Raw genomic sequence first — 57671 nt, forward strand, 5'->3', positions numbered from 1 at the left:
CATAAAACACATGGCTCTCAATCTCATACGACGAGCGCCTGGAAAGGATTCGTTGCGATTGAAACGAAAAGTGGCGGCGTGGGACTACGAATTCCTCGTAAGCGTCATCTCACGATAATTAACTCACCCGATTCCCCTGGCCCTGTGCGATCCGCTTGGGCCTGCTGGTGGGTGGAAATCATGCGGTTTCCGTCGCCGATACCGCAACCTTCTTCCAGTCTCCGGTCGTGTTCCACCAGCGATTCGGATTGGCGCGATCGTCCAGCCCCTTGGAACGGCTGGCCAGGATCGGCTGAATGCGGATCACCGGTTCCTGGTAGCTGTGCGCCTGGAAAATCGCCTCGACGACGCGGGCGGCCAGCGCCTGGTCGTCGGGCAGTTCGAAGGAAACCTCGACCGTGCCGGGGCGGCGCCGCAATTCGGTTTCGGCGCCGGCGGCCGCACCTTCAAGCGGCCTGTAGCGTTCGATGCCATGCGCCGACTGATAGGCATTGCGGTCATATTTGCCCATGGCCAGCGGCGCTATCGCCACCACCGCGTCCATGATGCGGTCGACATCGGCGGCCGGGGCCTGGAAGGTCACAAGCAGAAGCAGTGTCATTCGTAGCGATGTGGTTTCAAAGCCGCTGTCGATCATGGAAATGTCCTCAAGTGTTTTGGGACACCCTTTTAGCCCTGTGCTCCTGACACGGTTCTGTCAGCAGCCTGTCACCGCGCCATGCCAAATGCAGGGCTAGCGGCAGTCGCGCTACAACAGGATCTTGCGGACCAGCCTGACGGCGACCAAGGCAATATAGGCGGCGAAGAACAGGCCGAGCGACCAGCCGAAGCCGGACGGACCGAACGCATCCATGCCGATGCCGATCGCTTGCGGACCGAGAACCATGCCGACACCGTAGCACAGCACGAAGGCGGCGTTGGCCGACGCCAGTTCGTGGCCGGAAAGCTGCGAGCCGAGATGGGCAAGGCCGATCGTGTACATGGCAGCGACGACGCCGCCCCAGACGAACAGAAGTGCCGCCATCAGGTGCCAATTCTGCGCGAAGAAGGGCATGAAGACCGTGCCGACAAGGCCAACCATGGCGCAGGCAATCAGCAGATAGCGGCGGTCCGTGACGCGGTCGCTGATCATGCCGATGGGGATCTGCAGCAGCACGTTGCCGAGGCCGATCATGGTCAGGAGCAGGGCCGCGTCGGCTTCGGAATAGCCGATGCGGCTGCCGTAGATCGGGAACAGCGCAAAGCCGCCGGTTTCCACCGCGCCGAACACAAGCACGGCGGCCGTCGCCGACGGCACCAGCCAGATATAGCGCAGGAAATTGCTGGTCTCGCCGTCGGAGGCGATCGACGGGCTCTCGTTGCGCGCCGCCAGCACCGGTATGGCGGCCAGCGTCACCAGACAGATGATGACGCCGAACGGTCTGAAGCCGGAACTGCCGAGATGGGCGAACAGCCACGGCCCGGCGGCAAAGCCGAGCGACAGAACCGTGGCGTAGATGCCGAGGACAAGGCCGCGCCGATGCGGCGGCGCCGAGGTGCTGATCCAGAATTCAGACAGGATGAACAGCACCGTCAGCGCGATGTGCAGCACGATGCGCAGCGGAAACCACATCCAGAAATCGGGCGCGAAATGGAAGCCGACAAAGGCCAGCGCGCCGGCGGCGATCATGGCAATCATGGTCCAGGCGACGCCAAAGCGCATGGCGAGCGGTGTGGCGAGCGGCGCTCCGGCGATCGAGGCGAGGCCGGCGACGGCCGTGTTGAGGCCGATCATCGAGGCAGAATGGCCGCGTGTTTCGAGGATGACGCTGAGCAGCGGCATGCCGAGGCCGATGGCTATGCCGACGACACTGATCGACGAGATCGCCGCCACCATCGGCAGCCAGTGTACGCGTTCGTCGCCCTGTTGTTGGGTATCGACCGTCATGGGGATGCTGAATACTCTAGAGAAGTTCGCGGGTGAAACGGTTGCGGACAAGCCGGTAGAAGGGCACGGGACCGCCCGGACGCAACAGCGGATCATGGGCGAGGCGCTTTTGCAGCTCGTCCAGGATCATTCGGGTGATGTCGGGGATGTCGGCTTCCCTGGCCTTGGCAAGTGGCAGCCAGACCAGCTCTTCGAGTTCGTTGGTCGGGCCGCCACCGGGCAGTTCTACCGCGACATCGTCGCGCCAGGCGCTGAAGAAGCGTGTGTCGAAGCGGCGTACCCGGTTGGGCGGCGTGATGGCGCGCGCGACGAAGCGCAGCATGTCCAGAGAGGGCTGCACGCCGTGTTCGGCAAAACCTTGCCAATCGGCCCTGGCCGTGGCGAAAGCGCCTTTGCGGCCGATCAGCAATCCGGCTTCCTCATAGGTCTCGCGGATGGCCGACAAGGCGATGGCGCGGGCTCGTGCGGCGCTTGTGCGGCCCGGCCCGGCGATCAGCCTGGCTACCTGCTCAGGGTGCAGTGCGGCGGCGACCGGGATGCGGCTGTCGGCCGGGTCGGTGCGGCCGCCGGGAAAGACGAACTTGCCCGGCATGAAGGCGTGGCCGGCATGGCGGCGGCCCATCAGAACCAGCACGTCATCGCCCTTGCGGTCGAGCAGGATCAGGGTTGCCGCGTCGCGCGGGCGAATTGGCTGGTCGCTATGAGCGATCATGCTCCGCTCGATCTTGGCGACTTCCGCCTTGGTCATACCGTCCATGCGCAGGACCTAGCGGAAACTTCTGGCAAGCGAAAGTGGCCTTTCACGGTCGGTATGTTGCGCCAGGCCGCAATCTTGGCCGCGCCTCAGGTTCCGGGATGCGGCTCGATCACGTCGTGCTCGCCGCCGAAGCCGTGCATATAGAAGGCCCATTGCAGTCCGATGACGGCCCCCTTGACCGGTTGCAGCAGCGCGACCGACAGAAGGATGGTCAGCGGCACCCAGATGGCGATGTGCTGCCACGTCGACAAGGTGGACGTCGCCTCCACGCCCATGAAGGCGCCGAGCACGATGTGGCCGACGATGACGATGACGAGATAGGCGGGCAGGTCGTCGGCGCGGTGGTGATGCAGTTCCTCGCCGCAGATACCGCATGTGTCGACGGTCTTGGTGAAAGCGCGAAACAGCTTGCCTTCGCCGCAATGCGGGCAGCGGCCGAGCAGGCCGCGCTTCATCGCCGTCCACAGCGGGCGGGCAGCCCGGCCCGAGTGATGTTCTCCGCCGAAAACCTGTTCTTCCGTGGCTGTTGTCATCATCGTCTCCTGCCGCGCGAACCCGGTCGCGATTGCGACGCGCGGGCGCGGCCCTTGGCCTTGTGAAACGACCGCTTGGAGCCCGGCAAAGGCTTCGGGTCGGTCAACATCTCGAAGCGCATCGCGCCGGCCATCGGCGCCACTTCGACGAGTCGGACCTCGACGCGGTCCGCGAGCTGGTAGCCTTTGCCCGAGCGTTCTCCGAACAGGGAACGGGCGGTTTCGTCGTATATGTAGTAATCGCCGTTCAATGTTGACACCGGGATGAAACCATCCGCGCCGTACTGCGGCAATTGGACAAATAGTCCTGATTTGGTGACGCCGGAGATGCGGGCATCGAAACGGTCGTCGATGCGCTCGGCGAGATAGGCGGCGACCAGACGGTCGACCGTGTCCCGCTCGGCCGCCATTGCGCGGCGTTCCGTGCCTGAGATCAGCACCGCGACATCTTCGAGCCGTGCCGCTTCGTCCTGCGTCAGCGCGCCCGGACCGAGGCCGAGTGCGGCAATAAGTCCGCGATGCACGATCAAATCGGCATAGCGGCGGATCGGCGAGGTGAAATGGGCGTAGCGCCTGAGGTTGAGACCGAAATGACCGATGTTCTTGGGCGAGTATTCGGCCTGGCTCTGCGAGCGCAGCACGACTTCGTTGACCAGGCCTTCATTGTCGGCGCCGCGCACACGCTCGAGGATGCCGTTGAACTGGCTCGGCTGCATCTGCGCGCCGCGGGCCAGCGACAGGCCAAGCGTCTGCAGGAACTCGCGCAGCGATTCCTGTTTGGCGAGCGATGGCGCGTCATGGACGCGGTAGACCAGTTCCTGCTTCTTCGCCTCCAGCGTCTCGGCTGCCGCGACATTGGCCTGGATCATGAATTCTTCGATGAGCTTGTGGGCATCGAGCCGGTCCGGCACGATGACGCGATCGACCGTGCCGTCTGGCTTGAGCAGGATCTTGCGCTCCGGCAGGTCGAGCTCGAGCGGCTGGCGGCCTTCGCGGCCACGCTTGAGGATCGCATAGGCCTCCCACAACGGCTTAAGCACCGTATCGAGGATCGGGCCGGTCTTCTCGTCCGGCACGCCGTCGATCGCTGCTTGCGCCTGGCTGTAGGCGAGCTTTGCCGCCGACTTCATCATGACGCGGTGGAAGGAGTGCCTGAGCTTGCGGCCCTCGGCCGAAAAGATCATGCGCACCGCCAGCGCCGGGCGATCCTGGCCCTCGCGCAGCGAGCAGAGATCGTTGGAGATGCGCTCGGGCAGCATCGGCACCACGCGATCCGGGAAATAGACCGAATTGCCGCGCTTCAGCGCCTCGCGGTCGAGCGCCGTGCCATAGCGCACATAGGCCGCGACATCGGCGATCGCCACCGTGGCGACCACGCCGCCGGGGTTCTTCTCGTCGAGATCCGGCGTGGCGAAAACGGCATCGTCATGGTCCTTGGCGTCGGCCGGATCGATGGTGACCAGCGGCAGGTCGCGCCAGTCCTCGCGGTGAGCAAGCGTCGCCGGCTTGACGGCTTCGGATTCGGCGATGACGTCGGCCGGAAAAATATGCGGAATGTCGTGGGCGTGGATGGCGATCATCGAGACCGCCTTTTCGCTGGTCAGCGAGCCCAGCACGTTGAGCACCTTGGCTCTCGGCAACCCATAGCGGGAGGCCCGCGCGGGCTCGACCTCGACCAGGTCGCCGCCTTTGGCGCCGTTCTGGAATTCCTTGTCGACGATCAGTTCGGGCTGGCGCCGTTCCACCGGTTCGATGCGGAAGGTGCCATCCTGCAGGATGCGAAAGACACCGAGCACGGCATCGGTGCGCTTTTCGAAGATCTTCACCACCCGTCCGGTGTATGCCGGGCCACCCAGGGCGACATTCGTCTCGTCGGCGGGGAAGGTCTTGGCCAGCACGCGGTCGCCAATGCCGGGCGCCGGTCCACCACCACTGCGCGACAGGCGGATGGAAACAATGGGTGGCGGTCCATTGGCTGTGTGTTCGGTGGGACGCGCCAACAGAACGCCATCGGCGTCACGGTCAAAAATATCGAGGACCGTGACGTGGGGCAGGGCACCGACGCGGGCCAACCCTTTGCGCTCCTTGGTCAGGAAACCTTCGTCCTGCAGGTCGCGCAGCAGATCCTTCAGCCAGATGCGGTCGTCGCCGCGCAGCGCGAACGCCTTGGCGATGTCGCGTTTTCCGGCGCGATCGGGATTTTCGGCGATGTAGCGCAGGATTTCGTCACGCGAGGGCCGATAGTCGTCCTTGACCTTGGCTCTCGTGTCGGCGGTGCGCGGATCGCCGTGGGTTCTACCGGTGATCTTGCGCGCCACTCCGTCCTACCCTTTTTTCTTCGCTGCCGGCTTCTTGGCCGCCGTTTTCTTGGCCGCCACTTTCTTCGTTGCCGGGGCCTTGGCCGCAGCCGCCTTGCGGAACGGCTTCTTGCCGCCGCCGCCCTTGGCTTCCTTCTCGGCAATCAGCGCCAGCGCATCCTCGATGGTCACCGACTGCGGATCCCTGCCCTTCGGCAGGGTGGCGTTGATCTTGCCGAAATTCACGTACGGCCCGTATTTGCCGTCACGTACGACGATCTTGCCGCCGCCATCGGGATGGTCGCCAAGCTCCTTCAACGCAGCGGCGGTGCCGCCATTGCGGCCGCCCTTGCCCTTCAACTGCTTCTCGGCGATCACCGACACGGCGCGGTTCAGGCCAATCGAGAACACGTCCTCGATGCTGTCGAGATTGGCGTAGGTGCCGTCATGCAGAACGAACGGGCCGTAGCGGCCGAGCCCGGCCGAGATCATCTTGGCCGTTTCCGGATGCTGGCCGACATCGCGCGGCAGCGACAGCAGCGCCAGCGCCTTCTCGTGGTCGATCGATTCTGCCGTCCAGCCCTTGGGCAGGCTGGAGCGCTTGGCTTCCTTGCCGTCGCCGCGCTGCAGATAGGGGCCGAAGCGGCCGCTGCGCAGCGTGATTTCCTCTGACGTGTAGGGATCCTTGCCGATGACCTTGGTGCCGTCTTCGCCGCCGCCATTCTCGCCATTGGGATTGGCGGCGTCGCCGAGCTGGCGGGTGAAGGAGCATTCGGGATAGTTCGAGCAGCCGACGAAGGCGCCGAACTTGCCGAGCTTCAGCGACAGGTTGCCGGTGCCGCATTTCGGGCAGATGCGGGGGTTCGAGCCGTCTTCGCGCGCGGGAAACACCAGCGGCGCCAGTTCCTCGTTAAGCGCATCGAGCACGTCGGTGACGCGCAGCTCCTTGATGTCCGTGACGGCGCCCGAAAAATCCTTCCAGAAATCGCGCAGCACGTCCTTCCAGGCGAGCTTGCCGTCGGAAATCTCGTCGAGCTTTTCCTCGAGGGACGCGGTGAAGTCGTACTCGACATAGCGCTTGAAGAAGCTTTCGAGGAAGGCCGACAGCAACCGGCCCTTGGCCTGCGGCACCAGCCGGCGCTTGTCGATGGTGACGTAGTCGCGGTCCTCGAGCGTCTTCAGGATCGCCGTATAGGTGGAAGGCCGGCCGATGCCGAGCTCTTCCAGCTTCTTGATCAGCGAAGCCTCCGAATAACGCGGCGGCGGCTCGGTGGTGTGCTGCGTGGCGTTGATCGCCTGGCGGACCAGCTGCTCGCCGGCGCGGATCTCGGGCAGGCGGCGGTTTTCCTCGTCTTCCGCGTCGTCCTCCTTCTGGTCGGTGTAGGCGGCAATGAAGCCGTCGAAGCGAACGACCGAGCCGATGGCGCGAAGCTCGGCGGTGCGCGATCCGTTGACCGCCTCGATCTCGGCGGTGGTGCGCTCGATCTCGGCCGGCTGCATCTGGCTGGCGATGGCGCGCTTCCAGATCAGCTCATAAAGCCGCATCTGGTCGGAATCGAGATATTGCCTGACCGATGCCGGGGTGCGCATGAAATCCGTCGGGCGGATCGCTTCGTGCGCTTCCTGCGCATTCTTGGCCTTGGTCGTGTAAAGGCGCGGCTTTTCCGGCAGGTATTTCGGGCCGAATTCCTTGGCGATGGCATCGCGTGCGGCGTCGATCGCCTCCGGCGCCATCTGCACGCCGTCGGTTCGCATATAGGTGATCAGGCCGGTGGTCTCGCCGCCGATCTCCATGCCTTCATAGAGGCGCTGTGCCACCTGCATGGTGCGGCTGGCCGAGAAGCCGAGGCCCGATGAGGCGGCCTGCTGCAGCGTCGAGGTGGTGAAGGGCGGGCCCGGATTGCGCTTGGTCGGCTTGGCTTCCACCGACACCGCCTTGAAGGTCGCGCCTTCAAGCATCGACTTGATGTCGTCGGCCTGCGCCTTGTTGGAAATGTCGAGCTTTTGCAGCTTCTTGCGGTCGAAGGCGGTCAGCCGCGCTTCGAAATTCTCGTTGCGCGGCGTGCCGAGCAGAGCGGCTATCTGCCAGTATTCCTCGCGGATGAAGCGCTCGATCTCGGATTCGCGGTCGCAGACCAGACGCAGCGCCACCGACTGAACGCGGCCGGCCGAGCGGGCGCCCGGCAGCTTGCGCCACAGCACCGGAGACAGCGTGAAGCCGACGAGATAATCCAGCGCCCGACGGGCGAGATAGGCATCGACCAGCGGCGCATCGATCTGGCGCGGATTGGCCATTGCTTCCAGCACCGACGATTTGGTGATGGCGTTGAAGACGACGCGGCTGACCGGCTTGTCCTTCAGCGCGCGCTTCTGCTTCAGCACCTCCAGCACATGCCAGGAGATGGCTTCACCCTCGCGATCCGGATCGGTGGCGAGGATCAGGCCGTCGGCATCCTTGACCGCCTTGGCGATGTCGGCAAGCCGCTTGCCCGAAGCGGTGTCGACCGCCCAGGACATGGCGAAATCCTCGTCCGGACGCACCGAGCCATCCTTGGCCGGCAAATCGCGGACATGGCCGAACGAGGCCAGAACCTTGTAGTTCTTGCCGAGGTATTTGTTGATTGTCTTTGCCTTGGCCGGCGATTCGACGACGACGACGTCCATGAGGTCTCATATCAGCTGTGGTGCGGCAGAAGAATTCCGCTGCGCGCGACGAAATCTTGTTCTATTTGTCGCTCACATGGCGGCGCTTTTGCATCCGGTCAAGGGGAAGCGCCCAAATTGCGAAGCTCTCCGCAGCAATACACTCTTAGAGTGTATGGTGAAAATCACAGAATTTTGGGAAAGGGAGTTGGTGGTCCCCGAGTCATCGGAATCGACCCGATCTGTTTTCCACCGAGTCGCTGAAATGCTGCCCAGAGCCATAACAGGCGGCTTTAATAGCAAGCTGTGGCGCCGGTCGCCGGCTGAAAGAGGGATGCCCGGCGACCAGCCCTTGTCCCGCCATCGGGCGGCTGGGTATCGAGTACCCTAGTCGGCCTTGACGATATGCCAGACCTCGCCGACACCATCTCCGGTCACATCGCCTGGTTTCTTGTCCTTGATGAAGGTATAGACCGGCTTGCCGTCATAGGCCCACATCTTGGTGCCGTCGGTGCGGTCGACAACGCTCCATTCGTCGTCCGCCTTGGCGCCGGCCTCGGCCTTCAGCGGCGGCCAGTTGGTGGCGCATTTGTCGTAGCAGTTGGTCTTGCCCTTCTCGTCCTTGTCATAGGTATAAAGCGTCATGCCGTTGGCGTCGGTGTAGATCTTGGTGCCATTGACCTCGGCTTCCTTCCACGCGTCGGCGGCGAAGGATGCGGCGGTGCTGAGCAAAAGCGCTGCCAGCCCTAAGGTTATGGTTTTCATGGAAATCTCCTTGACTGATATCTGGAGACGCGCGGGAAATCGCGGCCTCACCGCATCAACGCCCGCGCGTCGTCGTTTCTTCCCCGGCAAGTGCGTTCGGCAAGGGATGATCTTGCCAACACAATGGTGATTGGTGGACAAGGCTGCGCGCCGCTATATCAGCCACGGCACTGGAGTTCTTGGAAATGGCATTGGACATCGGCTATGTCAGCGCGGTCGGGGCGGGAGCGATCTCGTTCCTGTCGCCTTGCGTGCTGCCGCTGGTGCCGCCCTATCTCTGCTATATGGCAGGCGTCTCGGTCGACGATTTCCGCGGCAATGCGGGTGCGGCGACGCGCGAAGGCGCCCGCGGTGCGCTGCTCTATTCCTCGATCGCCTTCGTGCTAGGCTTTTCCACGGTGTTCGTTGCGCTCGGAGCCGGTGCGTCGACCATCGGCCGGCTGCTGCGGGTCTGGCAGGAGCAACTGGCGATGGGTGCCGGTGTGCTGATCATCCTGATGGGCCTGAACTTCCTCGGCATCCTGCGCATCCCGCTGTTGTCGCGCGAGGCGCGCTTCCAGTCGCAGGGCAAGCCGGCAAGCGCGGTCGCCGCCTATGTCATGGGGCTGGCTTTCGCGTTCGGCTGGACACCGTGCATCGGCCCCGTGCTGGGGCCGATCCTGACGCTGGCCGGCGGCCGCGAGACGGTGGGCGAGGGCGCGCTGCTGCTTGCCGCCTATTCGCTTGGCCTCGGCATCCCGTTCCTGATCGCGGCGCTGTTTTCGGGCGCCTTCATGCGCTTCCTCGGCAAATTCCGCGTCCATCTCGGCCGCGTCGAAAAGGCGATCGGCGCGCTGCTGGTCGTCGCCGGCGTGTTTTTCCTCACCGGTGGCGTGCAGACCGTGTCCTACTGGCTGCTGGAGAATTTCCCGGTGCTGGGGCGGTTGGGGTAGGCACCCGACACTAGATCTGCACTCTGGACCCACTGATTAAGAGTCAGCTGCACCACCATCTCACCGGAATTTAACCGCATTGGTGCAGCATGGCGCCACTGCTATCGTGTCTTGATTCCCAACCCTTTCATTCGGTTGTCCTTTCATGAGCCAGAGATCCTGCCTGTCCGTCATCCTCGCCGCCGGCGAAGGCACGCGCATGAAGAGTGCGTTGCCGAAGGTGCTGCATCTGATTGCCGGGCTGCCGATGGTGGCCCATGTGGTGAAGGCGGCCGAGGCCGCTGGCGCCGGCAGTCAGGCGCTGGTGATTGGCCATGGCGCGGAAGACATGCGCAAGGCCGCGGCAAAATTCGCTCCGGCGGCGGAGACCTTCGTGCAGGAAAACCGCCTTGGCACCGCTCATGCGGTATTGGCCGCGCGCGATGCAATATCAAAGGGTTATGACGATATCCTTGTGATGTTTGGCGACACGCCGCTGATCGACGCTGATGCTCTGACCGTGGCGCGGCTGAAACTGGCGGAGGGTGCTGCCGTCGTCGTGATCGGTTTCCGTCCGCCCAATCCGACCGGCTATGGCAGGCTGATCGAAAAAGACGGCAAGCTGGTCGCAATCCGCGAGGAGAAGGATTGCTCCGAGGAGGAGAAGAAAATCACGTTCTGCAATGCCGGCATGATGGCGGTGGCCGGCGCGCATGCGCTGAAGCTGCTCGACGCGGTCGGCAACAAGAATGCCAAGGGCGAGTACTACCTCACCGACATCGTCGAGATCGCCGGCGCGCGGAGACTCGACGTCGTTGCCACCGAAGCCAGCTTCGAGAGCGCGCTCGGCATCAACAACCGCGCCGAACTGGCGCAAGCCGAGGGCATCTGGCAGGCGCGCCGCCGCCATGAGGCAATGCTGTCGGGCGTGACGCTGATCGCGCCGGAGACCGTGTATTTCTCGCACGACACCGAAATCGGCGCCGACACGATCGTCGAACCCAATGTCTGGTTTGGCCCAGGCGTGAAAATCGCCGGCGGCGCCAAGATCCATGCCTTCAGCCACATCGAAGGCGCCACTATTGCAGCGAATTGCGATGTCGGGCCGTATGCGCGGCTGCGGCCGGGCGCCGATCTCAGGCAAAAGGCCAAGGTCGGTAATTTCTGCGAGGTCAAGCAGGCTGTTATCGAGGAGGGCGCCAAGGTCAACCATTTGACCTATATCGGCGATGCACGGGTCGGCGCGGGCGCCAATATCGGTGCCGGCACCATCACCTGCAATTATGACGGCTATTCGAAATTCTTCACCGACATCGGCGAGGGCGCCTTTGTCGGTTCGAATTCCTCACTGGTGGCGCCTGTCACCATCGGCAACGGCGGCTACATTGCTTCAGGCAGCGTCATCACCGAAGACGTACCCGAAGATGCGCTGGCCTTCGGCCGCGCTCGCCAGAAGACGATCCCCGGCAAGGGCAGGGAATTGCGCGAACGCTTTGCTTCGGCCGCTGCGGCGAAGAAAAAGTAACTCGGCCCGCAAAAAGCCGAACGAGTGCAGTAACCGGATTGCAAGAGCGGCCTGTCATGGTGCATCGACAGGAATAAGCGTTCCGTTACACGGGACGAAATGCAATGTGACTTTCGCGGCAGGCCGGCCATCCCTAAATAGCGCTGGTTTTCCATGGGAATCGGGGGCTTTCTGGATGTGCGGCATCGTTGGAATCGTCGGCCACTCGCAGGTTGCGCCGCTCATCGTCGATGCGCTGAAGCGGCTCGAATATCGCGGGTATGACTCGGCCGGCGTTGCCACCATCGACCACGGTGCGCTTGCCCGCCGCCGCGCCGAAGGCAAGCTGGTCAACCTCGAACGCCTGCTGAAAAACGAGCCGCTCGACGGTACGATCGGCATCGGCCACACGCGCTGGGCGACGCATGGCGTGCCCAACGAGACCAATGCGCATCCGCATTTTTCCGATGGCGTCGCCATCGTCCACAACGGCATCATCGAGAATTTCGCCGAATTGCGCGCCGAGCTGATCCGCGACGGCTATTCTTTCTCGTCGCAGACCGACACCGAGGTCGTGGCGCATCTGGTGGCGAGCGAACTCGCCAAGGGGCTGAAGCCGGTTGATGCCGCGCACCAGGCGCTGAAGCGGCTGGAAGGCGCTTTCGCATTGGCCATCATGTTCAAGGGCGATGAAGACCTGATCGTCGGCGCCCGCAACGGCCCGCCGCTGGCTGTTGGCCATGGCGATGGCGAGATGTTCCTGGGGTCAGACGCCATAGCGCTCGCCCCGTTCACCAATTCGATCACCTATCTCGAAGATGGTGACTGGGCGGTGGTGCGCCGCGACGGCGTCACCATCTTCGACATTGACGGCACAAAGGTCGACCGTAAGCGCCAGCAGTCGCTCTCGACCAGCTTCATGGTCGACAAGGGCAATCGGCGCCATTTCATGGAGAAGGAAATCCATGAACAACCCGAGGTGATCTCGCACACGCTGGCGAATTATCTCGATTTTGTCGGTGGCGTTTCCAAGCCGCTCGACCTGCCTTTCGATTTCGCTAATATCGACCGGCTGGCGATTTCGGCTTGCGGTACGGCGTATCTCGCCGGCCTGATCGGCAAATACTGGTTCGAGCGCTACGCTCGGCTGCCGGTCGACATCGATGTCGCCTCCGAATTCCGCTACCGCGAAATGCCGCTGTCGAAGAACGATGCCGCCTTCTTCATCTCGCAGTCGGGCGAGACCGCCGACACGCTGGCCTCGCTGCGCTACTGCCGCAAGGCGGGGATGAAGATCGGCGCCGTCGTCAATGTGCGGGAATCGACCATGGCGCGCGAATCCGACGTCGTGCTGCCGACGCTGGCCGGGCCGGAGATCGGCGTCGCCTCGACCAAGGCGTTCACTTGCCAGCTATCGGTGCTGGCATCGCTCGCCGTGCGCGCCGGCGTGGCGCGCGGCACGATTTCGAAGGAGCAGGAAAAGATCTTTGTGCGCGAGCTTTCGGAGGCTCCGCGCTTTGCCAACCAGGTGCTAAAGCTCGATCATCAGATCGAAAAGATCGCGCGCGAGCTCGCGCACTACAAGAACGTGCTCTATCTCGGCCGCGACACCAATTTCCCGCTGGCCATGGAAGGCGCGCTAAAACTCAAGGAAATCTCCTACATCCATGCCGAGGGCTATGCCGCGGGCGAACTGAAGCATGGCCCGATCGCGCTGATCGACGAGAACATGCCGGTCATCGTCATCGCGCCACATGACCGCATTTTCGAAAAAACCGTGTCGAACATGCAGGAAGTGGCGGCACGCGGCGGCAAGATCATCCTGATCACCGACAGCAAGGGTGCGGCACTGACGAGCGTCAAGACGATGGAGACGATCGTGCTGCCCGACGTGCCGGAAATCATCTCGCCGATCATCTACGCATTGCCGATCCAGATGCTGGCCTATTTCACCGCCGTGTTCATGGGCACCGACGTCGACCAGCCGCGCAATCTGGCGAAATCGGTGACGGTGGAATAGCTATCGGCAACTCACCATTTGCCACCCATCAACCGGTGGCAAATTTGTATCGGCCGATGATACATTTGCTTGCGTGCCGGTCTGTATCAATGTATGATACAGTCCAGAGGGCGCGTTATTGATCGTTTCGTTCAAAGGCAAGGCGGTCGAAGCGGTTGCCGAAGGGAAGGCGCCAAAAGGCTTTCCGCCAGATTTGGTTGCCCGCGGCGAACGTCGCCTCCGCGCAATTGCCAACGCTGCCCAACTGAATGACCTTCGATCGCCGCCCGGAAATCACCTCGAAGCCCTGGAAGGAAGCCGCGCCGGACAGCATTCAATTCGCATCAACGACCAATGGCGCATCTGCTTCAAATGGACCGCCGCTGGCGCTGAAGACGTGGAGATCGTCGATTACCATTGAGCAGGCATTTGCCCTGAACCCTTGAGGACCCTGAATTATGCTCAAGTTCGCACGTCCAGTTCATCCTGGAGAATTCCTGCGCGAAGAATATCTCGTCCCGCTCGGCATGAGTGCCGGCGCGCTGGCAAAAAATCTCAATCTTCCGCGCACCCGTATCGAGCGCATTGCCAAGGAGGAGATCGGCTTGACCCCCGATACGGCCCTCCGCCTCGCCAGATTTTTCAACACCACACCCGAATTCTGGATGAATTTTCAACAGGCCTATGAGCTTGAAACCGAAGCCAAGAAACTGGCGCCGGAACTCGAGAAAATCGAACCGCTGGACGCGGCGGCATAATCGGCCCTTTAAAAACTTCGTAGTTCCAAAGCGTCTTGCGGTTCACTATGTTGCGCTGCAACCCGCGTTCCCGGTGAACCATGTCCGACGCTCCCAAGACCTCCGGCATGACCCGGCTGAGGAATTATTTCCTCACAGGCTTCGTTGTCTGTGCGCCACTGGCGATCACCGCCTATATCGCCTGGTCGTTCATCGGCTGGGTCGATTCCTGGGTGAAACCCTATATTCCGGTGCGCTACAGTCCGGACTCCTACCTGCCGTTTCCGGTTCCGGGGTTCGGGCTGATCGTGGCGCTGATCCTGATCACGCTGATCGGTTTCCTGACGGCCAACATCGTCGGCCGAGCCATCGTCAATTTCGGCGAACGGCTGCTTGGCCGCATGCCGCTGGTGCGCGGCATCTATGGTTCGCTGAAGCAGATTTTCGAGACCGTGCTGTCCAACAAGGGCGACATGTTCCGCCAGGTCGGGCTGGTCGAATATCCGCGCAAGGGCGTTTGGTCGCTGGTTTTCGTCGCCAGCGAGAAGGAGACCGAGATCAACCAGAAGCTCGATCAGGAAGGCGATCCGCTGATTGCGGTGTTCATGCCCTGTACGCCGAACCCGACCACTGGCTTTCTCATGTACGTGCCGAAGTCGGATATCGTGCTGCTTGACATGACGATCGAGGACGGCGCCAAGCTGATCGTCTCGGCCGGGCTGGTGGCCCCCGAGGTCAAGCCAATGGTCGTCGTGAATGGCGAGCCGATCGAGGGGATGCTTGCCAATCCATCGGTTGCCGCCTTGGCTCAGCCGGCGCGCAGGAGCCGCACGGCCTCGTCGCGTCCGAACAAATAAAGCAGCAGGCGCAGCGCCTCGCCACGCTCGGATTGCAGCTCCGGATCGCGCGACAGGATCAGCCTGGCGTCGTCGCGGGCGGCCTCAAGAAGGTCGGCATGCGCCTCGATGCGCGCCACCTGGAAACCCGGCGTGCCGGACTGGCGGGTGCCCAGCAATTCGCCTTCGCCGCGCAGCTTCAGGTCTTCCTCGGCAATCAGAAACCCGTCTTCGGTCTCGCGCATTACCGACAGCCGGCGTTTTGCGGTCTCGCCGAGCGGGTCCTTGTAAAGCAGCACGCAGGAGGAGGGCTTGTCGCTGCGCCCAACACGCCCGCGCAGCTGGTGCAACTGGGCCAGGCCAAAGCGTTCGGCATGTTCGATGACCATGACGGTGGCGTCCGGTACATCGACGCCGACCTCGATGACCGTGGTGGCGATCAGGATGCGTGTCTCGCCCTGCTTGAAGGCGCGCATCGCCTCGTCCTTGTCGGCGCCCTTCATGCGGCCATGGACGAGGCCGATGCGGTCGCCGAACAGCGGCTTCAGCGAGGCAAAACGGTCCTCGGCCGACATCAGCTTGATCTCTTCGGATTCCTCGACCAGCGGACAGATCCAGTAGATCTTCTGGCCAGCGGCAACGGCGTCGACCATGCGCCCGACCAGTTCATCGAGCCGCTCCAGGGGCAGTGTGACGGTGCGGATCGGCTGGCGGCCGGCCGGCTTTTCCGTCAGCTTCGACACGTCCATGTCGCCGAAAGCGGTCAGTACCAACGTGCGCGGGATCGGTGTGGCCGTCATCACCAGCATGTCTGGCGCATCGCCCTTGGCGGTGATGGCAAGGCGCTGGTGGACACCGAAGCGGTGCTGCTCGTCGATGACGGCAAAGACCAGGTCGTGGAAGGTGACCGTCTCCTGGAACAGCGCGTGGGTGCCGACGATGATGTCGATCGCGCCGCTGGCCAGGCCTGCCAGCGTGTCGGTGCGCTCGCGGCCCTTTTCACGGCCTGTGAGGATAGCGATGCGCAGCCCGACCTTGGCGGCAAGCGGCGCGATGGTCGCCAGGTGCTGACGCGCCAGGATTTCCGTCGGTGCCATCAAGGCGGCCTGGCCGCCGGCCTCGACGGCACGCGCCATGGCCAGCAGCGCCACGACCGTCTTGCCGGAGCCGACATCGCCCTGCAAAAGCCGCAGCATGCGTTCGGGATCGGCGAGGTCGGCATTGATTTCGGCCAGCGCGAACTCCTGGCTTGATGTCAGCGAGTAGGGCAGTGCGGCGCGCAGTTTCTCGACGATGCTGCCGTCGCCGACCAGGGGACGGCCGGACAGGCGACGGACTTTTGCCCGCACCAGCGCCAGCGAAACCTGGCCCGCCAGCAACTCGTCATAGGCCAGGCGCCGCCATGCAGCGCCGTCGACAGAGACGTCGATCGGGTCCGCCGGATTGTGGATACGGGCAAGCGCATCACCAAAGGCCGCAAAGGTGTGCCGGCGCATGAAGGCGCCATCCTGCCATTCGGGAAATTCAGGCACGCGCGCCAGCGCCTGGCCGATTGCCCGGCGCAGCACCTTGCCCGAGAGCCCGGCGGTGAGCGGATAGACCGGTTCGACCAGCGGCAGGTTCTCCGCTTCGCTGGCCAGCGCGATATGGTCGGGGTGGACCATGCTTGGGCGGCCATTGAACCATTCCATGCGGCCCGAGACCACGACATGCTCGCCTTCGGGCATCGCCTTTTCGAGATAGGAAGCATGCGCATGGAAGAAGGTCAGCGCGATCTCGCCGGTGTCGTCATGGGCATAGACCCGGTAGGGCACCGACCTGTTGCCGCGCGGCGGCGGCTGGTGGCGGTCGATGCGCACGTCGAGCGTGACGATCTGGCCTTCGGCGGACCCTGCAATACCCGGACGGCTGCGGCGGTCGATGACGGTGTGCGGCAGCACGAACAGAAGGTCGCCCGCGCGGGCGACGCGATCACCCAGATCGGCCGCGACAACCTTTTCGATCAGGGCGCCAACCTTCGGCCCGACGCCGGCAAGCGAGGTGATCGGGACAAACAGCGGATCGAGGATGGTGGGGCGCATGATGATGTCAGCTTATGTCGTGACGGCTACAGCGCAAGGCTGACAGCACCTTCTATCCACGCTATATGCGCCGCAGCAAGTGAGGATGCGGCACAATGACCGGAACGACGAGATCAAGCGAGGGGCTGGACGCCCACCGCCGCAAGCTTCTGTTTCGCTCCTGGCATCGCGGTATGCGCGAGATGGACCTGATCCTTGGCACTTTCGCCGACGCCGAGATCGGCGCCTTGACCGGCGAGGAAATCGACCAATATGAGAAGCTCCTCGACATTCCCGACACCGAATTCCTGCCCATGGTCACCGGCGAACGCCCGGTCCCGGCGGACATCGATTGTGCCGTCCTGCAAAAGATCCTGGCATTCCGCCACTCCCTGACATTTTGAACAACCACATTCAAAACGACGTGATTTCATGAGCCTCATTCCCACCATCGGTCTGCCGAAAGGCCGCGCCGGCCAGTTTATCGTCGACGGCGTCGCCGACGGCTACGAAGCTTTCGCGCTGGTGCAGGCGGCACTCGAGATCGCGCCCGACAAGCCGGTGCTGTTCGTGGCGCGCGACGGCCAGCGCCTGCCGGCGATCATCGAGGCGCTGTCCTTCGCGGCGCCAGGTCTGCCGATTCTCGAACTACCGGCCTGGGATTGTCTGCCCTACGACCGCGTCTCGCCTGGTTCGGACGCCGCCGCCAAGCGCCTCGATGCGCTGACCGCCATGATCGCGCTGGCGAAAAAGCCGCACCGCGCCGTCATCCTCACCACCGCCAATGCACTGCTGCAGCGGATTCCGCCGGCTGAACTGGTCGAGGCACAGACTTTTCACGCCAGGCCCGGTAACCAGATCGACATGAACGCACTGGTGTCGCGGCTGGAAACATCCGGCTTCGAGCGCGTGCCGACGGTGCGCGGCATCGGCGAATTCGCGGTGCGCGGCGGCATTCTCGACCTGTTTGCTCCCGGCTGGACCGAGGCGCTCAGGCTCGACTTCTTCGGTGACACGCTGGAATCGATTCGTGTCTTCGATGCCGCCACCCAGCGCACCACCGGCCAACGCAAGTCGATGGCGCTGCAAGCGATGAGCGAAGTGGCGCTGACGCCGGAAACTATCAGCCGCTTTCGCCGCTCCTATATCGAAGCTTTTGGCGCACCGCAGCGCGACGACGGGCTCTATGCGGCGGTCAGTGAAGGACGACGCTTCGCCGGCATGGAGCACTGGCTGCCGTTCTTCTACGAGCGGTTGGAGACGGTGTTCGACTATCTCACCGATACACCTGTCGTCTTCGATCACCTGGCGCATGAGGCACTGGCCGAACGCCACACGCTGATCCTCGATCACTACGAGGCGCGCAAGAAGCAGGCCGATAGTGCCTTGAAGGACGCCGTGCCCTACAAGCCGGTGCCGCCGGATCTGCTTTATCTTTCGCCGGAAAACCTGATCGCCTCGCTCGGGCCGCGCGAAGCGATCGATTTCACGCCGTTCGATGCGCCCGATGCCGGCGCGAAAAAGGTCTTTCACTCCGGTTCGCGGCACGGCCGCAGATTCGTCGAGGAACGCGCCGACCCGAACGTCAATGTCTTTGATGTCGTCGTCAAACACATCGCCGACGAGCGCGCGGCGCGCCGCCGCGTCGTCATCGCCGGCTGGACAGAAGGCTCACTCGACCGGCTTGGCCAGATCCTTGGCGAGCACCACCTCGGCAACCTCAAGCAGGTCGCGACGCTGGCGGAAGCCGAAAAGCTTGAGCCGGGGCAGGCGGCTCTCGCCGTGCTGCCGCTCGAATCCGGCTTCGAGACCGAAAAACTGGTTGTCGTCGCCGAACAGGACATTCTCGGCGACCGGCTGATCCGGCGCTCGAAGCGCAAGAAGCGTCCGTCGGACTTCATCGCCGAGGCCTCGGCGCTGTCGGCGGGCGACATCGTCGTCCATGCCGACCACGGCATTGGCCGCTTCATCGGCCTGCGCACCATCGAAGCGGTCGGCGCGCCGCATGACTGCCTGGAAATCCACTATGCCGGCGATGACCGGCTGTTCCTGCCGGTCGAGAATATCGAGCTTCTTTCGCGCTATGGCTCGGATTCGGCCGAAGCGACGCTGGACAAGCTCGGCGGCGGAGCCTGGCAGTCGCGCAAGGCGCGGCTGAAGAAACGCCTGCTCGACATGGCCGGGCAATTGATCCGCATCGCCGCCGAACGGCAGATGCGCGCCGCACCGGCGCTGGTGCCGGCCGAAGGCCTCTATGGCGAGTTCGCCGCCCGCTTCCCGTATGAGGAGACCGACGATCAGCAGACGGCGATCGACTCCGTGCGCGACGATCTTGGCGCCGGCAAGCCGATGGACCGGCTGATCTGCGGCGATGTCGGCTTCGGCAAGACCGAGGTCGCGTTGCGGGCCGCCTTCATCGCGGCGATGGAAGGATTTCAGGTGGCGGTGGTGGTGCCGACGACACTGTTGTCGCGCCAGCATTTCAAGACGTTTTCGCAGCGTTTCTCAGGCCTGCCGATCCGCGTTGCCCAGGCCTCGCGTCTGGTCGGTGCCAAGGAGCTGGCGGAAACGAAGAAGGGCATTGCCGAGGGCCAGGTCGACATCGTCATCGGCACCCATGCGCTGCTTGGGTCCGCGATCTCGTTCAAGAGTCTTGGGCTGCTGATCATCGACGAGGAGCAGCACTTTGGCGTCAAGCACAAGGAACGGCTGAAGGACCTGAAAACCGATGTGCACGTGCTGACGCTGTCGGCGACGCCGATCCCGCGTACGCTGCAACTGGCACTGACCGGTGTGCGCGAGCTGTCGCTGATCGCTACGCCGCCGGTCGACCGCCTGGCGGTGCGCACCTTCATCTCGCCCTTCGATCCGCTGGTGATCCGCGAGACGCTGCTTCGCGAACGTTATCGCGGCGGGCATTCCTTCTATGTCGTTCCGCGCATCAGTGATCTGGCGGAAATCCATGATTTCCTGAGAGAATCCGTGCCTGAATTGAAAGTTGCGGTGGCCCATGGCCAGATGCCGCCGGGCGAACTCGACGACATCATGAATGCCTTCTACGACGGCCAGTACGACGTGCTGCTGTCGACCACCATCGTCGAATCCGGCCTCGACATCCCAACCGCCAACACGCTGATCATCCATCGCGCCGACATGTTCGGCCTGTCGCAGCTCTACCAATTGCGCGGGCGCGTCGGGCGTTCGAAGGTGCGCGCCTATGCGCTGTTCACGCTGCCGGCCAACCGCAAGCTGACCGACACCGCCGAGCGCCGGCTAAAAGTGCTGCAATCGCTCGACACGCTGGGCGCCGGCTTCCAACTGGCCAGCCACGACCTCGACATCAGAGGCGCGGGCAATCTTCTGGGCGAAGAGCAGTCCGGCCACATCAAGGAGGTCGGCTTCGAACTCTACCAGCAGATGCTGGAAGAAGCCGTCGCCGAGGTGAAGGATTCCGGCGAGGTTCAGGATGGCGGCTGGTCGCCGCAGATCGCCGTCGGCACGGCGGTGATGATCCCGGAAAGCTATGTTCCGGACCTGCAGCTCAGGCTGGCGCTCTATCGCCGTCTCGGCGATCTTGAAAACACCGAGGAGATCGATGCTTTCGGCGCCGAGCTGATCGACCGCTTCGGCCCGCTGCCGGAGGAGGTCAAGCATCTCCTCAAGATCGTCTTCATCAAGGCGCTCTGCCGCAAGGCCAATGTCGAGAAGCTCGACGCCGGCCCGAAGGGCGTCGTCATCCATTTCCGCAAGCGTGAATTCTCCAACCCGGTCGGGCTGGTCCGGTTCATCGGCGAGCAGGGCTCGCTGGCCAAGATCCGGCCGGACCACAGCGTCGTGTTCGTGCGCGACTGGCCAACGGCCGAGAAGCGGCTGGCGGGCTCCGCGGTCGTCATGACGCAACTGGCGCGGCTGGTGGAGAAGGCGGCGGCGTAGGGCAGGGGTAGGACAGCGCCTCGCCAGGCCGCCATTCGCCACGCGGCCAAATCCGGTCTAGAATAGGAAATCGGCTTCGTGTATGGAGCCGCGATCCCCATATGGGGCGGGTTGGCGGGCGATGGCGCTTGCTTTTGTTGTTTGACGCAATTCCGGACGGAAAACCGTTTCACGCTTTTCCTGGAGTTGCTCGGAAAGAGCGTTGGGTGCAGCGATGACGAAATGGTCGCCGAATTCTTGGAGAGCGATGCCGATCAAGCAGGTTCCTGCCTATCCGGACCTTGCCGCGCTGAAGACCACGGAAGCCCAACTCGCGACCTTTCCGCCGCTGGTTTTTGCAGGTGAGGCACGCAAGCTGAAGAAGCAGCTTGCGGCCGTCGCTGCCGGTGACGCATTCCTTCTCCAGGGCGGCGATTGCGCCGAGAGCTTCGCCGAGCATGGCGCGGACAACATCCGCGACTTCTTCCGCGTGTTCCTGCAGATGTCGGTGGTGCTCACCTTCGCCGGCGCGCAGCCGGTGGTCAAGGTCGGCCGCGTTGCTGGCCAGTTCGCCAAGCCGCGCTCGTCAGACAACGAGACCAAGGGCGGGGTGACGCTGCCCAGCTATCGCGGCGACATCATCAACGGCATCGAATTCGACGCCAAGTCGCGCATTCCCGATCCTGCCCGCCAGGAGATGGCGTACCGCCAGTCGGCGGCGACACTCAACCTTCTGCGCGCCTTCGCGCAGGGCGGCTATGCCAGCCTGGAGAATGTGCATCGCTGGATGCTCGGCTTCGTGTCCGACAGTCCGCAAGGCGAGAAGTATGAATCGCTTGCCAATCGTATCACCGAGACGATGGACTTCATGAAGGCCGTCGGTATCACCTCGGAAACCAACTACGCCCTGCGCGAAACCGATTTCTACACCAGCCACGAGGCGTTGCTGCTCGGCTACGAGGAGGCGCTGACCCGCGTCGATTCGACTTCCGGCGACTGGTACGCCACCTCAGGCCATATGATCTGGATCGGCGACCGCACACGCCAGCCCGACCATGCGCATGTCGAATATTGCCGCGGCATCAAGAACCCGCTCGGCCTGAAATGCGGACCGTCGCTGACGCCGGACGGGTTGCTGGAACTGATCGATCTGCTCAACCCCGACAACGAGCCCGGCCGGCTGACGCTGATCGCGCGCTTCGGTTCCGACAAGGTCGCCGACCATCTGCCGAAGCTGGTCCGCGCGGTGAAGAAGGAAGGCCGCAGCGTGGTGTGGTCTTCGGACCCGATGCACGGCAACACGATAGAGGCGGCCGGCTACAAGACGCGGCCGTTCGACCGCATCCTGAAGGAGGTGCAGACCTTCTTCGAGGTGCATCGCGCCGAAGGCACGCATCCGGGCGGCATCCATATCGAGATGACCGGCAAGAACGTCACCGAATGCACCGGTGGCGCGCGCGCCATCACCGCCGAAGAGTTGCAGGACCGCTACCACACCCATTGCGATCCGCGCCTCAACGCCGACCAGGCGATCGAACTGGCCTTCCTGGTCTCGGATCTCTTGAAGAAGAGCCACCCGGTGCAGCACAAGCAGGCCGTGAACGGCTGATTTTCGCCGCGGTCCGAATGAATTCATAAAAAGGCGCCGGAGAAATTCGGCGCCTTTTTCGTTTTTGGTTCAGCGGCCGCGTTCCCAGCGCAGGCCAGCGAGACGGGGATCGGCAAAGGCGGTTCTGGAAAACTCGATCCGTTTTTCAGGAAATTCGCAGATCGCCTGCACACCGAACGCGCCCAGGCGGATCCGCCAGGTCCGTGGCTCCATCGGCTTGGCCTTGGCAAAGCCGCGGCAGGTCAGCAGCGCTATGTTGGCACCTTTGGGGTCACGCGCCGAGCGGTAGCGGATCGCCTCCAGCCCGGCCTCGCGGGCGGCATCGGCAAGGGCCTGGCAAGCCGCGTAATCGGTCGGATGTGTCCAGGCAGCCGCGTCGCGATCAAGCGGCTTCCGGGTGAGATCGATCGCCCTGGCGCATTTGATCGCGGCGGCAAAGGCCGTGTATTCGGCGGCGTCGCTCGGCCAGGGTGTTTTGGGCGACTCGGCAAAGAACAGCAGCCGGTAGAAGGCCATTTCGGCAACCGCCGTCATCACGGTCCCGGCCGCGTAGTAGACGCCCTTGGTCCTGCCGGCGCGGCGGAAGCGCGAACCGTGCGGATAGACCGAGCCGTAGCGGAAGGGCGTCGCCAGGAGATAGTGGAGATGGCGGCATTCGAGCGGGATCCGCGGCTTGGTTTCCTCGATCAAGTCTTCCAGTATCGCCTGCTCGTCGAGCGTGTCGACGATTTTCAGCGTCGAGACGTGGTGCTGCGCCTCGACCATGCGCCAGTATTTGCCGTCGATCCCGACGGCCTCAGACGAGAGCGCGACGGGAGTCCAGATAGGCGATGACATCGACAAGTCCGGTGATGGTGAGGATTTTTTCAAGCGGAGCGGCGTCGAACGCCGTGTTGGCGTTCTTCAGCCATGCCCGGGCGACAGCCGCGTCGCCGCCGACTATGGCGTCGAGCGAGCGGAACAGCCTGACGAACAGCACGGCGAGTTCGAATGGCTTGGTGCCGCGCTCGAGCAGGAATTCATCCCTGCGCATGCGCGAAACCGTGGCCTCCGAAACGCCTATTACCGAGGCAAGCATCCTGGCTGTGATGTCCAGCAGATCGGCCGCGCGCAGCGTTGCCTTGGTAAGGACTGCATTCTCGGCTGTCTTGGCAGCGGTTTGAGGTTGCATCGCGGCGCCTTTCTATTTCTGTGGAAAATATAGCCCACAGAAATTCATATGGAAAGGGATGGCGCAAGACAATTCGCAGCGGCGATCGGCGGGGAAGCTCAGTCCTTCTTGTAAAGCAGCCAGCTTTTGCCGGCCCGACCGGCCATCGTCGAGTGCTTGGTGACGCGGTTGCGGCCGCTGACCTTCGAGCGATAGAGCGCCCGGTCGGCCTTGGTGTAGAGATCCTCCGGCCCCTCGGCCTCGGACGCCATGCAGATGCCCATCGAGACGGTGACGGTGCCGTAATTGGTGCCGGTCTGGCTGCTGGTGAACGGCGTCTGTTCGATCAGGGCGCGAATGCGCTCGGCGATCTCGTAGGTGGCATCCTCGCTGGCGCCCTCGACAATCAGCGCGAATTCCTCGCCGCCGGTGCGGGCGACGAACATGTCGCCGCGAATGCCGGTCTGGAAAATGTCGGCGATGATCTGGATGATCTTGTCGCCAACCGGGTGGCCGTAGCGATCGTTGATGTCCTTGAAGCGATCGATGTCGGCAAGGATCAAGGCATTGAACAGGATGCCCCTGTTGCTGTTGTAGATCCTGGTGATTTCCTTGTCGAAGGCGCGGCGATTCCAGATATGGGTCAAGGGATCGGTATCGGCCAGCCGCTTGTACTCCTCGAGCTTCGACTTGACGCTCTCGAGTTCGGCCGTCTTGTCGCTGAGCGTCGAGGCCACCTGCCGGCCGTGATCGATCGTCGAATTGGTGGCAACCGCCATGGCGTTGGCGATCTTCTGCAAAAGGTCCTGGGAGAGAAGGCTGCGGCCGCTGAGGCCACTCGATGTCTCATCGAGGATCCTGCCGTATTTCTCGATGTGGCTGCGCTCGCTCCGCAACAGCGAGGCGACCTCCTCAAGCTCCCTGGCAATGACGTCCCTGGCATGCTCGACGATGCCCGGGCCATGGTTCTGGGCAAAGAAAGTGCGCCCGATCTGGTCCAGTTCATCCTGTGTCGGCCGGTTGCTCAGCGAAACGACGGCGAGGCTGAGTTCGCGATTGGTGCCGCTCAGGGCCTCGTAGAAGATCTCGTAGTTGCGTGGCAGGCCGAGCACACCCAGCTGGCGCATTGTGGCGATGACACTGGCTGCGATGTCGGTGCTTCGTTCGGTCGGGACAGGTGCCGGCTGCATTTTTGTTTCTTCCCCTCGAATCCCGCCGCGGAATTCGCGGGTCCCCTTTGTCGCCGATCTGGGGAATGCGACCGACACTCCAGAACAACCTGCGAAGGGATGCGTCCCCACCCACGACCTTCGCTTGCCGTGACCATAAATGCGCTGGCGCTAAAGTTTCCTTAATTTGTAAGAAGCGGACACGTTTTTCTCTATTTTGCGGCTGTAGAAGCTTGAATCTTCGCACCAACAATCCGTGACAGCGCCAGTTTGGTGGCGTCGAATCCGAAATTCGCGCATTAAGAATGAAACCGAATTTCGGATTCGCCGCGCCAGTACATGTCGCATTTGCTTGCGCGTGGCCGCCGCAAAGCTGGAATCCTGATGGCGATGCTCGTGCCAGGCAGAATTTTCTTCAACAAGGGGTCGACATGAGTGATGGCCATCAAGGGTCCTGTCTGTGCGGAGCGGTCCGCTTCGGAACGCACGGAGCGCTGCGTGGCGTCGTCTATTGTCATTGCTCGCAATGCCGCAAGCAGAGCGGACATTTCTATGCCGCGACCAATGTTGCCAACGCCGACATCGTCATCGAAGGCACGGAAAGCATCACCTGGTACGAGGCGTCCGCCTTCGCCAGGCGCGGTTTTTGCAAGGTGTGCGGCTCGGTGCTGTTCTGGAAGCCGCGAGACCACGACTACATTTCAGTCATGGCGGGATCGTTCGACAGGCCGACAGGCCTTGAGGGCGAATGCCATATCTTCGTCGGCGACAAGGGCGACTATTATTCGATCAACGACGGGCTGCCGCAGTTTGAAAAATCGACACCGTCCATACCGGTCGCTGAATGAAACTTGGACAAGTCGCCTTATTCCATTGATCTGGCCAGCCATTGCATTATCCCGTGCCGGTGATTCGGAAAGGGGTTTAGCATGCAGCGGCTGATCGACGCTTTTTTCAATTCGGTGCGGGCGTTTCGCAAACTGGCCGTCAGCGAGAAGGCTTTCCAGCAGGAGCTGATGCTGCTGGCGCTTGCCTTGCCGCTCGGCTGGTTCGTTTCGATCTCATGGCGCGGCTATGCCTTGTTGATCGGCGCGGTGCTGCTGCTGATCATGGTCGAAGTGCTGAACACCGGCATCGAGGCGGCGTGCGACGCCTTCAGCCGCGAGTTCAATGTCGACATCCAGCTGGCCAAGGACTGCGGTTCGCTGGCGGTGCTGATTTCGGTGCTCATCGTCGCCGGTGTCTGGGGCATCGCCATCATCGAACGGATTACGGGACTACCGATCTAGAGAAGGTGCTCGATATTCAGGTGATACCGGCCTAACCTGAATCTCAAGCACATCCAGCTCAGCTCTCCCTGGCGCGCTCCCTGCTGGCGATGTGACGGGCGACGAACCAGGCAAGGATCGCCACGCTCAGGCCGATGCCAAGCCCGATCAGCAGCCGCTCGTGGCGCATCAATGCCTGGCCGATGAAGTGCTCGGCTCCCAGTCCAAAGACATAACCGACCGTGCCGAACAGCACCGCCCAGATTGCCGATGAAATGGCGTTGAGGACGACGAAGCGCAGCGCGGGGATATTGGAAAGCCCGGCCGCGATGCCGCCGACGAGGCGCATGCCGTAGACGTAGCGGTTCGACAGGACGAAAATGTCGGGATGAGAGTTGAGCAGGCGAAAGGCGCGGCGAAAGCCGGGTCGCTTGCGCAATCTGACGACATAGCGATGGTCGGCAAAGCTTCGTCCGAGGATGAAGAAGAAGGTGTCGCCGGCGAAGGCGCCGAGGCCAGCCGCGACAAAGGCGTGCCACGGGACGAAGACCTGCTGGTGCGCGAAAAAGCCACCGAGGATGGCGGCACTTTCACCTTCGGCGACGCAGCCGATAAAGACAGCAAGCAGCCCATATTGTTCGATGAAATGATGGATGGCCTGCGTCATGAGGGCTGGGTCTGGGGGGCAAGCCGTTCGTCGATCCGTTTCAGCTGTTCTGCTATCTGGGCGATCTCGTCGCGCATGCCGATGATCTGGCTGTGGCGCAGCTCGTCCAGCTTTTCGTGCAGTGCCATGATCTCGATCTCGGCCTTGAGGTTGACCTCGTAGTCGTGGGCGGCGTCGATGCGGTCGCGCGCCGCTTGGCGGTTCTGCGACATCATGATCACCGGCGCCTGCAAGGCGGCGATCATCGAGAGGACGAGGTTGAGGAAGATGAAGGGGTAGGGGTCGAACGACTCTCGCCCCAGCAGCCACCAATTGGCACCGATCCAGAGGATCAGGAAGGCGATGAAGGACAGGATGAACGTCCACGAGCCGCCGACGCGCGCAATGGCGTCGGCGATACGGTCGCCCGCGCCCTGAAGGCCGGCAAGATGGTCGTTGATGTCCTGCGCTATGGGCTTGCGGTCGACGGTACTCTGCAGCACCCGCCTCTCAAGTTCGCTCAGGCTCTCCGGGTTTCGCCTCAGCCAGCGATTGGCGAGTTCCGGCACGGTCTTGTTCATGGATGTCTCCATACAAAGCAGCGGCTTGGCAGCCTGGTTTCCATATAGGAAGATGCCGGTTCGTCAAAAGCACGACGTGAGGATGCAAGCAGAATGCCCGATTTCGCAAAAATCCGCGCTCGTGCCGCAAAACGCAAGGGTGGCGAGGCGGAGCTTTCGTCACTGCTGGGCCCGGCGCCCGACAATGCCGCCGTGGCAGACATCGCGGACGATCGCATTCTGTCTGTTATGGCCGAGCGGGTCTTTGCCGCCGGTTTCGTCTGGCGCGTTGTCGAACAGAAATGGCCTGGCTTCGAAGAGGCGTTTCTGCGCTTCGAGCCAAAGCGGCTGTTGTTCCAGCCCGATGATTTCTGGCACGATCTGGCTTCCGATCAGCGCATTGTGCGCAACCCGCAGAAGATCAAATCCGTTCGCGACAACGCGGCCTTCGTCGAACGTGTGTCGAAGGAGCACGGCGGCTTCGGTGAATTCCTCGCCAACTGGCCGGCCGACGATCAGGTCGGGCTGATGGCGTGGCTCGGCAAGCATGGCAGCCGGCTCGGCGGCAACACCGGCCAGTATTTTCTGCGTTGGCTGGGTTGGGATGCCTTCGTTATTTCGGGCGATATGGCGGCGGCATTGCGCGACTCGGGGCTCGACATCGCCGAAACCCCGACTTCGAAGAGGGACCTCGACAAGATCCAGGCCCAGATCAACCAGTGGGTGGCGCAGACGGGCCTGCCGCGCCGCCATATCTCGCGCATCCTGGCGATGTCGATCGGCGACAACCATTCTCCGCAAGCGTTGCGCGAATATATGGGCGACGACCGATCGCCGGCAGTCCGGCCACAATCGGTCCGAAGTGGTCCAAACGAACGCCATTGCCCGACGAAATTTGCCGCGCTAAGTCAGCAGGCATGACCAAGAACCTCGACATCCTGCGCATCGCGATCGCCCAGCTCAACCCGACCGTCGGTGACGTCGCCGGCAACCTCGCCAAGGCCCGCGAGGCGAGAGCGGATGCCGCTCGCCAAGGCGCCGATCTCGTGCTCTATACCGAGCTTTTCCTCGCCGGCTATCCGCCGGAAGATCTGGTGCTGAAGCCGGCTTTCCTGAAGGCCTGCGAAAAGGCGGCACAGGACTTTGCCGCCGATACCGCCGACGGCGGCCCGGGCGTCATCATCGGCACGCCGCTAAAGCGCAAGAGCGGCACGCACAATTCGATCATCTTCGCCGATGGCGGCAAGATCATCGCCGAGCGCTACAAGCTCGATCTGCCGAACTACGGCGAATTCGACGAGAAGCGCGTCTTCCAGGCCGGGCCCGAGATTCAGGGGCCGGTCAATTTCCGCGGCGTGCGGATCGGGATTCCGATCTGCGAAGACATCTGGGGCGATATCGACATCTGCGAGACGCTGGCCGAAAGCGGGGCGGAAATCCTGCTGGTGCCGAACGGTTCGCCCTACTATCGCGCCAAGATCGATGTTCGCCACCAGGTCGTCATCCGCCAGGTCATCCAATGCGGGCTGCCAATGATCTATGCCAACCAGCTTGGCGGCCAGGACGAGCTGATCTTCGACGGCGCCTCGTTTGCCATAGGTTCTGACAAGACACTGGCCTTCCAGATGAGCCAGTTCGAGGAAGCAGTCGACGTCACCACCTGGAAAAGACAAGGCGAAGGGTGGGTCTGTTCGGAAGGGCCGATGTCGAAAATCCCGGACAGGGAAGAGGCCGACTATCGCGCCTGCATGCTGGGCCTGCGCGACTACGTCAACAAGAACGGTTTCAAGAACGTCGTGCTTGGTCTCTCGGGCGGCATCGATTCGGCGATCTGCGCCGCCCTTGCCGTCGATGCGCTCGGCGAGGAACGCCTGCGCGCGGTGATGATGCCTTACCGCTACACCTCGAAGGACTCGCTGAAGGACGCCGAGGACTGCGCCCGTGCGCTCGGCTGCCGCTATGACATCGTGCCGATCTTCGAGCCGGTCGAGGGCTTTCTGCATACGTTGACGCAGATGTTCGAAGGCACCAAGGAAGGCATCACCGAGGAGAATTTGCAGAGCCGCGCGCGCGGCACCATCCTGATGGCGATCTCCAACAAGTTTGGCTCGATGGTCGTCACCACCGGCAACAAGAGCGAGATGTCGGTCGGCTACGCCACGCTCTACGGTGACATGAACGGCGGCTTCAATCCGATCAAGGACCTCTACAAGATGCAGGTCTACGCACTGTCGCGCTGGCGCAACAGCCATGTGCCGCCGGGCGCGCTCGGGCCTTCGGGCGAGGTGATCCCGAAGAACATCATCGACAAGGCGCCGTCGGCGGAATTGCGCGAGAACCAGACCGACCAGGACTCGCTGCCGCCCTATCCGGTGCTGGACGACATCCTCGAATGCCTGGTCGAGAACGAGATGGGCGTCGACGACATCGTTGCGCGCGGCCATGACCGGGCGACGGTGACGCGTATCGAGCACTTGCTCTACATCGCCGAATACAAACGCAGGCAGGCGGCTCCGGGCGTGAAGATCACCAAAAAGAACTTCGGCCGCGACCGCCGCTACCCCATCACCAACCGGTTCAGGGATCGCGGCTAGACACTGAAAGCGCGCGGCGGCCGCGGCGGCATCGGCAACTGGCTCGTCCCAGCCCTTTTCGACCAGATGAAGCGGCACGCGGCGATGACTTGCTGCCATTGTTGCAAAATGATCGCAGTGGTTGGACCAGATACACTTTTGGCGTGCGCTGATCTTGGCGATGCATCTGGGCGTCTCTATAAGGACCTCTCCGCGATTCATTTGCGGGAGGTCCGAATGGCAGTATTTCAAATGGTAATGCGAGGCCGCGAAGCCTAGGTCTCATCTGGCGTTCCGCGAGGGCTTTGCCCCCGCACCGACTCCGGATCGAGCGCAGGCTTATGCCGATGCCGGTCGCCGCCCGACTACGGGCGAGACGCCAAATATGCCACTCCGCTTCTGGGCGCTCATTGGCCCCATGCGCGGCTTCTTCAATTTTCGACCTTACTGGGATCGGGCTCGTTCGCGCCCGAATGACATCATGGCTCGTTTTCGAATCGATTTGCGCGCGAGCGCCTTTCGCAGCGTCCTTGGCTTCACGCTCACCCATTGGCGGCGCCAGCCGTGGCGGCTTTCGCTCATCATGGGCGGCTTCCTGCTGTCGACGCTGGCCGACGTCCTGACGCCGCTCTATTCCGGCCGGCTGGTCGACGCCGTCGCCAGCAGCGCCGGTGCGGACGCCATTGCCTGGAATGCCGCGATGACGGCGTTTTCGATGCTGATGGCCCTGGCATTGACCGGCGTTGTTTTGCGCAACCTTGCCTTCATGGGCATCGTCGAATTGACGCTGAAGATGATGGCGGATATCGCCGCCGACGCCTTCCATCGCGTCCAGCGCTTTTCCACCGACTGGCATGCCAACAGCTTTGCCGGCTCGACCGTGCGCAAGGTGACGCGCGGCATGTGGGCGCTCGACCTGCTCAACGACACGATCCTCATCGCGCTGCTGCCGTCCGTCGTCATGCTGGTCGGCTCGACGCTGCTGCTCGGCTGGTTCTGGCCGTTGATGGGCGCGGTGGTTGCCGCCGGTTCGGTGCTGTTCATCATGGTGACCGCGATGCTGTCGCTTGGCTATGTCGCCCCGGCGGCAAGGCTCGCCAACATCTGGGACACGCGCCTCGGCGGCTCGCTGGCCGACGCGGTCAGCTGCAACGCCGTGGTCAAGGGCTTTGGCGCCGAGGAGCGCGAGGAGCGCCGCCTCGCCAGGGTCGTCGCCAAATGGCGTGCGCGCACACGGCGCACCTGGGTGCGCGGCACCATCAACGGCACCACGCAAGGGGCGCTGCTGCTGGTCATGCGGGCCGCGGTGATCGGCCTGGCGCTGATGCTGTGGTCGTGGGGGCAGGCGAGCGCCGGTGACGTCGCCTTCGTGCTGACCTCGTTCTTCGTGCTGCAAGGCTATCTCAGGGATATCGGCACGCACATCCGCAATCTGCAGCGCTCGATCAACGACATGGAGGAACTGGTCGATTTCCAGTCCGAACCGCTCGGCATCGAGGACCGGCGCGGCGCAAAGCCGATCCGGATCACTGAAGGACGGATCGGCTTCGACAACGTCACCTTTCACTACGGCAATCACCGATCGGCGCTCTATCGCGACTTTTCGGTCGATATCGCGCCGGGTGAACGTGTCGGGCTGGTCGGCCATTCGGGTTCGGGCAAGACAACCTTCGTCAAGCTGATCCAGCGGCTCTATGACGTGAATGCGGGAAAGATCCTGGTCGACGGCCAGGACATCTCGCAGGTGGCGCAAGCGTCGCTGCGCGGGCAGATCGCCATCGTCCAGCAGGAACCGATCCTGTTCCACCGGTCGCTGGCCGAGAACATCGCCTATAGCAGGCCGAGCGCGACGCAGGATGAGATCGAGCATGCCGCAAAGCTGGCGAGCGCGCATGATTTCATCACCAACCTGCCGAAGGGCTACGGCACTCTGGTCGGCGAACGCGGTGTGAAACTGTCGGGCGGCGAGCGTCAGCGCGTGGCGATCGCGCGTGCCTTTCTTGCCGATGCGCGCATCCTGATCCTCGACGAGGCGACATCAAGCCTCGATTCGGAATCCGAGGTGCTGATCCAGCAGGCGATGGAGCGGCTGATGGTCGGCCGCACCACGTTGGTTATCGCGCACCGGCTTTCGACGGTGCGGGCGCTCGACAGGCTCTTGGTCTTCGATCGCGGCAGGATCGTCGAGGAAGGCTCGCATGACGAGCTGATCCGGCTGAAAGGCGGCATCTATCGCCGCCTGTTCGAGCGCCAGGCGCTGGAACTGACCAAGGGTCTGGTGATCTGACCCTGAGATGGCCTCCGGCTTCGGCCGGGGGCCACCTCTAACCGCCGGCCGGCCGCCGGGTATGCGCCGCCTGAGGCGCCCCGCCCCGGTCTTTTCATTATGTGCGCCATGTTCTATGTCTGCCGGGCAGCGCGGGGGCGCGTCTTGTCAACCGCAAAAGCATCCGGTACGCCCCGCTCATGACAGTTACCGTTCGTTTCGCCCCGTCGCCAACCGGCCGCATCCATATCGGCAATGCGCGCACCGCCTTGTTCAACTGGCTGTTTGCCATGAACAATAAAGGTCGCTTCATCCAGCGCTTCGACGACACCGATATTGCGCGCTCGAAGCAGGAATTTTCAGACGCCATCCTCTACGACCTGCATTGGCTGGGCATTTTCCCGGACGCCACGGAGTACCAGTCGCGGCGTTTCGAGATCTACGACGCGGCGGTCGAGAGGTTGAAGACGGCAGGCGTTCTCTATGCCTGCTATGAAACGCCGGAGGAACTTGATCTCCGCCGCAAGGTGCGCCGAACGCGCGGCCTGCCGCCAGTCTATGGCCGCGAGGCGCTGGCCCTGACGCACGAGCAGATCGCCGAATACCAGGCCGATGGCCGCCGGCCGCACTGGCGTTTTCTCCTCCCCAATTTCTCGGGCGATCCGCAACAGCCGGAACGCACCGAAATCCAGTGGAACGATCTGGTGCGCGGCGAGGAAACCGTCGACCTCGCTTCGCTTTCCGATCCGGTGCTGGTGCGCGAGGACGGTACTTACCTCTATACGCTCCCCTCCGTGGTCGACGACATCGAGATGGGCGTCAGCCATGTCATCCGCGGCGACGACCACGTCACCAATACGGGCGTGCAGATCGCGCTGTTCCAGGCACTGGCTGCCGCGCCGCCGGTGTTCGGCCACCACAATCTCTTGACCACGTCCTCGGGCGAGGGGTTGTCGAAGCGCACCGGCGCGCTCTCCATCGAAAGCCTGCGCGAGGACGGCATCGAGCCGATGGCCGTCGCCTCATTGGCCGTGCTGGTTGGCACCTCGGAGAATGTCGCGGCGGTGCCGACGATGGGCGAACTCGCCGAACGCTTCGATCCGGCGGCGACATCGAGATCCGCGGCCAAATTCGATCCGGACGAGCTGTTCGTGCTCAACCGGACACTGCTGCACCACATGCCGTTCGCCGAGGCGCAAGACCGGCTGATCGTGCTCGGCGTATCGGGCGAGCAGGCCGAACCGTTCTGGCTGGCGGTGCGCGGCAATCTCGACAGGCTGGCCGATGCGGTCAATTGGTGGCGTATCCTGCGCGAAGGGCCACGGGAGAAGCCGGAATTTTCCGATGACGACCGCGATTTTCTCGGTCAGGCCTTCGACCTTTTGCCGGAAGAGCCTTGGAACGGGACGATCTGGAAAGACTGGACGGGCAAGATCAGGGAAGCGACCGGCCGCAAGGGCAAGGCGTTGTTCATGCCGCTCAGAACAGCCCTTACCGGACTGCCCTCGGGGCCGGAGCTTGCAGATCTATTGCCGCTGATGGGTCGGGAAGGAACGTTGGCCCGACGACCCTGACCTTGCGCTGGTCCGGCGGCAGCGCGGACACCGGCGACGTCACCGGCTTGACGGAAAGCCGCTTGATCGCCTCGCGGTCGAGCCCGCCTTCCAGATTGGCCAGGGTTTCCGGATCGGCGCCCGGGTCTGGCTTGGAACTGGGGACTGGGATGAACGATGCAGCGTCCGTTTCGGGCTGCGATTGCTCCTGATATGGCGGGTTGCCGGCGATGATCTGGAAGCCCTGCGCGGCGGCGTTGCAACCGCAAGCCGGTGGCCGCGACATGTCGGGCTGCTTGTAGAGATAGGCGGTCGGCAATTCGCTGTAGGGCCGGCCGGTTACCGATGACGTCATCGAGGCCGAATCGTCATCCATGCCGCGCGAGTAGAAAACCTCCATCTCGGTGCCTGGGCAGCTCGATTCGCAATTCTTCTGGTCGCGTTCGAAATCGCTCGCCGAGGCCGAGTTGGACATCGGGAAGAAGTAGCCGTCGCAGGTGCGCACACAGGAGGTGTGGAATTCACCGCCGACGCTCGGAAAGTCCGGTACGCCGGGCCGGTTGAGCACCCGGCGGACGCTGCGCTCCTCGCCAGGATCGCCAAGCTGGTCAAGTGGATCTGGCGTATCGAGCTGCTGGCTGTTGCCGCCGAAAAGCTGATCGAACAGGTTTGTGCCGCCGCCTTCGCGGTCCGCCTCCTGCAAGGGCGCGCGCCGTGGCGCAACGGTGTCGTCGCGGCAGCCATTGGCATCAAGTGCCGCCACGATGCGCTCGCGGTCACGGCGCGAGCCACCGCCGGCCATCCGCTCGCGCTTGTTTTGCAAGGCGTCGAGATTGGCATTCATGCGGTCGATGGTGGCGTTGAGCCCGGCGCATTGATTGAGGTTGCGGTCAAACAGGGAAAAGCCGCACCCGGCCCGGCTCGCTTGGCCGCGGGCCTTGGAAATCTGCTCATGCTGCCTGGCAATTGCGGAATCGTATTTCCGGATCAGTGCCGGACCGCCGCCACCGCCGCGTGAGGCTGAGGCAAGATCGGCCTCCAACTGGCGGCAGATCCGCGAGGCGGCCTGTGGCTCGGCCACTCCCCAGGTTGCGGACAACAGAAGGCCAAGCAGCACGGCAGCATGCGCCTGCTTCCACCCTCCGCTTGCCATCCGCCCAAACTCCGCCTGCCCAAATCCCGCCCGTTGGCCCGCAAGGCTACCGTGTTCGCGGTTAACCGCAGTTTACCGCGAAATCCGCGTTCAGCCCAGATTGACGACCGCCTGCGCCTTGTGAGCGGCTTCGACCACGGCAAGCGCCGTCATGTTGACGACGCCGCGTGAGGTCACCGACGGCGTCAATATGTGCGCCGGCATGTCGGTGCCGAGCAGGATCGGCCCGACATGCAGCGCATCCATCATGGTTCTGAGTGCGGTCAGCGTGATGTTGGCCGAATCGAGGTTGGGGAATACCAGCAGATTGGCTTCGCCCTTCAGCCGCGAATGCGGATAGACGCGCTGGCGCAGATGCTCAGACAAGGCGGAATCGGCATGCATCTCGCCGTCGCACTCCAGTTCGGGTGCGATACGCGCCAGGATCGCCGCCGCTTGCCGCATCTTGAGCGCGCTGGGTGAATCGCGCGAGCCGAAATCGGAATGCGACAGGAGTGCTGCCTTCGGCTCGATGCCGAAGCGCTGGATTTCTTCCGCCGCCAGCACCGTCATCTCGGCAATCTCCTCGGCCGTCGGGTCGACGGAGACGTGGGTGTCGGTGAGGAAGATGATGCCACGCTGCGAGATCAGCATCGACAGCGTCGAGAGGTCGCGATCCCTGACGCCGGTGCGCGGACCGATGATCAGGGTGACGTTGCGCAGATGCCGCTCGAAGCGGCCTTCGAGGCCGCAGACCATGGCATCGGCATCGCCGCGCTTGAGCGCAAGTGCTGCGATCACCGTGTTGTCGGTGCGCACCATGGTGCGCGCGGCCTCCGTCGTCACGCCGCGCCGGCCGGCGAGTTCGATCAACAGGTCGACATAGTGGCGATAGCGCGGATCGTCTTCCGGATTGATCAGGCCGAAATCGACACCGGGCTTGATGCGCAGCCCGTAGCGCTTCAGGCGCACTTCGATGACATGTGGGCGGCCGATCAGAATCGGTTCTGCGATGCCTTCCTCGAGCACCACCTGGGCGGCGCGGAGCACGCGCTCGTCCTCGCCGTCGGCGTAGATGACGCGCTTGGCGGTCGATGCCTTGGCCGACGAGAACACCGGCTTCATCACCAGGCCGGAGCGGAAAACGAAGCGATTGAGCTTGTCGATATAGGCGGCGGAGTCGGTGATCGGCCTTGTCGCGACACCGGTGTCGCAGGCCGCCTTGGCGACCGCCGGGGCGATGCGCAGGATCAGGCGCGGATCGAAGGGCGAGGGGATCAGGAACTCGGGGCCGAAGATCGGCGTCTCGCCGGAATAGGCGCGGGCCGCGACATCGGAGGGTTCTTCACGAGCGAGCGCTGCGATCGCCCGCACCGCGGCCATTTTCATCTCCTCGTTGATGGCGCTGGCGCCACAGTCGAGCGCACCGCGAAAGATGTAAGGAAAACACAGTACGTTGTTGACCTGATTAGGAAAATCGGAGCGGCCGGTGCAAATCATCGCATCGGGACGCGCCGCACGCGCCACCTCCGGCATGATCTCCGGATTGGGGTTGGCCAGCGCCAGGATCAGTGGCTTCGGCGCCATGTGCTGGAGCAGTTCCGGCTTCAGCACGCCTGCCGCCGACAAGCCGAGGAAGACGTCGGCGCCTGATATGACATCGGCCAGCGTGCGCGCCTCTGTGTCTTTCACATAGGGGTCCTTCCAGCGGTCCATCTCGTCGACGCGGCCCTTGTAGGCGACGCCGAAACGGTCGGTGACCCAGATGTTTTCGACCCGCGCGCCGAGCGAGACCAGCAGGTTGAGGCAGGCAAGGGCGGCAGCGCCGGCGCCTGAGGTGACGATCTTGATGTTCGAGATGGTCTTGCCGGCGAATTCCAGCCCGTTGAGTACGGCGGCGGCGACGATGATCGCGGTGCCGTGTTGGTCGTCGTGGAACACCGGTATGCCCATGCGGGCCTTCAACTGCTCCTCGACCTCGAAGCACTCCGGCGCCTTGATGTCTTCGAGATTGATGCCGCCGAAGGTCGGCTCGAGCGCCGAGATCGTCTCGACCATGCGCTCGATGCCGGGCGCGTCGATCTCGATGTCGAAGACGTCGATGCCGGCGAATTTCTTGAACAGGACAGCCTTGCCCTCCATCACCGGCTTGGAGGCCAGCGGGCCGATATTGCCGAGGCCGAGCACCGCCGACCCGTTGGAGACGACACCAACCAGATTGGCGCGCGCCGTATAGTCGGCGGCGGTCGCCGGATCGTCACGGATTTCCAGGCAAGGGGCGGCGACACCAGGCGAATAGGCGAGCGCGAGGTCGCGCTGATTGCCGAGCGGCTTGGTCGCCTGGATCTCGAGTTTTCCCGGCCTTGGGTGCTTGTGGAAGTAGAGGGCGGCTTCGTCGAGGTCCGAACGTGCCGTCTTTTTGCTCTCGCCTTCCATGCGGCCGCTCCTCCGAAATCTGCCTGGAGATTCCCTTTTAGCATGCAGCCGAGGTTTTTCGCGACGCTAATTGACGCGCCGGCGGCTTTACCCTGCGGCGTGTCGAAAATCGTTATCTATCAAGTGCTTATGCCGATTTGACAGCAAATGATTGCTGCTGGTTGGCAGGCGCGTCGATCAAAAGGCGCTGACATAGAGACCGCCATCGACCGGTATGTTCTGCCCGGTCAGATAGCCCGCATGGACCGAGCACAGGAAGGCGCAGATCTGGCCGAATTCCTCCGGCGTGCCGAGCCGCTTGGCCGGAACATCGGCGCTGATGCGGGTCTTGCGGGCTGCCGCGGCGGCGGGATCCTCTGATGTGCCGGCCTCGTGCGGCCCGCGCAGCCGGTCGGTGTCGAGCTTGCCCGGCAAAAGACTGTTGATGGTCACGTTGCGATCGACCACCGTCCGCGCCACGCCGGCCAGGAACGAGGTCAGGCCGGCGCGTGCGCCGGACGACAGGTCCAGGCCGGGGATCGGAACATAGACCGACAGCGAGGTGATGTTGACGATGCGGCCGAAGCCGCGCGCCGCCATGCCGTCGAGGACAGCCTGCACCAGTTCGATCGGCGTCACCATATTCTGGGTGACGCCTTCGAGAATCTTTTCGCGGTCGAGCGTGCGGAAATCGCGAAGCGGCGGTCCGCCATTGTTGTTGACGAGGATATCCGGTTCCGGGCAGGCCGCGAGCAGCGCCTTCTGCACCTCGGGCCTCGAGACGTCGCCAACGACTTCCGTCACCGTGACGCCATAGCGCTGGCGCAGTTCCGCAGCGGTTTTCGCCACCAGTTCGGCATTGCGCCCGTTGACGACGACGTCGCAGCCGGCTTCCGCCAGCGCCATGGCACAACCGCGCCCAAGTCCCTTGCTCGAAGCGCAGACGATGGCCTTCTTCCCGCTGATACCGAGATCCATGATGATTTCTCCTTGTGAGCCGGCGGCAAGCTAGTCCTTCGACTGGACCAATCGCAACCGTCATACGGTTGTTGCATGAATCGGGGCATAGGCTCTCGCGAAAGCAACGGTGAAAAATCGCGATGTCCGGCCAAGAGCCCCGCACTTTCCGCAGCATGTTCATTTCCGATGTCCATTTGGGCTCGAAGGCGGCCAAGGCCGAATTCCTGATCGACTTCCTGCGCTATCATGACGCCGACATCATCTATCTGGTCGGGGACATCGTCGACGGCTGGCGGCTGCGGCGGAACTGGCACTGGCCGCAAAGCCACAACGACGTCGTGCAGAAATTGCTGCGCAAGGCGCGCAAGGGCGCCAACATCACCTACATCGCCGGCAACCATGACGAATTCGCCCGCCAGTTCCAGGGCGTGCATTTCGGCGGCATCGTCGTGGCCGACCGTGCCATCCACGAGACCGCCGACGGCAAGCGCCTGCTCGTCATCCATGGCGACCAGTTCGACACCGTCGTCCACAATGCGCGCTGGCTGGCCTATCTTGGTGATCACGCCTATGACGCGGCCATGCTGGTCAACCGCGTGGTGACGCGGCTGCGCCAGCTGCTCGGACTGCCTTATTGGTCGTTCTCCTCCTGGGCCAAGGTCAACGTCAAGAAAGCGGTCAACTTCATCGGCTCGTTCCAGACGATGCTTGCCGAAGAGGCGCGCCGCTCGCATGTCGACGGCGTCGTCTGCGGCCACATCCATCATGCCGTCATCGAGAATTTTGGCGATGTCCAGTACATCAACACCGGCGACTGGGTGGAAAGCTGCACGGCGGTGGTCGAGCATTTTGATGGCCGGATGGAAATCCTGACCTGGGCACAGGTGCTGCCCGAGGCGCCGGACGAGCCCTTTATCCCGTTGCTCATCGAAGACCGGGTAGGGCAGGCGGCATAGCGCCGGCGTTCCTCCCCGCTCCGGCGGCAATCGATTGGTCCAACCGGTTTCGCCCGGTTTTCGCTCATGTTAAGGGATCGACACGCGTTGCCGTCCGGCCAAGTGCAGCGTGATTGGATCGATTCATGTCCCTGCCGCCGCTTTCGCCCGAACAACTCGTCAAGCCGCGTCATTTCGAACTGCGCATGAGCTTGATCTTCGCGACGCTGTTCGTGCCGCTCGGAACGCATCTGCCGTATTTCCCGCTGTGGCTGCAGGCCAAGGGTTTTCATGCCGAGCAGATCGCCGTCATCCTGGCGGCCCCCATGTTCCTGCGCGTGGTGACGACGCCGTTGCTGACCGCGCTGGCCGACCGTGCCAGGGACCGCGCCGATGTCTACGTCGCGCTGGTGGCTGCGTCGCTGCTTTTGTCGGCCGGTTATTTCCTGACGCCGACCTACGCGATGGTGCTGGCGGTGTCGCTGGCGCTGACCATCGTCTGGACGCCGCATTCGCCGATCGCCGATTCGCTGGCGCTTTCAGGCGTGCGCCGCTTCGGATCGAACTATACGAGCATGCGCAAATGGGGCTCGATCTCCTATCTGCTCGCCAATGTCGCCGGTGGCTTCATCCTGTCGGCAACCGGCTCGCGGGCGGTTCCGGTGATCATTCTCGTGGCGTTTGTCGCGGCCCTTGCCGCCGGGCTGCTGGCGCCGCGTCTTGGCCGTCCGCGGCGCGCTTCGCCGCTGTCGGCCACCGACATCCAGCATTCAGCACCGAAGCTTCTCAACCCGTATTTCCTGTATTTTTCCATCGGCGTCGGCGTCATCACCGCCAGCCACGCATTTCTCTACGGCTTCGTCTCCATCTACTGGAAATCGATCGGCATCAGCGATTCGGTTGTGGGCTTTTTGTGGGCGTGGGGCGTGGTTTCGGAAGTCTGCATGTTCATGATGTTCACCCGCTTTTTCGACCGGTTCTCCGTCGTGTCGATCATGGTGATGGCAGGGATCGGCTCGATCGTGCGCTGGATCGCCTTTCCGCTGGTCTGGCCGCTCGGCCTCGGCGTTGCCGGATTTTTCGGCGTCCAGACGCTGCACTCGGTCTCTGTGGCGCTGGTGCTGATCGGCCTGCAGAAGATGATCGGTGAAACGGTGTCCGAAGAGCGGACAGGCGCCGCGCAAGGCATCGCCTATTTCTCCAACGGCTTCTTCATGGCGGTAATGACGCTGGCATCCGGCCCGCTTTACGAGCGGTTCGGCGTCAACGGCTTTTTTGCCATGATCCCGATCGCCTTGATCGGCCTGGTGCTGATCGGGCTAGCGGCGCGCTCAGCCCCACAGCGCCTTATCAGGCGGTGACACCAGCGAGCCCTGGTAGACAAGGCCGGGCACACGGTCGCGAGCAAGCAGCAGCGGACCGTCGAGGTCGACGAAATCGGCATCCTGAGCGAGCAGCACCGCCGGCGCCATCGCCAGCGACGTACCGACCATGCAGCCGACCATCACGCCGAAACCGAGTTCGCGGGCGCGATCGCGCAGCACAAGGGCAGCTGTCAGGCCACCCGACTTGTCGAGCTTGATGTTGATGGCGTCGTAAAGGCCGATAAGAGTTCCGAGATTCTTCACCTCGTGCACGCTTTCATCGGCGCAGATTGGCACTGGATGCGCGATATGGCGCAGGATTTCGTCATGGCCAGCCGGCAGCGGCTGTTCGATCAGCGCGATGCCTTGCTCGGCGGCAAAGGCAAGGTTTGCCACGATATTATCGTCGGTCCAGCCCTCATTGGCGTCGAGGACGATGCGGCTGTCGGGCGCCGCTTGCCTTACCGCGCGGATACGGGCGATGTCGTTGTCGCCACCGATCTTGACCTTGAGCAGAGGCCGCGCCGCATTGGCGCGGGCCTGCGCCGCCATCGCTTCCGGTTCGCCGAGCGACAGCGTGTAGGCGGTTTCGAGCGTCCGTAAGGGAGCAGCACCTATACGATCGGCTACCGATGTTCCGCTGACCTTTGCCTCCAGATCCCATAAGGCGCAGTCGATAGCGTTGCGGGCGGCTCCGGCCGGCATGGCCGTGAGCAAGGCGGTTCGGCTGATGCCGCCGGCGATCCGGTCGCGCATGGCTTCGATCGCCTCGCGAACGGCGTCCATCGTCTCGCCATAACGCTTGTAGGGAACGCATTCGCCGCGGCCGGCGTGGCTGCCCTCGCTGATCGTGCAGGAGATCACTTCGGCTTCGGTCTTGGAACCGCGCGAAATGGTGAAGGTTCCGGCGATTGGAAAACGCTCGGCCTCGACCGAAATGACACGCGCCATATTTTTCTGCTCCTGCTATGCGACAAGCGTTGTCGGCAAATCGACAGGTCAGACCCGTCAGGCTAAACAGGACGCCATGTTGACCATTGGCAAGCGCGACGCAAGCGGCACGACCGCAGGGGAGGCTGACCACGAACCGCGCGTGGCAATCGGCGAGGAGGACGGCGTTCTCGGCTGCGCCTTCTCCGGAATCTGGACGACACGGACCGTCGCGCTGATCGACGCCGACATGCGCAAGATCGAAAAACGAAGCGGCTTCAAAACCTTGGCGCTCGATCTTTCCAAGATCGAGAAGATGGACACCGCCGGCGCCTGGCTGATCGATCGGCTGGTAAGCGCCTTCGAGAAGAAGGGCGTCGAGATCCAGATGCAAGGCCAGAGCGAGATCGCTTCGATCCTGCTCGACGCTGTGGGCGAGGCCGTGCGACGCGAACCCGAATCCGGCGCCGCCGGTCCGCCCAATATCGTCATCCGCGCGCTGGAGGCGGTCGGCCGTCGCGTCTACGAGATGCGCGACGACTTCCTCGCCTCGATGAACATCCTCGGCGCCACCATCCGCGGCGCGCAGATGAAGCTCGGTCGTGGTCATGCCGTCAATCCGGCGGCGATCTTCAACCAGATCGACCGCATGGGCGTCGGCGCCATTCCGGTGGTGGTGCTGATGTCGGCGATCGTCGGCGCCATCGTCGCCCAGCAAGGCGCCTATCAGCTCAGCTATTTCGGTGCCGACATATTCGTCGTCGACCTGGTCGGCGTGCTGATCCTGCGCGAACTCGGCGTGCTGATGACGGCGATCATGATCGCCGGCCGCTCCGGCAGCGCGATCACCGCCGAGATCGGCTCGATGAAAATGCGCGAGGAGGTCGACGCGCTGAAGGTCATCGGGCTCAACCCGATCGGCGTCCTGGTCTTTCCACGGCTCGTGGCGCTGGTCATCGCCTTGCCGTGCCTGACCATCATCGCCAATTTCGCCGCTCTCGGCGGCGGCATACTGGCTGCCTGGCTCTATTCCGACATCGCGCCGGCCGCCTTCATCGACCGGCTGCGCGTCGCCATCGATCTCAGCACGATTTTCGCCGGCCTGATCAAGGCGCCGTTCATGGCCATGATCATCGGCACGATTGCCTCGGTCGAAGGCATGAAGGTCGGCGGCAGCGCGGAATCGCTCGGCCAGCACGTGACAGCCTCGGTGGTGAAGTCGATTTTCGTCGTCATCATCCTCGACGGGCTTTTCGCCATGTTCTACGCAGCGATCGAGTTTTGAGATGAAGCTGCGAAACCGGAAAAAGGCAAGTGCGCTGACTGACGACACGGGCGAGGGCGACATCGTGCTTTCCGCGCACGACATCAGCGTGTCCTTCGCCGACAAGCTCATCCTCGACAAACTGTCGCTCGATATCAGGCGCGGCGAGATCCTTGGCTTTGTCGGCGCCTCGGGCGCCGGCAAGTCAGTTCTGCTGCGAACCATTCTCGGCCTGACGCGCAAGCAGTCGGGAACGATCAAGCTGTTCGGCGTCGATGTCGAGAAGATCAGCGAAGTGGAGCGTCTGCGCATCGACATGCGGCTTGGCGTGCTGTTCCAGCACGGCGCCCTGTTTTCGGCACTGACGGTACAGGAAAACGTCCAGGTGCCGATGCGCGAATATCTCGACCTGCCCAAGAAGCTGATGGATGAGCTGGCGCTGCTCAAGATCGAACTGGTCGGATTGCCGCCTGACGCGGCGCAGAAATTCCCGTCCGAACTTTCCGGCGGCATGATCAAGCGCGCCGCGCTGGCGCGGGCGCTGGCACTCGACCCCGATATCGTCTTCCTCGACGAGCCGACATCCGGCCTCGATCCGATCAGCGCGGCTGAATTCGACGAACTGGTGGTCAAACTGCGCGATACGATGGATCTGACCGTTTATATGGTGACGCATGATCTCGACACGCTTTTCACGGCGTGTGACCGGGTGGCCGTGCTCGGCAAGAAGAAAGTGCTGGTCGAAGGCACCATCGACGACATGCTGAAGAGCGAGGAACCGTGGGTAAAGTCCTATTTCCGCGGAAAACGCGCCCGGCAACTTGATCTTGCGGCGCGCGCATAGCCATAAGTGGGACAATGGAAACCAGAGCCAATTACGTCATTGTCGGCATTTTCACGCTGGCCGCGATCCTGGCGGCCTTTGCCTTCGTCTACTGGACGGCGGCGATCGGCGACAAGGGCGAGACGACGGTGCTGCGCGTGCGCATTCCAGGCTCGGCGTCCGGACTAGGCCGCGGCAGTTTCGTGCTGTTCAACGGCGTCAAGGTCGGTGATGTCAGGCGCGTCTATATCGACGTCGACAATCCGACCGTCGCCATCGCCGATACCGAGATCGATCGCCTGACGCCGATCACCAAGTCGACGCAGGCTGATATCGGTCTTGCCGGCCTCACCGGACAGGCCAACATCGAGCTCAAGGGCGCCGATCCCAAGGAAGTGAAACTCCTCGACCAGGCGGAAAAGGAAGGCAAGGTCGCCGAGATCGTCGCCAACCCGTCGGCGGTGACCAACCTCCTGCAGACAGCGCAGAACATCTTCACTCGCGCCGACAAGGTGCTCACGGAGCTCGAAGGCTTCACCAGGGACGTTCGTGGGCCGCTGACGCAGACCGTGCAGAACGTGCGGACCTTTTCCGACGCGCTGGCCAAGAATTCCGACGGCATCGACAAGTTCCTGTCCGCCGCCAGTGCGCTGTCCGATGAGCTGAAAGGCGTTTCCGGCAAGCTCGACGGCACGCTGAAGGCAGCCGAAGGCCTGCTCAACGCCGTCGACAAGGACAAGATCAAGAGCATTGTCGCCAACGTCGATACGGTGACAGGCAACCTCAAGGAGACTTCGAAACAGCTCGACGGCGTGATCAAGAACGTCGACACGGCGGTCGGGTCGGTCAACGATTTCGCCAAGCAGACGCAAGGCACGCTGGCCAAGGTCGACGGCGTGCTCGACGGCATCGATCCGGCGCAGGTGCGCACGGCGCTTGCCAATATCCAGAAAGCCAGCGAAAACGCCAACAAGGCCGCCGCCGACATCGCGGAGGTGACCGACAAGTTCGCCAACCGCGCCGACGACATCAACCAGACGATCAAGGACGCCAAGCAACTGGCGCAACGCCTCAACGACGCCTCGGTGCGTGTCGACGGCATTCTCGCCAGGGTCGACCACTTGCTCGGTTCAGGGCAGGCCGATGGGGTGATGGCCGACGCCAGGGCCACACTGAAATCGTTCAAGCAGGTTGCCGACACGCTGAATGCCCGCCTTGGCGTCATAACCGACAATCTGACGCGTTTCTCGGGCCAGGGGCTGTCGAATGTCGAAGCACTGGTGCAGGACAGCCGCCGTTCGATCAGCCGCATCGAGGAGGCGGTGACCGATCTCAGCCGCAATCCGCAGCGCATCCTTTCGGGTGGCGAGGGCGAGGTTCGGCAGTTCAATGGCAGGGCGCGGCGTTGACTTCGGCGTCGGCGCGCCGCAAGAACATGAGCCGCGAAAGCGGGTTGATCTTACGATCCGGGGACAACGGGGATCGCGTGTGAAGTCTGTGTGGGTGAGAACGGGCGGGTTGACATCGGCTGCGGCTCTGCTTGCCCTAACGCTGGCCGGCTGCGCAGTGTTGGGCGGCAAGCCTGCGCCACTCGACACCTTTGAGCTGTCGGCGCCTTCGATTGATGTGCGCGGCCACAGCCGTCGCCAGATCCTGATCGCGCAGCCATCTGCGCTCAAGGCGCTGGACAGCCAGAACATCGTCATCAAGCCGTCGGATCGCTCGATCCAGTATCTCAAGGGCGCGCAATGGGCCGACCGGCTGCCGCTGATCGTGCAGGCGCGGCTGGCCGAGACGTTCCAGCGTTCGGGCAGTTTTGCCGGCGTCGGCAAGCCGGGCGAGGGCCTTGCCATCGATTATCAGGTGATCGTCGAGATCCGTTCGTTCGAGGTGCGCGTCGACGGCGGCGAGCATGCCGAGGTCGACCTGTTCGTGCGCATCCTCAACGACCGCAATGGCGAGGTGCGTGCATCGAAGAGCTTCACCGCCTCGGCGCCTGTTTCGGGCAGCGGCAATCCAGCCTATGTCAACGCGCTCGACAACGCGTTCGGCGATGCCGCCCGGCAGATCGTGCGCTGGACGGATTCGGTGATCTGAGCGCGAGGCGCCAGAATCCCATCAAACTCTTCTACCTACAGGCGGTCGAAGATGTCCGGCCAGAGCTTTCCAGTCTTCATCACGTGCTGCAGGGTGTAGGCCACAGACAGCGCGTCATCGAGCGCGTCGTGCCCCTGCAATGGCGGGTGTTCGATGCCATAGTAGTCCGCAAGCTTGTTGCTCGGTGTTCTCGCCAGATCCTCGGTCGGCATCCCAGCCTCGACCAGCAGCCTGACGGCGTTGTCGAACCGGGTGGCCGGGATCGAAGGTTGAATGCCCGCGATATAGCAACTGATGGCGACCATGTTCAGTTCGTCCTTGCCCCAGGACCAGAACCGCGCTCCATCGGAAAAGCGATCGACGTCCGCGAGGGCTTCCCCGAGGTCTACCCCTTCGGTCTCCAAGTCTTCCTCGGTGATGCCGGTCAGCTTGGTGAAGAACGGGTCGAGGGCGTATCTGTTGCCAAACCGGTCGACCGGTCTGATATAGGCCTTGTGCGTGCCCAACAGGGGAAAGTCGTGCCCGAGTCCTAGTCTGACGGCGCCGATCTGCACGATCACCGGGTCGGGGTCGTGGGCCGCACACCAGAATCGACGTTGCGAACCTTCGAGGCAAAGAAACTCGCAGTCGAATATGATTGCCGTCTTCACGATCACATCCTTTGAGCGTAGGCGGAGCTTTGCCAGTGGACTTGGTGCCGTTGGGAATCGGACTTTGGACGATTCCCGAACGCATCCAGGTTCAGCGCGTGCTGGAGGTTAAGGCAGTCACAGGCGGGACCCATGGCCCCGCCTATTCAATTGCTGTCTTAGTGCAGCCGGCCGCTGGCGTGGGCCAGCATGGTGTAGACCTTGCCGGTATCCGACGTCAGGTAGGTCTGCGCCATGATGTTGTCGCGGTCGTTGCGCGAGACATCCTTGAGCAGCTTCTCGAAATCGTCGCAGTAACGGTCGACGGCGGCGCGGAACTCGGCCTCCGCCTGATACTTGCGACGGATCTCGTCGAACGTCTGCTGACCCTTCAGCGTGTAGAGCCGCCGCGTGAACACGTCACGCTCGCCGCGCCGGTAGCGGTTCCACAACTCGATCGACGCTTCGTGATCGATGGCCCGCGCGATATCGACGGAGAGCGAGTTCAGCGATTCCACGACATGCAGGGGCGAGCGCTGGGCAGGGGCCGCGCGCGGCCCTTCCGAGGGTGCCGCGGGCCTCAGGTCCTCGTCGTTCGACGCCGCGGTCAGGAGATCGCGCACCCAGCCGCCTTGCGGCGTGCGGGCACTGGCGTCCGAACGCTGGCGCGGCGCCGATTCGGCCGGACGCTCAAGGTCGAGCGTGCCGCGCAATGCAGGGCCGCCCAAGGGTGCCTGGGGCGTGCGCAGCTCCGGCTGCGGCGACGGTGCACGGCGCGGTGGTTCGGCGGCGCGTGCGGCCGGCGCTTGCGGCGCCGGGCGCAGATTGCGTGGCTCGGACCCGTCACCATTGCGGCCAGATTTCGCAACGATCTCGGAAAGCTCTTTCAGCGCATTGATCTGCTCGGAAACGGCGCGGCGGATGGCCGAGGTCGATTCCTTGGCCTCCTCCGGCATTTCGATGACGCCCTTCTTGAGCTCGGCGCGGGTGAGGTCGAGCTCGCTCTTGATCGAGCCAGCGGTGCGCCGCATCTCCTCGGTCGCATCGGCGAAGCGCTTGGTAGCCGAATCGACGACGTCGGTGATGGCGTTGCGGATCTTGTCGGCCGACTCCATCGTCTTGCCCTCGGCGTTCTGCAGCGTCTGGCCGACGAGGTTTTCGAACGAGCGCATGACCCTTTCGAGATCTTCCGACTTCTTGACCAAGCCGACGGCGAGGTCTTCGAGCGACGACTGCCGTTCGAGCGTGTGTTCGAGGTTGCTCTGGGCCGAGCTCAACAGGTCCGAAGCGCTGGAGAGCAGGCGGCTATGTTCGTCGAACTTGGTGGCGATCGACGCGACCTCGCGCAAGGTGGACGACGACAGTTCAGTCAGCCTTGTCGTGTTCGAATCGACCAGTCGCGCCGAACTGGCGAAGGTCTGAGCGGCCTTCTCCGTGGTGGCGGCGAAGCTTTGTGTGCTGCCGCTGAGGCGTTCATCGACCTGGCCGAGATTGACCGCGGCCTGCTCGATCAGCTGACCGAGCTGCGAGCTGGACTTGGTCATGCGGCCGATGAGATCGGCGACGCTGTCGGACAGCGACGAGCGAGCGCCTTCGACCGCCGACAAGGTCTCGGCGGTACGGCTGGCGAGCGCGTCGACAAGGGCGGCATTCTCGCTGCGCAGCTTCTCGGTGGCGCGTTCGGTGACCTCTTCCATGCTCTTTTGCAGTTCCGAGCCACCTTGCGCGAAGCGCTCGACCAAAGGCCGTGCGGTTTCGTCGAGGATCTTCGACATTTCGGCCGAACGCGCCGCGAGCATGGTGTTGAGTTCGCGGGTGTTGGCGCCGATCGTCTTGGCGGCATCGTTGGTGCTCTGGCCGATATGCTGGCCGACCGCGGTGAAGGTCTCCGCGATGACATTGGCGCGCGAGACGAGTTGCGCCTCGGCATTCGACACCTGCTCGTTGAGCTTCTGGCCCATCGTCTCGGCCGTGTGGGCGAGGCGGTTCTCGACGCCCGAGACCTGCTCTTCCACACGGGCGGCCGCGGCCGCCGCGCTCGACGCAAGCCGCTCGTCGGCGCCGACAAGCGCCTGTTCGATTTCGCGGGCATGCACGGCCATTTCCTGGCCGGTCCGCCTTGCACGTTCGGCGACCCGTTGCTCGGTGTCGGTAAAGGCGCCGACGATGGTCTCGGCATGCTCGCCGATCGCGGTGGTGCTGCTTGCGATGCGCGACACCAGACGCTGATCCGCGTCGTCGAAGATGCGGCCGATTTCGGAGGCACGGCTCGACAGCGCTTCCGAACCTTCGGCGATGCGCGAGACCAATTGCTGGTCGGCGGCATCGAAGATGCGGCCGAGGTCCGATGCACGGGCGGCAAGCGCTTCGGCCGATTCGCCAATGCGCATGCCGAGCCGCTGGTCGGCGCCTTCGAAATTGCGCAAGATGTCGCCGGCGCGAGCGGCCAGCGACTGGGCCGTTTCGATGGCGCGGGCGACCAGCTTCTGGTCGGCTGCATCGAACGTACCGGCGATCTCGCTTGCACGGGCGGCCAGATGATCGGCGGCGTCCTGAGCCCGGGCGGTCAGCTGGTCGGTGGTTTCCTGGGCGCGGGCGGCGAGCTTCTGGTCCGCCACGTCGAAGGCGCCGGCGATCTGGCTTGCACGAGCAGCCAGCTGATCGGCGGATTCATGGGCGCGGGCCAGCAGCGAGCTGGACGTATCTTCCGCGCGGGCGAGCAAGGCGTTCGACGTATCTTCCGCACGGGCGTGCAGGCGACGGTCCGCGTCCTCGAACGTGCGGGCGATGTCCTCGGCCCGTGCCAGCAGGGCTGCGGAAGTCTGCTCGGCGCGCTCGGCGATCTTGCGGTCGGCGTCGCTGAACGCGGCACCGGCCTGCTCGTGCAGCGTGCTGGTGACTTCCAGCACCTTCTCGCGCAAGGCGCCGGCGACAAACACGGCGCTCTTTTCGAGCACGGCGCGGACGTTGTCGACGCCTGTCGAGAGCGCACGCTCCATGGTGCCGGCGCGCTCCTCGATGATGCCGGTCTGGCGGCTGAACGCCTGCTCGATCTTCTCGACATCGCTTGCGATCGCCGCGGAGATATCGGTGCTCCTGGCGGCGATCTGGTCGATATGGCCCGACAACGAGCGGTCGACGTCCTTGCGGGTCTCGACGAGCTTGCCGAGATCGTCTTCCAGTGCGCGGGTCAGCATATTGCGGCCTTCGGACAGCTTGCCGACATGTCCGGCAATGACATCGTCGATATCGCCGCGGCTTTCGGCCAGCTTCTGCAGGTCAGCTTCGAGGGCGCGTTTGAGAATATCGCGGCCTTCGGCCAGTTTCTCCACCTGACCAGCGACCAAACCGTCGATGCTGGAGCGGCTCTCGGCCAGCTTGGCAAGGTCGGCTTCCAGCGCGCGCTTGAGAACATCGCGGCCTTCGGCGAGTTTCTCGACCTGGCCGGCGACAAGGCCATCGATGCTGGAGCGGCTCTCGGCGAGCTTGGCTAGGTCGTCTTCAAGCGCCTTCGACAGGGTCGAGCGCTCCTGGACAAGCCTTTCCGCGTGGCTGTCGACCAGGCCGGCGACGTTGTCGAGGTCGGCCTCAAGTGATCTCGACAGGGTCGAACGATCCTGGGCGAGCCGTTCGGAATGGCTGTTGACGAGGCCGTTGACGCTTTCGAGATCAGCCTCGAGCGCCCGGGCGAACTGTGCCCGGTCATCGACCAGTTTCTGCGACTGGTCGGCAATGGTTCCCTTGATCGCATTGAGGTCGGATTCCAGGGCGCGCCGCAGGATATCTCTGCCTTCCGCCAGCTTCTCGACCTGGCCGGCGACCAGCCCGTCGATGCTGGAGCGGCTCTCCGCCAGCTTGGCGAGATCGTCCTCAAGGGCCTTGGACAGGGTCGAACGATCCTGCACCAGCCTGTTCATGTGGTCGGCGATGACGCTGTTCACATTCTCCAGATCGGTTTCCAGCACCCGCGAAAGTTGGCCGCGATCCTCGGCCAACTTTTCCGACTGGCTCGATATGACGCCCTTGATCGTGTTCAGATCAGATTCAAGCGCGCGTTTGAGAATGTCGCGCCCTTCGGCCAGCTTCTCGACCTGGCCGGCGACGAGCCCGTCGATGCTGGAGCGGCTCTCCGCCAGCTTGGCAAGGTCGGCTTCGAGGGTCTGTGACAGCAGGCTGCGGTCTTCGGCCAGCCGTCCCGAATGGCTTTCGATCAGGCCGCGTATGCCGGATAGATCGTCGTCCAGCGAATGGGAAAGCTGCGTGCGGTCTTCCGCCAGCTTGGCGGAATGGGTTTCGATGAGGCTCTTGATGCCGATGATGTCGTTTTCCAACGCCTTGGCGAGCACGGCGCGGCCTTCGGCGATCTTTTCGACCTGACCGGCGACCAGACCGTCGATGTCGGCACGGCTGTCCGACAGTTTGCCGAGATCGGCTTCCAGGGCGCGCGACAGGATGTTACGGCCTTCGGCGAGTTTTCCGACATGGCCGGCAACCATTTCATCAATGATCGTACGGGCTTGCACCAGTTTCCCTGAGTCTTCATTCAGGGCGGCGGAGAGCCTGTTGCGGCCTTCTTCCAGCCTTTCGAGATGGCTGCCAAGCGACGCATCGATGGCCGCCCGCGATTCATTGACCTTGCGCAGATCCTCTTCGAGAGCGCGCGAGATCAGGCTGCGGCCCTCGGCCAGCTTCTGCACCTGGTCTGTCACCGCTGCATCGATGCCGGCGCGGCTCTCGGCGAACTTCGCCAGATCGGCCTGCATGGCCTCGGCCATGCGCTCGCGGCTTTCGGACAGCTTTCTGCTGTGGTTCTCGACGGCTTCCTCGATGCCGACGCGGGCGTCGGCGAGCCGCTGGATGTCGCTGTCGAACGAACGCGAGACGACGTGACGGGCGGCTTCCATGCGCCCGGCGAAGTCGCTGGCGCGGGCTTCGAGCATGGAGGAGGTCGAGGTGACGATGTCGGCCATATCGGCGCCGATCTGGGTCTTGCCCTGATCGATCATCGCCGACAGCGTGTCCTTGCTCTCGGCAAAGGTATGGGCGATTTCGCGGGCGCGCTCGACCAGTGTCTCGTTGATCTGGCGGGCGCGGGCCTCGAGGGCCGCATTAAGCTTCTGCGTTCCGGTATCCAGCGCCTCGGCGCGGGTCTGGAACTCGCTGATCAGCGCCTGGCCGCGTTCGGCGAGCGTGCGTTCGATGCCGTTGAGGCTGGCCTCGAATTCGGAATTGAGCGTGCGCGCGGCGCCGCCAAGCAGCGACACCATGCCGGTGGTGCGATCGTCGAGCAGATCGGTCAACGACCGTGTCAGGCCGTCCGTGGTGTCCGTCAGCTTGGCGATGCGGGTGTCGAGAAGGCTGGCGAAGGCCTCGCCCGAGGTCGACAGCCGGTCGGTGATCGAATCGAGCCGGCCTTCCACCGAATCGAAGATCGACATCGAGCTTTCGTTGATGCGGTCGATGAGCGTGTCGCCGGAATTGGTGATGGTCATCGACAATTTGGTCGACGCATTGAGGATGCTGTCGCGGATGATGTCGGAGGCGGCGCCGATCTCGTCCTTCAGCGTCTCATGCGCACCGGTGATCGACGCGCGGACGCGCTCTGCGTGGGTGACGACGGCTTCGCGCTCGCTGCCGAGCCCGTCGACCAGCGAACGGATGCGGGATTCATTCTCGGAATAGGAGCGTTCGATCTGGTTGACTTCGCTGTGCACCAGCGTTTCCAGCTCGACGGCGCGGGCAAGCGTGCGTTCGATGCCTTCGCCCATGGCCGCGACCTCGCGACGAACGGCCTGGCCGATCATCATGACGCGGTCCTGGGCAAGGTTTTCCGGTTCGGTCAGGCGAAAGGCAACTTCGGTCATAGACTGGGCGGCGATGCGCATTTCCTGGGCGCGGCGGATCATGGCCGCGAAGGCCCAGAACAGGATGACCGGCACGATCGCCGCGACGGCGAGGCCGATCAGTTCCGGACGGGCAAGGAACTGGTCGAGCGTGCGGATACTCCAGATGCTCGGTCCGAAAAGGAGATTGGCCAATCCGCCGGCGCCGGCGAACCAGGCGAGCGAAACGAAGGCAACGACCCAGTAAATGGTGTTCGAGGCACGCCTGTTGAGGCTGTGCAGGAGCGTCTTGTAGTCCTTCTGGCGATCGTCATTGGCCGGGGCGAAGCCCGCGGGCTGGGCACCATTGCGTGTTTCCACGGGGCGCAACTCGGCGGGCTTGGCCCTTGGCGCGGGTTTTGTGGCCTGGCTCTGGGCCTGGCCCTGATTGACCACGGACTCTGGTTTCTGATTGCGTCCCTCGCGTGCCAGCTCGTCGGCGGCCTGGGATATCTGTGCTTCCAGATCCTCCATCGAAGCCGCGATGTCGAGGTCGCCGCTGCCGACGTCATTGCTGAGGTCGATATCAAGCGCCTTCTCCAGTTCCCTGGCCACGTCGCTGTCGAGAGTTCTCGTCGTCGTTGGTTTCTTTGCCATGCCTTCGCTACCCTGTACTAGCTGCCGCGGGCTTATAATTCTGTTTGTCGTACCACGCGCAGGAGGCTGAAAATGGACCCCTCGTATCGTAATGACACAGGGGGGTAAAGAAAACATGCATTCCGCGGGATACGTAAAACTTTAAATATAAGGTTAACGCAACCGTGATTTCGGCGCCGTTTTCGCAACATTTTTCGGGGCCATCCATTAACCCGTTGTCCACTGGATTCGCCTAGGTTTTGGGGCGATTGAAGAAACGGAGTTCGAGTTCATGCGTGGCGAAAGCGGCATTGCCTTCTCAATGCCCGGGGGCGACGTATCCGGACCGAGGCGGTCGCGGCCGGTCGATTTGGCACACCTTGCCCACCAGACGATGGGCGACCGCGGCCTCGAGCAGGAGGTGCTGGCGCTGTTTGTACAACAGGCTCTGTCGGTGCGCGACCGAATAGTCGACGCCGACATCAAGGACCGGCTTCTGCTCGCCCATGGGCTCAAGGGCTCGGCACGGGGCGTGGGTGCCTTTGCCATTGCCGATTGCGTCACCGAGATCGAGCGCCGGCCGGAAGACAACCAGACGCTCAAGCGGCTCGGCACGCTGATCGACGAAGTGCGCGATTTCATCGCCGCCATCAGTCGCTGAATCCGGCGCTAAAGCCGGTTTGCGGAAAAACGTCACGGGGCGGCGCTTTCGCGCGGCAGTTGACTTGCTCGCCGGAGTGATTATCTCGGCTGCAACTCCCTTCAGGTGACAAATGACCAAGCTGACTTTCATCGCCCATGACGGCACACATTTCGACGTGGACGCCGAGAACGGCTCGACGGTCATGGAGAACGCGATCCGCAACGCCGTGCCCGGGATCGAGGCGGAATGCGGCGGCGCCTGTGCCTGCGCGACCTGTCACGTCTATGTCGACGAAGCCTGGACGGCTGAGGTCGGCGAGCCGGAAGCGATGGAAGAGGACATGCTGGACTTCGCCTACGAGGTCCAGCCGAACTCACGCCTGTCGTGCCAGATCAAGGTGCGCGACGCGCTTGACGGCCTGGTTGTCCGCGTGCCCGCCCGCCAGGGATAAGCGCAGGATCCTTGCCAACTGATTTTTCCCGCTGCGGCTTGGCAGCGGAGCATTGGTCATGCAGTGTCCTGCTCTCTTCGCAGCGAGGCGCATCGCATGACCGAGACCACCAAGACAGACGTGCTTATTGTCGGGGCAGGGCCTGTCGGCCTGTTTGCCGTGTTCGAACTCGGCCTGTTCGACATGAAGTGCCACCTGATCGACATCCTCGACCGGCCCGGCGGCCAATGCGCGGAACTTTATCCGGAAAAGCCGATCTACGACATTCCCGGCTGGCCCTCGATCTCGGCGCAGGGGCTGGTTGACAAACTGCTTGAGCAGATCGCGCCGTTCAAGCCTGATTTCACCTACAACCGCATGGTTTCCAGCCTCGAAAAGCTGGAGGACGGCAGTTTTCGCGTCACCACCGACGAGAACGAAGTGTTCGAGGCCAAGGTGGTGGTGATCGCCGCCGGCGGCGGCTCCTTCCAGCCCAAGCGTCCGCCGATCCCGGGCATCGAACCCTATGAAGGCAAGAGTGTCTTCTATTCGGTGCGGCGGATGGAGGATTTTCGCGACCACGACCTCGTCATTGTCGGCGGCGGCGACTCGGCGCTCGACTGGACGCTCAACCTGCAGCCTGTGGCAAAGAGCGTGACGCTGGTGCACCGGCGGCCTGAATTCCGTGCCGCGCCCGACAGCGTCAACAAGATGTATGCCATGCAGGAGATGAAGCAGCTGCATTTCCAGGTCGGGCAGGTGACCGGATTGACCGGCGCCGACGGCCAGCTGTCATCGGCCACCATCAAGGGGCCGGACGGCGATGTCGAGGTGCCTTGTACGCGCATGCTGCCGTTCTTCGGCCTGACCATGAAGCTCGGACCGATCGCGGAGTGGGGGCTCAATCTTCACGAGAACCTCATTCCGGTGGATACCGAGAAGTTCCAGACATCGGTGCCCGGCATCTTCGCGGTCGGCGACATCAACTGGTATCCGGGCAAGTTGAAGCTGATCCTGTCGGGTTTCCACGAGGTGGCGCTGATGGCGCAGGCCGCCAAGCGCGTCATCAGCCCCGGCGAGCGTATCGTGTTCCAGTACACGACCTCGTCGACCAGCCTGCAGAAGAAGCTCGGCGTGGTGGAAGCTTCTTGAAACGCGTCGCTTTGAATAATCAAATGCAGCCGACGCGCTTCACGTCTTTTGTCAGTCAGCCAGCACCGGAGCCTCGGGATGGCCGCGCAGCGGCTTTTCCGGCATCAGCACCAGCGCGACGAGCGCCATGACCAGCATCGTTGCCGCGGTGAAGAAGATCATCACGAATGCCAGTGCCTCGACGGCGGTGCTGGCCGCTTGGGTCCCTTCTCCGGCAAGCGGCAGGCCGTAGCCGAGCGCGACCGCGCCAAGGATGGCGACGCCAAGCGCGCTGCCCAAAGAACGAAGGAAGGTCAGTACGCCGGTGGCGACGCCGAGATGGGCCTGATCGACGGCATTCTGAACCGATACGGTGGCAACCGGGAATGTCGTGCCGCTGCCCAGGCCGATGCAGGTCGTCAGAATCTCGACGATCAGCAGGGAAGCATGTCCCGCCACCAGGCTGAGTATGCCGAGGCACAGGATGGCGAAGGTTACCCCTGCCATCGCGATCCGCTTGTAGTGAACGAACCGGGGAATCGTGCGGCCGCTGAATGTCGCGCCCGCAACGGTGCCGAGCATGAGCCCAAGCATGGCGGTTCCCGATTCACTGGCCGAAAGCCCGAGGATGGACTGCAAATAGACCGGCAGGTAGACCGCAAGGCCAATATTGGCGGCCTGCAGCAGGAACAATGACAACGTGCCGGCAAGGACGATCGGGTTGCCAAGCACTTCGAGCGAGATTAACGGTTCGGCCGCACGCAGCAGCCGCAACGCAAAGGCGCTCCAGATGACAGCCGAACAGGCGAGCAGCCCGAAGATTTCGCGTGACAGCCATGGATATTCGCTGCCACCCCAGTTCAACGCCAGCAACAGCAAGGCGGTGGCCGCGACGAGCAGCAACGCGCCTAGGCCATCGATGCGATGGTGTTTTGCCGCGATCGGCAGCTTTCTCAGCGGCTTGTTGATGATGGCCATGGCGACGAGACCAAGCGGGATGTTGATCCAGAAGATCAGCGACCAGTGGAGATGCTCGGCGAAGGTGCCGCCCAAAAGCGGGCCCGCGATGCTGGCGACCGCCCAGGTTCCCGCGATCCAGGCCGAGTAGCGCGCGCGCTCGCGCGGCGGCACGAGGTCACCGATCACGGTCTGCGCCAGCGCGAACAGGCCGCCGCCGCCGGCGCCCTGGATCGCGCGGCCGACGATCAGGACCAGCATGTTAGGCGCCATGGCGCTAACCAGTGATCCGGCAAGGAAGATGAGGATTGCCGCGTAAATCGTTGGCCGGCGACCATAAACGTCCGATATCTTGCCATAGAGCGGCGCCATCGCGGTGGCGGTCAACAGGTAACCGGTCACGATCCATGGCAGATATTCGGCATGGCCGAGCAGGCGCGCCATGGTCGGCATCGCCGGCGCGACGATGGTCTGGTCAAGCGCTGCCAGAAGCATCGACAGGAGTACGCCACCGATGATTGCGTTCTTTTCGCTTTCGCTGAGAGGCGCGTCGCTCTTCACCGCCGTCCGACTATCGACAGTCTGGTCCATGTCCATTCATCCGTATGCTTGCGGCTGGCCGGCCCCATTCAGCCATTCCAGCGTGTTGATCGCGTTGGCCGCATTGATCTTTCGAAGGTCGCCCTGGCGAACCTGACATATGTCGTCCCGTATAGGCCGATTTCGACCGGTGCTCGGAAATTTTTCGAAGCTGGCACTACGCTTCAGCGCAATTGGCCTGCGCCGCCATTCAACGCCTCGGCGGATTCAGGCCGGCGGCAGTTTACCGTTCCCGATGCGCTCCATCCGGTAGCGCAGCAACCTGAGGATGCGGCTTTGGAAATTGACGCTTTCGACACGGTCGAACTGGACCTGGGCACGGTCATGTCTGGCCAGAACGGCTGCCGTGATGGCGGCGGCCTTGGCCTTGGCGGCGTCGCAGTTCCTTTGCGGGTAGGTGGCTTCCAGCGCCTGTTCGAGCTCGCGGCCATGGTTCTTCGCGATCTCGACGTGGCGCTCCTCATGTCGCTTGATGTCGGCCGAGAGCGTATCCCAGAACAGCCTGACATCGGCATCGGCCTTGCGTGTGCGGCGCCATTCGGGAAGGATCACCTTCACTTTGACGGTCACCACGGCATCGGCGATCCGGCAGGAGCTCGATGTCCGCGCATAGCTGATGCGGGTGGTGAAGGCCATTTGCGTGGCGCCAGGGTGGCGCGTACCCGTGCTTTTCACCTCCGGCCCGCGTTTGAAGAGCTGTGCCTCGATTTCATCGAGCGTGCTGCCGCCAACGGCGAAGTAGCTGTACGTCTTGACGAGATTGGCCGCACCCGCCGGGATCGCGGTCAGGGCGAGCAGCGCGCCAAGCAGGAATTGTTTCATGCCAAGCATGGATGGTTTCATCATGTTGCCTCTTCGACCACCTTGCTTTACGGCCGTTGCCGGCGCAACGGAATTGATCCGCCGGGGATCACACATGATTGATGAACTCCATGGTTGATGAGCAATGACGGCTAGGCGGTGGCAGTTGGCGCATGGGCGCCATCTCGACCTTGGCGATAAGGCCGTGGTCGTCGGCATCCTCAACGTCACGCCCGACAGCTTTTCCGACGGCGGTCTGTTCGACGCCCCCGAAACGGCGCTGACCCAGGCACGGCGCATCATGGCGGAAGGGGCATTGGTCGTCGACATCGGCGGAGAATCGACCCGCCCCGGTGCCGCCGCGGTATCGGCAAGCGAGGAACAGGCCCGCATCCTGCCGGTGATCGAGGCACTGGCGAGCACTGGC

47 protein-coding genes (1 of these 47 running past the window's edge) are annotated in these 57671 nt (G+C 63.2%); 25 read left to right on the forward strand and 22 right to left on the reverse strand.

Annotated elements, in window-relative coordinates; translation table 11 throughout:
• Positions 1 to 178: 178 nt before the first annotated feature.
• The 7 genes from NKH19_RS21455 to NKH19_RS21485 all read right to left on the reverse strand — a co-directional run bounded on the left by NKH19_RS21455 (position 179) and on the right by NKH19_RS21485 (position 8922).
• Positions 179 to 637 (reverse strand): YqfO family protein, encoded by a 459-nt coding sequence (locus tag NKH19_RS21455; RefSeq protein WP_352870837.1) that lies wholly within the window; start codon positions 635 to 637, stop codon positions 179 to 181.
• A gap of 111 nt (positions 638 to 748) precedes the next feature.
• Positions 749 to 1927 (reverse strand): MFS transporter, encoded by a 1179-nt coding sequence (locus NKH19_RS21460; protein ID WP_352870838.1) that lies wholly within the window; start codon positions 1925 to 1927, stop codon positions 749 to 751.
• Between the two features lie 16 nt (positions 1928 to 1943).
• Positions 1944 to 2684 (reverse strand): NUDIX hydrolase, encoded by a 741-nt coding sequence (locus tag NKH19_RS21465; protein ID WP_352870839.1) that lies wholly within the window; start codon positions 2682 to 2684, stop codon positions 1944 to 1946.
• Between the two features lie 86 nt (positions 2685 to 2770).
• Positions 2771 to 3217 (reverse strand): DUF983 domain-containing protein, encoded by a 447-nt coding sequence (locus NKH19_RS21470; protein WP_352870841.1) that lies wholly within the window; start codon positions 3215 to 3217, stop codon positions 2771 to 2773.
• On the reverse strand, positions 3217 to 5535 hold the full coding sequence (gene rnr, locus NKH19_RS21475; RefSeq protein ID WP_352870842.1) for a ribonuclease R: 2319 nt from the start codon (positions 5533 to 5535) through the stop codon (positions 3217 to 3219). The genes NKH19_RS21470 and rnr overlap by 1 nt, the downstream gene beginning before the upstream one ends.
• Before the next feature lie 6 nt (positions 5536 to 5541).
• Positions 5542 to 8178 carry a type I DNA topoisomerase gene (gene topA / locus NKH19_RS21480; RefSeq protein ID WP_352870844.1) on the reverse strand — a complete coding sequence of 879 codons (2637 nt, stop codon included), beginning with the start codon at positions 8176 to 8178 and terminating at the stop codon, positions 5542 to 5544.
• A gap of 366 nt (positions 8179 to 8544) precedes the next feature.
• The gene (locus NKH19_RS21485) at positions 8545 to 8922 is read right to left on the reverse strand and encodes a COG4315 family predicted lipoprotein (protein WP_352870845.1); all 378 of its coding nucleotides are present in this window, start codon (positions 8920 to 8922) and stop codon (positions 8545 to 8547) included.
• Positions 8923 to 9107: 185 nt separating this feature from the next.
• On the opposite strand from NKH19_RS21485, the gene NKH19_RS21490 reads away from it, so the two are divergent.
• The 6 genes from NKH19_RS21490 (at position 9108) to NKH19_RS21515 (ending at position 14930) form a co-directional block, all read left to right on the forward strand.
• Positions 9108 to 9854, forward strand: a complete 747-nt coding sequence (locus NKH19_RS21490) for a cytochrome c biogenesis CcdA family protein (protein ID WP_352870846.1) — start codon at positions 9108 to 9110, stop codon at positions 9852 to 9854.
• Between the two features lie 145 nt (positions 9855 to 9999).
• Positions 10000 to 11358 carry a bifunctional UDP-N-acetylglucosamine diphosphorylase/glucosamine-1-phosphate N-acetyltransferase GlmU gene (gene glmU / locus NKH19_RS21495; RefSeq protein WP_352870847.1) on the forward strand — a complete coding sequence of 453 codons (1359 nt, stop codon included), beginning with the start codon at positions 10000 to 10002 and terminating at the stop codon, positions 11356 to 11358.
• 175 nt (positions 11359 to 11533) lie between these two features.
• Positions 11534 to 13357, forward strand: coding sequence for a glutamine--fructose-6-phosphate transaminase (isomerizing) (glmS, locus tag NKH19_RS21500; RefSeq protein ID WP_352870849.1), 1824 nt, complete (start codon positions 11534 to 11536; stop codon positions 13355 to 13357).
• Positions 13358 to 13475: 118 nt separating this feature from the next.
• Positions 13476 to 13757, forward strand: a complete 282-nt coding sequence (locus tag NKH19_RS21505; RefSeq protein WP_352870850.1) for a type II toxin-antitoxin system RelE/ParE family toxin — start codon at positions 13476 to 13478, stop codon at positions 13755 to 13757.
• Positions 13758 to 13794: 37 nt separating this feature from the next.
• Positions 13795 to 14094 carry a HigA family addiction module antitoxin gene (locus NKH19_RS21510; RefSeq protein WP_352870851.1) on the forward strand — a complete coding sequence of 100 codons (300 nt, stop codon included), beginning with the start codon at positions 13795 to 13797 and terminating at the stop codon, positions 14092 to 14094.
• Between the two features lie 80 nt (positions 14095 to 14174).
• The gene (locus NKH19_RS21515) at positions 14175 to 14930 is read left to right on the forward strand and encodes a DUF502 domain-containing protein (protein WP_352870853.1); all 756 of its coding nucleotides are present in this window, start codon (positions 14175 to 14177) and stop codon (positions 14928 to 14930) included.
• Here the strand turns inward: NKH19_RS21515 and recG are convergent.
• Entirely contained in the window at positions 14882 to 16990 is a 2109-nt protein-coding gene (recG, locus tag NKH19_RS21520; RefSeq protein WP_352870855.1) for an ATP-dependent DNA helicase RecG, read from the reverse strand. The genes NKH19_RS21515 and recG overlap by 49 nt on opposite strands.
• A 95-nt stretch (positions 16991 to 17085) precedes the next feature.
• Between recG and NKH19_RS21525 the strand changes: the two genes are divergently transcribed.
• Both NKH19_RS21525 and mfd read left to right on the forward strand, forming a co-directional pair.
• A complete protein-coding gene (locus NKH19_RS21525) occupies positions 17086 to 17373 on the forward strand; it encodes a succinate dehydrogenase assembly factor 2 (RefSeq protein ID WP_352870856.1) in 288 nt (95 codons plus the stop codon).
• Positions 17374 to 17401: 28 nt separating this feature from the next.
• Positions 17402 to 20902 carry a transcription-repair coupling factor gene (gene mfd / locus NKH19_RS21530; RefSeq protein ID WP_352870857.1) on the forward strand — a complete coding sequence of 1167 codons (3501 nt, stop codon included), beginning with the start codon at positions 17402 to 17404 and terminating at the stop codon, positions 20900 to 20902.
• A 57-nt stretch (positions 20903 to 20959) separates the two neighbouring features.
• On the opposite strand, the gene NKH19_RS21535 is transcribed toward mfd, so the two are convergent.
• Entirely contained in the window at positions 20960 to 21160 is a 201-nt protein-coding gene (locus tag NKH19_RS21535) for a hypothetical protein (RefSeq protein WP_352870913.1), read from the reverse strand.
• On the opposite strand from NKH19_RS21535, the gene NKH19_RS21540 reads away from it, so the two are divergent.
• Positions 21117 to 22490 carry a class II 3-deoxy-7-phosphoheptulonate synthase gene (locus tag NKH19_RS21540; RefSeq protein ID WP_352870859.1) on the forward strand — a complete coding sequence of 458 codons (1374 nt, stop codon included), beginning with the start codon at positions 21117 to 21119 and terminating at the stop codon, positions 22488 to 22490. The genes NKH19_RS21535 and NKH19_RS21540 overlap by 44 nt on opposite strands.
• Before the next feature lie 69 nt (positions 22491 to 22559).
• Here NKH19_RS21540 and NKH19_RS21545 read toward each other — a convergent pair whose 3' ends face one another.
• The 3 genes from NKH19_RS21545 to NKH19_RS21555 form a co-directional block, all read right to left on the reverse strand.
• Positions 22560 to 23327 carry an RES family NAD+ phosphorylase gene (locus NKH19_RS21545; protein ID WP_352870860.1) on the reverse strand — a complete coding sequence of 256 codons (768 nt, stop codon included), beginning with the start codon at positions 23325 to 23327 and terminating at the stop codon, positions 22560 to 22562.
• The gene (locus tag NKH19_RS21550) at positions 23287 to 23661 is read right to left on the reverse strand and encodes an MbcA/ParS/Xre antitoxin family protein (RefSeq protein ID WP_183451823.1); all 375 of its coding nucleotides are present in this window, start codon (positions 23659 to 23661) and stop codon (positions 23287 to 23289) included. The genes NKH19_RS21545 and NKH19_RS21550 overlap by 41 nt, the downstream gene beginning before the upstream one ends.
• 98 nt (positions 23662 to 23759) lie before the next feature.
• A complete protein-coding gene (locus NKH19_RS21555) occupies positions 23760 to 24830 on the reverse strand; it encodes a diguanylate cyclase (RefSeq protein ID WP_352877823.1) in 1071 nt (356 codons plus the stop codon).
• 410 nt (positions 24831 to 25240) lie between these two features.
• On the opposite strand from NKH19_RS21555, the gene NKH19_RS21560 reads away from it, so the two are divergent.
• Together NKH19_RS21560 and NKH19_RS21565 are read left to right on the forward strand one after the other, a co-directional pair.
• Positions 25241 to 25657: a GFA family protein gene (locus NKH19_RS21560; RefSeq protein ID WP_352870862.1), complete on the forward strand. Its 417-nt coding sequence runs from the start codon at positions 25241 to 25243 to the stop codon at positions 25655 to 25657.
• Between the two features lie 81 nt (positions 25658 to 25738).
• Positions 25739 to 26098 (forward strand): diacylglycerol kinase, encoded by a 360-nt coding sequence (locus NKH19_RS21565; RefSeq protein ID WP_292179283.1) that lies wholly within the window; start codon positions 25739 to 25741, stop codon positions 26096 to 26098.
• A gap of 58 nt (positions 26099 to 26156) precedes the next feature.
• Here the strand turns inward: NKH19_RS21565 and NKH19_RS21570 are convergent, their stop codons facing one another.
• Entirely contained in the window at positions 26157 to 26744 is a 588-nt protein-coding gene (locus NKH19_RS21570; RefSeq protein WP_352870863.1) for a DedA family protein, read from the reverse strand.
• Positions 26741 to 27304, reverse strand: coding sequence for a DUF1003 domain-containing protein (locus tag NKH19_RS21575; protein WP_352870865.1), 564 nt, complete (start codon positions 27302 to 27304; stop codon positions 26741 to 26743). The genes NKH19_RS21570 and NKH19_RS21575 overlap by 4 nt, the downstream gene beginning before the upstream one ends.
• Positions 27305 to 27397: 93 nt before the next feature.
• Between NKH19_RS21575 and NKH19_RS21580 the strand changes: the two genes are divergently transcribed.
• The 4 genes from NKH19_RS21580 to gltX all read left to right on the forward strand — a co-directional run bounded on the left by NKH19_RS21580 (position 27398) and on the right by gltX (position 33696).
• Positions 27398 to 28204, forward strand: a complete 807-nt coding sequence (locus NKH19_RS21580; protein WP_352870866.1) for a DNA-3-methyladenine glycosylase I — start codon at positions 27398 to 27400, stop codon at positions 28202 to 28204.
• Positions 28201 to 29877, forward strand: coding sequence for an NAD+ synthase (locus tag NKH19_RS21585; protein WP_352870867.1), 1677 nt, complete (start codon positions 28201 to 28203; stop codon positions 29875 to 29877). Before NKH19_RS21580 ends, NKH19_RS21585 begins: the two co-directional genes overlap by 4 nt.
• A gap of 460 nt (positions 29878 to 30337) precedes the next feature.
• Entirely contained in the window at positions 30338 to 32143 is a 1806-nt protein-coding gene (locus NKH19_RS21590; RefSeq protein ID WP_352870868.1) for an ABC transporter ATP-binding protein, read from the forward strand.
• 179 nt (positions 32144 to 32322) lie between these two features.
• Positions 32323 to 33696, forward strand: a complete 1374-nt coding sequence (gene gltX / locus NKH19_RS21595; RefSeq protein WP_352870869.1) for a glutamate--tRNA ligase — start codon at positions 32323 to 32325, stop codon at positions 33694 to 33696.
• Here the strand turns inward: gltX and NKH19_RS21600 are convergent.
• From NKH19_RS21600 to NKH19_RS21610, 3 genes are all read right to left on the reverse strand, one after another.
• Positions 33614 to 34828, reverse strand: coding sequence for a DUF2865 domain-containing protein (locus NKH19_RS21600; RefSeq protein ID WP_352870870.1), 1215 nt, complete (start codon positions 34826 to 34828; stop codon positions 33614 to 33616). The two genes, gltX and NKH19_RS21600, sit on opposite strands and share 83 nt — an antisense overlap.
• A 90-nt stretch (positions 34829 to 34918) precedes the next feature.
• Complete coding sequence (locus NKH19_RS21605) at positions 34919 to 37243, reverse strand: NADP-dependent malic enzyme (RefSeq protein ID WP_352870871.1); 2325 nt, start codon at positions 37241 to 37243, stop codon at positions 34919 to 34921.
• Between the two features lie 177 nt (positions 37244 to 37420).
• Positions 37421 to 38200, reverse strand: coding sequence for an SDR family oxidoreductase (locus tag NKH19_RS21610; protein WP_352870872.1), 780 nt, complete (start codon positions 38198 to 38200; stop codon positions 37421 to 37423).
• Between the two features lie 122 nt (positions 38201 to 38322).
• Between NKH19_RS21610 and NKH19_RS21615 the strand changes: the two genes are divergently transcribed.
• Positions 38323 to 39138, forward strand: coding sequence for a UDP-2,3-diacylglucosamine diphosphatase (locus tag NKH19_RS21615; RefSeq protein WP_352870874.1), 816 nt, complete (start codon positions 38323 to 38325; stop codon positions 39136 to 39138).
• Between the two features lie 125 nt (positions 39139 to 39263).
• Complete coding sequence (locus NKH19_RS21620) at positions 39264 to 40478, forward strand: MFS transporter (protein ID WP_352870875.1); 1215 nt, start codon at positions 39264 to 39266, stop codon at positions 40476 to 40478.
• On the opposite strand, the gene dgcA is transcribed toward NKH19_RS21620, so the two are convergent.
• Positions 40449 to 41432, reverse strand: coding sequence for an N-acetyl-D-Glu racemase DgcA (dgcA, locus tag NKH19_RS21625; RefSeq protein ID WP_352870877.1), 984 nt, complete (start codon positions 41430 to 41432; stop codon positions 40449 to 40451). The genes NKH19_RS21620 and dgcA overlap by 30 nt on opposite strands.
• Before the next feature lie 76 nt (positions 41433 to 41508).
• Here dgcA and NKH19_RS21630 point away from each other — a divergent pair, with 76 nt between their 5' ends.
• The 4 genes from NKH19_RS21630 (at position 41509) to NKH19_RS21645 (ending at position 45595) form a co-directional block, all read left to right on the forward strand.
• Positions 41509 to 42696, forward strand: a complete 1188-nt coding sequence (locus NKH19_RS21630) for an MlaE family ABC transporter permease (RefSeq protein WP_352870878.1) — start codon at positions 41509 to 41511, stop codon at positions 42694 to 42696.
• A 1-nt stretch (position 42697) separates the two neighbouring features.
• Positions 42698 to 43519 (forward strand): ABC transporter ATP-binding protein, encoded by an 822-nt coding sequence (locus NKH19_RS21635; protein WP_352870879.1) that lies wholly within the window; start codon positions 42698 to 42700, stop codon positions 43517 to 43519.
• A gap of 14 nt (positions 43520 to 43533) precedes the next feature.
• Positions 43534 to 44907, forward strand: a complete 1374-nt coding sequence (locus NKH19_RS21640; protein WP_352870881.1) for an MlaD family protein — start codon at positions 43534 to 43536, stop codon at positions 44905 to 44907.
• 94 nt (positions 44908 to 45001) lie between these two features.
• Positions 45002 to 45595, forward strand: a complete 594-nt coding sequence (locus NKH19_RS21645) for an ABC-type transport auxiliary lipoprotein family protein (protein ID WP_502910996.1) — start codon at positions 45002 to 45004, stop codon at positions 45593 to 45595.
• A gap of 35 nt (positions 45596 to 45630) precedes the next feature.
• Here NKH19_RS21645 and NKH19_RS21650 read toward each other — a convergent pair whose 3' ends face one another.
• Positions 45631 to 46245, reverse strand: coding sequence for a 3'-5' exonuclease (locus NKH19_RS21650; RefSeq protein WP_352870883.1), 615 nt, complete (start codon positions 46243 to 46245; stop codon positions 45631 to 45633).
• Positions 46246 to 46403: 158 nt separating this feature from the next.
• Positions 46404 to 52703, reverse strand: a complete 6300-nt coding sequence (locus NKH19_RS21655; protein ID WP_352870885.1) for a kinesin — start codon at positions 52701 to 52703, stop codon at positions 46404 to 46406.
• 271 nt (positions 52704 to 52974) lie between these two features.
• Between NKH19_RS21655 and NKH19_RS21660 the strand changes: the two genes are divergently transcribed.
• The 3 genes from NKH19_RS21660 to NKH19_RS21670 all read left to right on the forward strand — a co-directional run bounded on the left by NKH19_RS21660 (position 52975) and on the right by NKH19_RS21670 (position 54907).
• Positions 52975 to 53343 (forward strand): Hpt domain-containing protein, encoded by a 369-nt coding sequence (locus tag NKH19_RS21660; protein WP_352870886.1) that lies wholly within the window; start codon positions 52975 to 52977, stop codon positions 53341 to 53343.
• Positions 53344 to 53455: 112 nt separating this feature from the next.
• Complete coding sequence (locus NKH19_RS21665; protein WP_023674833.1) at positions 53456 to 53776, forward strand: 2Fe-2S iron-sulfur cluster-binding protein; 321 nt, start codon at positions 53456 to 53458, stop codon at positions 53774 to 53776.
• Between the two features lie 96 nt (positions 53777 to 53872).
• A complete protein-coding gene (locus NKH19_RS21670) occupies positions 53873 to 54907 on the forward strand; it encodes an NAD(P)/FAD-dependent oxidoreductase (protein WP_352870888.1) in 1035 nt (344 codons plus the stop codon).
• Between the two features lie 51 nt (positions 54908 to 54958).
• Here NKH19_RS21670 and NKH19_RS21675 read toward each other — a convergent pair whose 3' ends face one another.
• Both NKH19_RS21675 and NKH19_RS21680 read right to left on the reverse strand, forming a co-directional pair.
• Positions 54959 to 56434, reverse strand: a complete 1476-nt coding sequence (locus tag NKH19_RS21675) for an MDR family MFS transporter (RefSeq protein ID WP_352982777.1) — start codon at positions 56432 to 56434, stop codon at positions 54959 to 54961.
• Positions 56435 to 56650: 216 nt separating this feature from the next.
• On the reverse strand, positions 56651 to 57286 hold the full coding sequence (locus NKH19_RS21680) for a DUF922 domain-containing Zn-dependent protease (protein ID WP_502910997.1): 636 nt from the start codon (positions 57284 to 57286) through the stop codon (positions 56651 to 56653).
• A gap of 103 nt (positions 57287 to 57389) precedes the next feature.
• On the opposite strand from NKH19_RS21680, the gene folP reads away from it, so the two are divergent.
• Positions 57390 to 57671: the 5' portion of a dihydropteroate synthase gene (gene folP, locus NKH19_RS21685; protein ID WP_352870890.1), read on the forward strand. Its footprint extends 570 nt past the window's final position; 282 of the gene's 852 nt are visible here — the first part of the coding sequence; its start codon is at positions 57390 to 57392; its stop codon lies beyond the right edge, outside the window.

Origin of the sequence: Mesorhizobium sp. M1338, from assembly GCF_040318045.1 — a bacterium.
Classification (GTDB): Bacteria; Pseudomonadota; Alphaproteobacteria; order Rhizobiales; family Rhizobiaceae; genus Mesorhizobium.

Excerpts from the sequence above, each read along its gene's own strand:
- NKH19_RS21455 (WP_352870837.1), bottom strand. The coding sequence starts at position 637 with ATGATCGACAGCGGCTTTGAAACCACATCGCTACGAATGACACTGCTT.
- NKH19_RS21460 (WP_352870838.1), bottom strand. The coding sequence starts at position 1,927 with ATGACGGTCGATACCCAACAACAGGGCGACGAACGCGTACACTGGCTG.
- NKH19_RS21465 (WP_352870839.1), bottom strand. The coding sequence starts at position 2,684 with ATGGACGGTATGACCAAGGCGGAAGTCGCCAAGATCGAGCGGAGCATG.
- NKH19_RS21470 (WP_352870841.1), bottom strand. The coding sequence starts at position 3,217 with ATGACAACAGCCACGGAAGAACAGGTTTTCGGCGGAGAACATCACTCG.
- topA (WP_352870844.1), bottom strand. The coding sequence starts at position 8,178 with ATGGACGTCGTCGTCGTCGAATCGCCGGCCAAGGCAAAGACAATCAAC.
- NKH19_RS21485 (WP_352870845.1), bottom strand. The coding sequence starts at position 8,922 with ATGAAAACCATAACCTTAGGGCTGGCAGCGCTTTTGCTCAGCACCGCC.
- NKH19_RS21490 (WP_352870846.1), top strand. The coding sequence starts at position 9,108 with ATGGCATTGGACATCGGCTATGTCAGCGCGGTCGGGGCGGGAGCGATC.
- glmU (WP_352870847.1), top strand. The coding sequence starts at position 10,000 with ATGAGCCAGAGATCCTGCCTGTCCGTCATCCTCGCCGCCGGCGAAGGC.
- glmS (WP_352870849.1), top strand. The coding sequence starts at position 11,534 with ATGTGCGGCATCGTTGGAATCGTCGGCCACTCGCAGGTTGCGCCGCTC.
- NKH19_RS21510 (WP_352870851.1), top strand. The coding sequence starts at position 13,795 with ATGCTCAAGTTCGCACGTCCAGTTCATCCTGGAGAATTCCTGCGCGAA.
- NKH19_RS21515 (WP_352870853.1), top strand. The coding sequence starts at position 14,175 with ATGTCCGACGCTCCCAAGACCTCCGGCATGACCCGGCTGAGGAATTAT.
- recG (WP_352870855.1), bottom strand. The coding sequence starts at position 16,990 with ATGCGCCCCACCATCCTCGATCCGCTGTTTGTCCCGATCACCTCGCTT.
- NKH19_RS21525 (WP_352870856.1), top strand. The coding sequence starts at position 17,086 with ATGACCGGAACGACGAGATCAAGCGAGGGGCTGGACGCCCACCGCCGC.
- mfd (WP_352870857.1), top strand. The coding sequence starts at position 17,402 with ATGAGCCTCATTCCCACCATCGGTCTGCCGAAAGGCCGCGCCGGCCAG.
- NKH19_RS21540 (WP_352870859.1), top strand. The coding sequence starts at position 21,117 with ATGACGAAATGGTCGCCGAATTCTTGGAGAGCGATGCCGATCAAGCAG.
- NKH19_RS21545 (WP_352870860.1), bottom strand. The coding sequence starts at position 23,327 with ATGTCATCGCCTATCTGGACTCCCGTCGCGCTCTCGTCTGAGGCCGTC.
- NKH19_RS21550 (WP_183451823.1), bottom strand. The coding sequence starts at position 23,661 with ATGCAACCTCAAACCGCTGCCAAGACAGCCGAGAATGCAGTCCTTACC.
- NKH19_RS21555 (WP_352877823.1), bottom strand. The coding sequence starts at position 24,830 with ATGCAGCCGGCACCTGTCCCGACCGAACGAAGCACCGACATCGCAGCC.
- NKH19_RS21560 (WP_352870862.1), top strand. The coding sequence starts at position 25,241 with ATGAGTGATGGCCATCAAGGGTCCTGTCTGTGCGGAGCGGTCCGCTTC.
- NKH19_RS21565 (WP_292179283.1), top strand. The coding sequence starts at position 25,739 with ATGCAGCGGCTGATCGACGCTTTTTTCAATTCGGTGCGGGCGTTTCGC.
- NKH19_RS21570 (WP_352870863.1), bottom strand. The coding sequence starts at position 26,744 with ATGACGCAGGCCATCCATCATTTCATCGAACAATATGGGCTGCTTGCT.
- NKH19_RS21575 (WP_352870865.1), bottom strand. The coding sequence starts at position 27,304 with ATGAACAAGACCGTGCCGGAACTCGCCAATCGCTGGCTGAGGCGAAAC.
- NKH19_RS21580 (WP_352870866.1), top strand. The coding sequence starts at position 27,398 with ATGCCCGATTTCGCAAAAATCCGCGCTCGTGCCGCAAAACGCAAGGGT.
- NKH19_RS21585 (WP_352870867.1), top strand. The coding sequence starts at position 28,201 with ATGACCAAGAACCTCGACATCCTGCGCATCGCGATCGCCCAGCTCAAC.
- NKH19_RS21590 (WP_352870868.1), top strand. The coding sequence starts at position 30,338 with ATGGCTCGTTTTCGAATCGATTTGCGCGCGAGCGCCTTTCGCAGCGTC.
- gltX (WP_352870869.1), top strand. The coding sequence starts at position 32,323 with ATGACAGTTACCGTTCGTTTCGCCCCGTCGCCAACCGGCCGCATCCAT.
- NKH19_RS21600 (WP_352870870.1), bottom strand. The coding sequence starts at position 34,828 with ATGGCAAGCGGAGGGTGGAAGCAGGCGCATGCTGCCGTGCTGCTTGGC.
- NKH19_RS21605 (WP_352870871.1), bottom strand. The coding sequence starts at position 37,243 with ATGGAAGGCGAGAGCAAAAAGACGGCACGTTCGGACCTCGACGAAGCC.
- NKH19_RS21610 (WP_352870872.1), bottom strand. The coding sequence starts at position 38,200 with ATGGATCTCGGTATCAGCGGGAAGAAGGCCATCGTCTGCGCTTCGAGC.
- NKH19_RS21615 (WP_352870874.1), top strand. The coding sequence starts at position 38,323 with ATGTCCGGCCAAGAGCCCCGCACTTTCCGCAGCATGTTCATTTCCGAT.
- NKH19_RS21620 (WP_352870875.1), top strand. The coding sequence starts at position 39,264 with ATGTCCCTGCCGCCGCTTTCGCCCGAACAACTCGTCAAGCCGCGTCAT.
- dgcA (WP_352870877.1), bottom strand. The coding sequence starts at position 41,432 with ATGGCGCGTGTCATTTCGGTCGAGGCCGAGCGTTTTCCAATCGCCGGA.
- NKH19_RS21630 (WP_352870878.1), top strand. The coding sequence starts at position 41,509 with ATGTTGACCATTGGCAAGCGCGACGCAAGCGGCACGACCGCAGGGGAG.
- NKH19_RS21635 (WP_352870879.1), top strand. The coding sequence starts at position 42,698 with ATGAAGCTGCGAAACCGGAAAAAGGCAAGTGCGCTGACTGACGACACG.
- NKH19_RS21640 (WP_352870881.1), top strand. The coding sequence starts at position 43,534 with ATGGAAACCAGAGCCAATTACGTCATTGTCGGCATTTTCACGCTGGCC.
- NKH19_RS21655 (WP_352870885.1), bottom strand. The coding sequence starts at position 52,703 with ATGGCAAAGAAACCAACGACGACGAGAACTCTCGACAGCGACGTGGCC.
- NKH19_RS21660 (WP_352870886.1), top strand. The coding sequence starts at position 52,975 with ATGCGTGGCGAAAGCGGCATTGCCTTCTCAATGCCCGGGGGCGACGTA.
- NKH19_RS21665 (WP_023674833.1), top strand. The coding sequence starts at position 53,456 with ATGACCAAGCTGACTTTCATCGCCCATGACGGCACACATTTCGACGTG.
- NKH19_RS21670 (WP_352870888.1), top strand. The coding sequence starts at position 53,873 with ATGACCGAGACCACCAAGACAGACGTGCTTATTGTCGGGGCAGGGCCT.
- NKH19_RS21675 (WP_352982777.1), bottom strand. The coding sequence starts at position 56,434 with ATGGACCAGACTGTCGATAGTCGGACGGCGGTGAAGAGCGACGCGCCT.
- NKH19_RS21680 (WP_502910997.1), bottom strand. The coding sequence starts at position 57,286 with ATGAAACCATCCATGCTTGGCATGAAACAATTCCTGCTTGGCGCGCTG.